The organism is Corynebacterium sp. CQ3829_602738 (assembly GCF_054478435.1).
This window is the reverse complement of the sequence record NZ_CM137003.1, coordinates 230,686-286,193: the sequence shown is the minus strand read 5'-3', so window position 1 is coordinate 286,193 and position 55,508 is coordinate 230,686. Positions and strand designations below refer to the sequence as shown.

At 66.5% G+C, this 55,508-nt stretch carries 57 protein-coding genes and 1 tRNA gene (2 of these 58 only partly in view); 29 read left to right on the top strand and 29 right to left on the bottom strand.

The window, feature by feature from the left end; translation table 11 throughout:
* The 5 genes from hemB to ACX1NL_RS01240 all read right to left on the bottom strand — a co-directional run.
* On the bottom strand, positions 1-758 hold the 5' portion of the coding sequence (gene hemB / locus ACX1NL_RS01260) for a porphobilinogen synthase (RefSeq protein ID WP_458898420.1). Its footprint begins 244 nt before the window's first position; 758 of the gene's 1,002 nt are visible here — the first part of the coding sequence; it begins with the start codon at positions 756-758; the stop codon falls past the left edge of the window.
* Positions 759-806: 48 nt separating this feature from the next.
* Positions 807-2,534, bottom strand: coding sequence for a uroporphyrinogen-III synthase (locus ACX1NL_RS01255; protein WP_458898419.1), 1,728 nt, complete (start codon positions 2,532-2,534; stop codon positions 807-809).
* 223 nt (positions 2,535-2,757) lie between these two features.
* A complete protein-coding gene (hemC, locus tag ACX1NL_RS01250; protein WP_181889706.1) occupies positions 2,758-3,639 on the bottom strand; it encodes a hydroxymethylbilane synthase in 882 nt (293 codons plus the stop codon).
* A complete protein-coding gene (locus tag ACX1NL_RS01245) occupies positions 3,640-4,944 on the bottom strand; it encodes a glutamyl-tRNA reductase (RefSeq protein ID WP_458898879.1) in 1,305 nt (434 codons plus the stop codon).
* Between the two features lie 66 nt (positions 4,945-5,010).
* Positions 5,011-5,247, bottom strand: coding sequence for a glutaredoxin family protein (locus ACX1NL_RS01240; RefSeq protein ID WP_239355945.1), 237 nt, complete (start codon positions 5,245-5,247; stop codon positions 5,011-5,013).
* Between the two features lie 84 nt (positions 5,248-5,331).
* Here ACX1NL_RS01240 and ACX1NL_RS01235 point away from each other — a divergent pair, with 84 nt between their 5' ends.
* Positions 5,332-6,339 carry an HAD family hydrolase gene (locus ACX1NL_RS01235; protein ID WP_448231280.1) on the top strand — a complete coding sequence of 336 codons (1,008 nt, stop codon included), beginning with the start codon at positions 5,332-5,334 and terminating at the stop codon, positions 6,337-6,339.
* A 243-nt stretch (positions 6,340-6,582) separates the two neighbouring features.
* Here the strand turns inward: ACX1NL_RS01235 and ACX1NL_RS01230 are convergent, their stop codons facing one another.
* The 5 genes from ACX1NL_RS01230 to ACX1NL_RS01210 all read right to left on the bottom strand — a co-directional run bounded on the left by ACX1NL_RS01230 (position 6,583) and on the right by ACX1NL_RS01210 (position 10,042).
* A complete protein-coding gene (locus ACX1NL_RS01230; RefSeq protein ID WP_003855542.1) occupies positions 6,583-6,684 on the bottom strand; it encodes a 30S ribosomal protein bS22 in 102 nt (33 codons plus the stop codon).
* A 210-nt stretch (positions 6,685-6,894) separates the two neighbouring features.
* Positions 6,895-7,086 (bottom strand): helix-turn-helix domain-containing protein, encoded by a 192-nt coding sequence (locus tag ACX1NL_RS01225; RefSeq protein ID WP_034997092.1) that lies wholly within the window; start codon positions 7,084-7,086, stop codon positions 6,895-6,897.
* 177 nt (positions 7,087-7,263) lie between these two features.
* A complete protein-coding gene (gene proC / locus ACX1NL_RS01220; protein ID WP_458898418.1) occupies positions 7,264-8,073 on the bottom strand; it encodes a pyrroline-5-carboxylate reductase in 810 nt (269 codons plus the stop codon).
* Between the two features lie 29 nt (positions 8,074-8,102).
* Entirely contained in the window at positions 8,103-9,077 is a 975-nt protein-coding gene (locus ACX1NL_RS01215) for a hypothetical protein (protein ID WP_458898417.1), read from the bottom strand.
* Positions 9,077-10,042, bottom strand: coding sequence for a Ppx/GppA family phosphatase (locus ACX1NL_RS01210; protein ID WP_239307410.1), 966 nt, complete (start codon positions 10,040-10,042; stop codon positions 9,077-9,079). The genes ACX1NL_RS01215 and ACX1NL_RS01210 overlap by 1 nt, the downstream gene beginning before the upstream one ends.
* Positions 10,043-10,075: 33 nt before the next feature.
* Between ACX1NL_RS01210 and ACX1NL_RS01205 the strand changes: the two genes are divergently transcribed.
* Complete coding sequence (locus tag ACX1NL_RS01205) at positions 10,076-10,990, top strand: hypothetical protein (protein WP_458898416.1); 915 nt, start codon at positions 10,076-10,078, stop codon at positions 10,988-10,990.
* A gap of 6 nt (positions 10,991-10,996) precedes the next feature.
* On the opposite strand, the gene ACX1NL_RS01200 is transcribed toward ACX1NL_RS01205, so the two are convergent.
* Genes ACX1NL_RS01200 through ACX1NL_RS01190 form a run of 3 tightly spaced genes read right to left on the bottom strand, consistent with a single transcriptional unit; the run spans position 10,997 to position 13,619 of the window.
* Positions 10,997-11,686: a response regulator transcription factor gene (locus ACX1NL_RS01200; protein WP_181889699.1), complete on the bottom strand. Its 690-nt coding sequence runs from the start codon at positions 11,684-11,686 to the stop codon at positions 10,997-10,999.
* A gap of 1 nt (position 11,687) precedes the next feature.
* A complete protein-coding gene (locus ACX1NL_RS01195; protein ID WP_239355952.1) occupies positions 11,688-12,857 on the bottom strand; it encodes a sensor histidine kinase in 1,170 nt (389 codons plus the stop codon).
* A gap of 15 nt (positions 12,858-12,872) precedes the next feature.
* A complete protein-coding gene (locus ACX1NL_RS01190; RefSeq protein WP_448238204.1) occupies positions 12,873-13,619 on the bottom strand; it encodes a phosphoglyceromutase in 747 nt (248 codons plus the stop codon).
* 66 nt (positions 13,620-13,685) lie between these two features.
* Here ACX1NL_RS01190 and ACX1NL_RS01185 point away from each other — a divergent pair, with 66 nt between their 5' ends.
* Genes ACX1NL_RS01185 through ACX1NL_RS01175 form a run of 3 tightly spaced genes read left to right on the top strand, consistent with a single transcriptional unit; the run spans position 13,686 to position 17,131 of the window.
* A complete protein-coding gene (locus ACX1NL_RS01185) occupies positions 13,686-14,810 on the top strand; it encodes a chymotrypsin family serine protease (RefSeq protein ID WP_269508541.1) in 1,125 nt (374 codons plus the stop codon).
* Positions 14,811-14,862: 52 nt separating this feature from the next.
* Entirely contained in the window at positions 14,863-15,975 is a 1,113-nt protein-coding gene (locus ACX1NL_RS01180) for a chymotrypsin family serine protease (protein ID WP_269952137.1), read from the top strand.
* A gap of 58 nt (positions 15,976-16,033) precedes the next feature.
* Entirely contained in the window at positions 16,034-17,131 is a 1,098-nt protein-coding gene (locus tag ACX1NL_RS01175; protein WP_458898415.1) for a chymotrypsin family serine protease, read from the top strand.
* Here the strand turns inward: ACX1NL_RS01175 and mshA are convergent, their stop codons facing one another.
* Complete coding sequence (mshA, locus tag ACX1NL_RS01170; RefSeq protein ID WP_458898414.1) at positions 17,132-18,394, bottom strand: D-inositol-3-phosphate glycosyltransferase; 1,263 nt, start codon at positions 18,392-18,394, stop codon at positions 17,132-17,134. It abuts the gene before it with no gap.
* A 145-nt stretch (positions 18,395-18,539) separates the two neighbouring features.
* On the bottom strand, positions 18,540-19,526 hold the full coding sequence (locus tag ACX1NL_RS01165; RefSeq protein ID WP_458898413.1) for a MinD/ParA family ATP-binding protein: 987 nt from the start codon (positions 19,524-19,526) through the stop codon (positions 18,540-18,542).
* Between the two features lie 111 nt (positions 19,527-19,637).
* Here ACX1NL_RS01165 and ACX1NL_RS01160 point away from each other — a divergent pair, with 111 nt between their 5' ends.
* Both ACX1NL_RS01160 and ACX1NL_RS01155 read left to right on the top strand, forming a co-directional pair.
* On the top strand, positions 19,638-19,760 hold the full coding sequence (locus ACX1NL_RS01160; protein ID WP_458898412.1) for a hypothetical protein: 123 nt from the start codon (positions 19,638-19,640) through the stop codon (positions 19,758-19,760).
* Positions 19,761-19,793: 33 nt separating this feature from the next.
* Positions 19,794-21,530 (top strand): long-chain-fatty-acid--CoA ligase, encoded by a 1,737-nt coding sequence (locus tag ACX1NL_RS01155; RefSeq protein ID WP_458898411.1) that lies wholly within the window; start codon positions 19,794-19,796, stop codon positions 21,528-21,530.
* A gap of 63 nt (positions 21,531-21,593) precedes the next feature.
* Here the strand turns inward: ACX1NL_RS01155 and ACX1NL_RS01150 are convergent, their stop codons facing one another.
* Entirely contained in the window at positions 21,594-22,601 is a 1,008-nt protein-coding gene (locus tag ACX1NL_RS01150) for a UDP-N-acetylmuramate dehydrogenase (RefSeq protein WP_458898410.1), read from the bottom strand.
* Between the two features lie 18 nt (positions 22,602-22,619).
* On the opposite strand from ACX1NL_RS01150, the gene ACX1NL_RS01145 reads away from it, so the two are divergent.
* The 3 genes from ACX1NL_RS01145 to ACX1NL_RS01135 are packed head-to-tail and all read left to right on the top strand — an operon-like array spanning position 22,620 to position 24,731.
* Entirely contained in the window at positions 22,620-23,111 is a 492-nt protein-coding gene (locus tag ACX1NL_RS01145) for a DUF2505 domain-containing protein (protein ID WP_239355962.1), read from the top strand.
* Positions 23,111-23,920: a class I SAM-dependent methyltransferase gene (locus ACX1NL_RS01140; protein ID WP_311390126.1), complete on the top strand. Its 810-nt coding sequence runs from the start codon at positions 23,111-23,113 to the stop codon at positions 23,918-23,920. The genes ACX1NL_RS01145 and ACX1NL_RS01140 overlap by 1 nt, the downstream gene beginning before the upstream one ends.
* Positions 23,921-23,930: 10 nt before the next feature.
* A complete protein-coding gene (locus ACX1NL_RS01135) occupies positions 23,931-24,731 on the top strand; it encodes an LmeA family phospholipid-binding protein (protein WP_458898409.1) in 801 nt (266 codons plus the stop codon).
* A gap of 18 nt (positions 24,732-24,749) precedes the next feature.
* On the opposite strand, the gene ACX1NL_RS01130 is transcribed toward ACX1NL_RS01135, so the two are convergent.
* From ACX1NL_RS01130 to ACX1NL_RS01100, 7 genes are all read right to left on the bottom strand, one after another.
* Positions 24,750-25,025 carry a DUF2516 family protein gene (locus ACX1NL_RS01130; RefSeq protein ID WP_458898878.1) on the bottom strand — a complete coding sequence of 92 codons (276 nt, stop codon included), beginning with the start codon at positions 25,023-25,025 and terminating at the stop codon, positions 24,750-24,752.
* Positions 25,026-25,069: 44 nt separating this feature from the next.
* Complete coding sequence (locus ACX1NL_RS01125) at positions 25,070-25,615, bottom strand: CGLAU_01105 family protein (protein WP_458898408.1); 546 nt, start codon at positions 25,613-25,615, stop codon at positions 25,070-25,072.
* A 14-nt stretch (positions 25,616-25,629) separates the two neighbouring features.
* On the bottom strand, positions 25,630-26,913 hold the full coding sequence (locus ACX1NL_RS01120) for a DUF445 domain-containing protein (RefSeq protein WP_458898407.1): 1,284 nt from the start codon (positions 26,911-26,913) through the stop codon (positions 25,630-25,632).
* A gap of 88 nt (positions 26,914-27,001) precedes the next feature.
* On the bottom strand, positions 27,002-27,370 hold the full coding sequence (locus ACX1NL_RS01115) for a hypothetical protein (protein WP_181889686.1): 369 nt from the start codon (positions 27,368-27,370) through the stop codon (positions 27,002-27,004).
* An 87-nt stretch (positions 27,371-27,457) separates the two neighbouring features.
* Complete coding sequence (locus tag ACX1NL_RS01110; protein WP_181889685.1) at positions 27,458-28,207, bottom strand: succinate dehydrogenase/fumarate reductase iron-sulfur subunit; 750 nt, start codon at positions 28,205-28,207, stop codon at positions 27,458-27,460.
* A complete protein-coding gene (locus ACX1NL_RS01105; protein WP_458898406.1) occupies positions 28,207-30,285 on the bottom strand; it encodes a fumarate reductase/succinate dehydrogenase flavoprotein subunit in 2,079 nt (692 codons plus the stop codon). Before ACX1NL_RS01105 ends, ACX1NL_RS01110 begins: the two co-directional genes overlap by 1 nt.
* A 21-nt stretch (positions 30,286-30,306) precedes the next feature.
* The gene (locus ACX1NL_RS01100) at positions 30,307-31,080 is read right to left on the bottom strand and encodes a succinate dehydrogenase cytochrome b subunit (protein WP_458898405.1); all 774 of its coding nucleotides are present in this window, start codon (positions 31,078-31,080) and stop codon (positions 30,307-30,309) included.
* Positions 31,081-31,345: 265 nt separating this feature from the next.
* On the opposite strand from ACX1NL_RS01100, the gene ACX1NL_RS01095 reads away from it, so the two are divergent.
* On the top strand, positions 31,346-31,810 hold the full coding sequence (locus ACX1NL_RS01095) for an SRPBCC family protein (protein ID WP_239307427.1): 465 nt from the start codon (positions 31,346-31,348) through the stop codon (positions 31,808-31,810).
* A gap of 539 nt (positions 31,811-32,349) precedes the next feature.
* Here the strand turns inward: ACX1NL_RS01095 and lpdA are convergent.
* Positions 32,350-33,762: a dihydrolipoyl dehydrogenase gene (gene lpdA, locus ACX1NL_RS01090; RefSeq protein WP_458898404.1), complete on the bottom strand. Its 1,413-nt coding sequence runs from the start codon at positions 33,760-33,762 to the stop codon at positions 32,350-32,352.
* 80 nt (positions 33,763-33,842) lie between these two features.
* On the opposite strand from lpdA, the gene ACX1NL_RS01085 reads away from it, so the two are divergent.
* The 16 genes from ACX1NL_RS01085 (at position 33,843) to ACX1NL_RS01010 (ending at position 49,224) form a co-directional block, all read left to right on the top strand.
* Positions 33,843-35,267 (top strand): alpha/beta hydrolase, encoded by a 1,425-nt coding sequence (locus tag ACX1NL_RS01085; protein ID WP_458898403.1) that lies wholly within the window; start codon positions 33,843-33,845, stop codon positions 35,265-35,267.
* Positions 35,268-35,600: 333 nt separating this feature from the next.
* Positions 35,601-36,719 (top strand): alpha/beta hydrolase, encoded by a 1,119-nt coding sequence (locus ACX1NL_RS01080; protein WP_458898402.1) that lies wholly within the window; start codon positions 35,601-35,603, stop codon positions 36,717-36,719.
* Between the two features lies 1 nt (position 36,720).
* Positions 36,721-38,688 (top strand): prolyl oligopeptidase family serine peptidase, encoded by a 1,968-nt coding sequence (locus tag ACX1NL_RS01075; RefSeq protein ID WP_458898401.1) that lies wholly within the window; start codon positions 36,721-36,723, stop codon positions 38,686-38,688.
* 13 nt (positions 38,689-38,701) lie between these two features.
* Positions 38,702-39,949, top strand: a complete 1,248-nt coding sequence (locus ACX1NL_RS01070; protein ID WP_458898400.1) for a M1 family metallopeptidase — start codon at positions 38,702-38,704, stop codon at positions 39,947-39,949.
* The gene (locus ACX1NL_RS01065; RefSeq protein ID WP_458898399.1) at positions 39,946-41,124 is read left to right on the top strand and encodes a hypothetical protein; all 1,179 of its coding nucleotides are present in this window, start codon (positions 39,946-39,948) and stop codon (positions 41,122-41,124) included. Before ACX1NL_RS01070 ends, ACX1NL_RS01065 begins: the two co-directional genes overlap by 4 nt.
* Positions 41,125-41,130: 6 nt before the next feature.
* Entirely contained in the window at positions 41,131-42,114 is a 984-nt protein-coding gene (gene rfbB / locus ACX1NL_RS01060) for a dTDP-glucose 4,6-dehydratase (RefSeq protein WP_458898398.1), read from the top strand.
* 33 nt (positions 42,115-42,147) lie between these two features.
* Positions 42,148-42,900, top strand: a complete 753-nt coding sequence (locus ACX1NL_RS01055) for a hypothetical protein (protein ID WP_269952126.1) — start codon at positions 42,148-42,150, stop codon at positions 42,898-42,900.
* A gap of 23 nt (positions 42,901-42,923) precedes the next feature.
* The gene (locus ACX1NL_RS01050; RefSeq protein WP_239306988.1) at positions 42,924-43,088 is read left to right on the top strand and encodes a hypothetical protein; all 165 of its coding nucleotides are present in this window, start codon (positions 42,924-42,926) and stop codon (positions 43,086-43,088) included.
* Positions 43,089-43,097: 9 nt separating this feature from the next.
* Positions 43,098-44,417: a sugar nucleotide-binding protein gene (locus ACX1NL_RS01045; RefSeq protein WP_458898397.1), complete on the top strand. Its 1,320-nt coding sequence runs from the start codon at positions 43,098-43,100 to the stop codon at positions 44,415-44,417.
* 67 nt (positions 44,418-44,484) lie between these two features.
* Positions 44,485-45,927: an ATP-binding protein gene (locus tag ACX1NL_RS01040; RefSeq protein ID WP_458898877.1), complete on the top strand. Its 1,443-nt coding sequence runs from the start codon at positions 44,485-44,487 to the stop codon at positions 45,925-45,927.
* A 112-nt stretch (positions 45,928-46,039) separates the two neighbouring features.
* Entirely contained in the window at positions 46,040-46,903 is an 864-nt protein-coding gene (rfbA, locus tag ACX1NL_RS01035; RefSeq protein ID WP_181890084.1) for a glucose-1-phosphate thymidylyltransferase RfbA, read from the top strand.
* A 3-nt stretch (positions 46,904-46,906) separates the two neighbouring features.
* Positions 46,907-47,155, top strand: a complete 249-nt coding sequence (locus ACX1NL_RS01030) for a toxin (RefSeq protein WP_181890085.1) — start codon at positions 46,907-46,909, stop codon at positions 47,153-47,155.
* Between the two features lie 5 nt (positions 47,156-47,160).
* Positions 47,161-47,379 carry a hypothetical protein gene (locus ACX1NL_RS01025; protein ID WP_293831530.1) on the top strand — a complete coding sequence of 73 codons (219 nt, stop codon included), beginning with the start codon at positions 47,161-47,163 and terminating at the stop codon, positions 47,377-47,379.
* A gap of 3 nt (positions 47,380-47,382) precedes the next feature.
* Positions 47,383-48,180 (top strand): glycosyltransferase, encoded by a 798-nt coding sequence (locus tag ACX1NL_RS01020; protein WP_239306992.1) that lies wholly within the window; start codon positions 47,383-47,385, stop codon positions 48,178-48,180.
* A gap of 13 nt (positions 48,181-48,193) precedes the next feature.
* Positions 48,194-48,883, top strand: coding sequence for a glycosyltransferase family 2 protein (locus tag ACX1NL_RS01015; protein ID WP_269952122.1), 690 nt, complete (start codon positions 48,194-48,196; stop codon positions 48,881-48,883).
* Positions 48,880-49,224 carry a DUF2304 domain-containing protein gene (locus ACX1NL_RS01010; protein ID WP_259351809.1) on the top strand — a complete coding sequence of 115 codons (345 nt, stop codon included), beginning with the start codon at positions 48,880-48,882 and terminating at the stop codon, positions 49,222-49,224. Before ACX1NL_RS01015 ends, ACX1NL_RS01010 begins: the two co-directional genes overlap by 4 nt.
* On the opposite strand, the gene ACX1NL_RS01005 is transcribed toward ACX1NL_RS01010, so the two are convergent.
* Genes ACX1NL_RS01005 through ACX1NL_RS00995 form a run of 3 tightly spaced genes read right to left on the bottom strand, consistent with a single transcriptional unit; the run spans position 49,221 to position 51,774 of the window.
* Entirely contained in the window at positions 49,221-49,841 is a 621-nt protein-coding gene (locus ACX1NL_RS01005) for an MBL fold metallo-hydrolase (RefSeq protein WP_458898396.1), read from the bottom strand. The genes ACX1NL_RS01010 and ACX1NL_RS01005 overlap by 4 nt on opposite strands.
* On the bottom strand, positions 49,841-50,938 hold the full coding sequence (locus ACX1NL_RS01000) for an S-(hydroxymethyl)mycothiol dehydrogenase (RefSeq protein ID WP_269952119.1): 1,098 nt from the start codon (positions 50,936-50,938) through the stop codon (positions 49,841-49,843). The genes ACX1NL_RS01005 and ACX1NL_RS01000 overlap by 1 nt, the downstream gene beginning before the upstream one ends.
* An 11-nt stretch (positions 50,939-50,949) precedes the next feature.
* Positions 50,950-51,774 (bottom strand): GDSL-type esterase/lipase family protein, encoded by an 825-nt coding sequence (locus tag ACX1NL_RS00995; RefSeq protein WP_448238972.1) that lies wholly within the window; start codon positions 51,772-51,774, stop codon positions 50,950-50,952.
* Between the two features lie 53 nt (positions 51,775-51,827).
* Between ACX1NL_RS00995 and ACX1NL_RS00990 the strand changes: the two genes are divergently transcribed.
* On the top strand, positions 51,828-53,453 hold the full coding sequence (locus tag ACX1NL_RS00990) for an AMP-binding protein (protein ID WP_458898395.1): 1,626 nt from the start codon (positions 51,828-51,830) through the stop codon (positions 53,451-53,453).
* Here the strand turns inward: ACX1NL_RS00990 and ACX1NL_RS00985 are convergent.
* Positions 53,453-53,525, bottom strand: a tRNA-Thr gene (locus ACX1NL_RS00985). The two genes, ACX1NL_RS00990 and ACX1NL_RS00985, sit on opposite strands and share 1 nt — an antisense overlap.
* Before the next feature lie 66 nt (positions 53,526-53,591).
* On the bottom strand, positions 53,592-54,791 hold the full coding sequence (locus tag ACX1NL_RS00980; RefSeq protein WP_458898394.1) for a DNA polymerase III subunit delta': 1,200 nt from the start codon (positions 54,789-54,791) through the stop codon (positions 53,592-53,594).
* 37 nt (positions 54,792-54,828) lie between these two features.
* Here ACX1NL_RS00980 and ACX1NL_RS00975 point away from each other — a divergent pair, with 37 nt between their 5' ends.
* Positions 54,829-55,508, top strand: the start of a protein-coding gene (locus ACX1NL_RS00975; protein WP_458898393.1) for an adenylate/guanylate cyclase domain-containing protein. The gene runs 844 nt beyond the window's last position; 680 of the gene's 1,524 nt are visible here — the first part of the coding sequence; it begins with the start codon at positions 54,829-54,831; its stop codon lies beyond the right edge, outside the window.

Sequence of the window (55,508 nt, the reverse complement as noted above, 5' to 3'; positions counted from 1 at the left end):
AAGTCCGCGCCTTCGGCGATGTCCAGCTCCGTTTCCAAAAGCGACTCGCGCACGTTCGCCGGGTCTTGCTGGTAGGTGCGGCGGTCGCCCTTCAGCGAGGAGCCGACCGCGTCGCGGAACGGCCCGAAGAACTTGGAGGCGTACTTCGCGGAGTAGGCCATGATGGCGACGTCGGCGAAGCCCGCGCGATCAAGCGCCCTGCGAATTTGCTCGATCTGGCCGTCCATCATGCCGGACGGGCTGACAATGTGCGCGCCCGCGCGCGCCTGGGCCACCGCCATGTCGCAGTAGATCTCCACGGTGGGGTCGTTGTCCACCACTTCCCTGCCGTGGGCGTCGGTGGTGAGCACGCCGCAGTGGCCGTGGTCCGTGAACTCGTCCAGGCAGGTGTCCGCCATGATGATCAGCTCGTCGCCGAACTCCTTGCGCAGCAGCGCAATCGCGCGGTTGAGCACGCCGTCTTCTGCGACGGCGACGGAACCGGTGGCGTCCTTGTCCTCCTCGCGCGGCACACCGAACAGGTCCACGCACTTCACGCCGGCGTCGAGCGCCTCGCGGCAGATCTCTACCAGCGATTCCGGGGTGTGCTGGTACACGCCCGGCATCGACGGGATCTCCCGCGGGGCGTCGATGCCGTCCGCGATGAACAGCGGGAGGATGAAGTCGGCCGGGTGCAGGCGCGTCTCCGTGACAAACTCACGGATAGCGGGGGTTTGCCGCAAGCGGCGGGGGCGTCGAATCAAGTCGTAATCAGCCATGCGCCACATCTTAGAACGCGCACCCGACACGACCCAGCTGGCGCGTTGCTAGCCAGCCGCGGCCGCGGTGTCCTCGCCGGCGCTCTTCGCAGCTTTCCGACGCTTCTTGCGCGGCGGCGGCAACTGCCCCGACGCGCGCAGCCCTGCCACGTGGTCGGCCAAGGCGTCGACGAGGTTGGGGATGTCGGCGACCTCCGGGACGACGTCGACACGCAAGCCTTGCTCCCGCGCTTCCGCCGCGGTGACCGGGCCGATGCAGGCGATGATCGTGCGCGAATGCGGCTTGCCCGCAATACCCACGAGGTTCTTCACCGTCGACGGGGACGTGAAGCACACGGCATCGAAGCCGCCGGTCTTGATCATGTCGCGCGTCTCCGGCGGCGGCGGGGCGGCGCGCACGGTGCGGTAGGCGACCACGTCGTCGACCTCCCAGCCCTTCTCCTGCAGGCCGTCCACCAGCACGTCGGAGCCGAGGTCCGCGCGCGGCAGCAGCACGCGCGAAACCGGGTCGATGTCCTCGACGTACTCCGGGAACGCCTCCGCCAGACCGGCCGCGTTCTGCTTCGTGCGGTGCGGCACAAGCTCCGGCTGCATGCCGCGGGCGATCAGCGCGTCGGCGGTCTTCTGCCCCACCGCGCCCAGGTGCACGCCGGCGAACGAGCGGGCGTCCAGGCCCAGCTCCTCAAACTTCGACCACACGGCATCGACGGCATTGACCGAGGTGAACAGGATCCACTGGTAGCGGCCCTCCACGATGCCCTTGATCGCGCGGTCCATCTGCGCCGGGTTGCGCGGCGGCTCCAGCGAGATCGTGGGCACGGACTGCGGGATCGCGCCGTGCTGCGACAGGCGGGCGTTCATCACCCCTGCCTGCGACTTCGCGCGCGGCACAAGCACGCGCCAGCCGTACAGCGGCCGGTTTTCCCACCACGAGTACTTCGAGCGGTCGTCCGCCGCGGTGCCGAGGGTGACCACCAGCGGGCCCTCCAGCTCTGCGTCGAGCTTGCCCACGGTACCCAGCGTCGCGTCGAACGTGCGCTGCAGGCGGGTGGTACCGCGCGTGGTCACCGTCACCGGGGTGGACGCCTGGAAGCCTCGCTGCGTGAGCTGCTCCACCATCTCCGCCAGGTGCTCCTGGTTCGCCTGGAACACCAGCGGCTGCGGAGCGGATGCGAGCTGGTCCCAGTCCACGCCGCCGTTGTTGAGGTCGGCTTCCGTGTACGTCGATCCCAGCGCGATTCCGGCGAACGACGGCACCGTCGACGGCAGCGACATCCCCGGCACCACCTGGAACTCCATGCCCTCGGCGGCCACCGCGGAGATCTCCTCCATCACTGAGTCGCGCGTCAGCGGGTTGCCGCATACCAGGCGGATGACGTCGCCGTCGCCGGCTTCGCCGCGCTCCACCGCTTCCGCGGCGTCGTTAAGCGCGAGCTTCAGCTTCTCGACGATCACTCCGCCGTCCAGCCCAACCTCCTGCAACTCCGCAGCAGTCGGGTCCTCTGGGCGGGGCGGCTTGCGCCGCGCGCCAGCCTCTTTCGCCTCCGCGCACATTTTCTCGTAGCGCTCGTTGGCCGCGTCCATCTTGGCTTTCGGCACTGGCAGCGCCGCCGCGACGACACTTCGGACCCCCGCTGACACCTCAGGGTCCACGAGGGCGATAGAATTGGATTCCATTACTTCGCGAGCGCGAACCGTGAGCAATTCAGGGTTACCCGGTCCAGCACCAACGAAGATCACCTTCCCCGGCTGGGGGGTGTGAGTGGGCTCTGTCATGGAGAAATCTCTTCTAGGCACAAATAAACCGCCCCCGCGCGGCTGGGTTCGCGGTGTTGATCGGCCTCACAACGGCCCACCGACCCGATTGCGCGGAGGGTATTGAACGTATGGTATCTCCACCATAAAATGCTTCAGCCCGAGAACAAAACCAGCGCGGTCTTCCCCGCCGTGCGCGCCTCCCGGAGTCTCACACCCCGGATCGTCTAGCTGCCGCCTCGGCCTACTCCATCAGGTCGGCGGCGCCGCGCTCCAGCAGCACCTCGGCGACCTTGCGGCCTAGCTCGGCCGGGTCAGCGCCCTGGGCTTCCTCCACCAGCTGGCGGGAGCCGTCCAGGGCGAACACACCGGCACGCAGGGTCACGCCCGAGCCGTCGAACACGGCTGACGCCGCGACCGGCGCGGTGCAACCCGCCTCCAAACGGGCCAGCACGGCGCGCTCGGCGGTGGATTCGGCGGTGGCGGAGGCGTCGATAAGTGTGTCAATCGCCTCGCGCGCCACGGCGTCGTCGAAGCGGCACTCCACGGCCAGCGCGCCCTGGGCGGGAGCCGGCATGAACACCTCGGGCGAGAAGACTTCGGTGGCGCGGTCGCCGTATCCGCCGCGCACGAGGCCTGCGTAGGCCAGGATGATCGCGTCCAGCTCGCCGTCTTCCACATACGACATGCGGCGCTCAATGTTGCCGCGTAGCGGGCGGATGTCCAGGTCGGGGCGCACGGCCTTGAGCTGGGAGACGCGGCGTGGCGCGGAGGTGCCCACGCGCGCGCCTTCGGGCAGCTCGGCCAGGGTCAGGCCGTCGCGGGCGATGAGTGCTTCGCGGCTGTCCTCGCGCACGGGGATGATCATGTGGGCGCGCGGCTCGTCGGCAGTGGGCAGGTCCTTGAACGAGTGGACGGCGATGTCGACCTCGCCGTGAAACAGCGCGTCGCGCAGCGCGGAGGTGAACACGCCGACGCCGATGCGCTCCACGGGCGCTTGGGACAAGTCGCCCGGGGTGGTCACGATCTGCAGTTCGGCCGCGTGACCGTGCTCGCCCAGCGCGTCGCGGACGTGCCCGGTCTGGGTGGTGGCCAGGTGGGATCCGCGTGTGCCAATTTTGAACATCTACTTCTCCTTGCCGTGCAGTTCCTCGGGCAGCGGCAGCTTCTGCGCGTCCACCGCCACGGAGGGGCTTTCCAGCCCGAACAATTCGGTGACCGCCTCTTCCACGCTCACCGTTTCCGCCGTCGCCGCCAGCTCCTTGATCTTCACTGTCGGCTGGTGCAAAAGCTTATCGACGACACGCTTGACCATGCGGCTGACCTGATCAAAGTCGTCCTCGGACATCTCCGGCAGGCGGGTGCGCAGACGCTGCAGTTCTTGGCCGGAAATCTCCGCGGCGTTGCGGCGCAGCCGGGTTACCGCCGGGGCGACCTCGCGCACGCGCTGCTCCGAGCCGAACGTGTCCACCTCTTCGGCCACGATCTCCTCGGCGCGGCGCAGCGCCCGGGAGTCCTCGTTGTCGCTGCCGCGCATCTTCTCGTGCAGGGACTCTATGTTGACCAGGTGCACGCCGTCGATGTCTGCCACGGCGTCGTCGATGTCGCGCGGCAGCGACAGGTCCGCCAGCACCAGCGGGCCGGGGACGTCGGCCGGGGTGATGGTGAACTCGTCGGAGGCGGTGGCGGAGACCACCAGGTCCACGCGGTCCAGCACCGAGGCGCGGTCGGCGAAGTCCACCACCTCGGCGGGCACGCCGGCCTCGCGGGAGTGCTCGGCGAGGCGCTCCGCGCGGTCGCGGGTGCGGTTCGCCAGCACCAGCTTGTCAATGCCCTGCTTGCCCAGATGCGTTGCGGCCAGCGAGCTCATCGCGCCGGCACCTAGGACGAGGGCGGTTTTGCCCCGGAGGTCGTCGACAAGCATCAGCTCCATCGCCTCCTCGAGTGCGACGGTGACCATGGACGCGCCCGAATCGTCGATGCCGGTTTCGGTGTGCACGCGCTTGCCGGTGTGCAGTGCGGCCTGGGCCAGCGAGTGCAGATTCGGGCCGACGGTGCCGCGCTCCACGGCGTCGACGTAAGCCGAACGCACCTGGCCGATGATCTGCTGCTCGCCCACCACCATCGAGTCCAGGCCGGACGCGACGGTGAAGATGTGCTCGGCGGCCGCGTCCGAGTAGCGCACGTACAGGTAGCGGCGCAGTTCAGCCGCGTCGACCCCGGAGACGTCCGCAAGCACCCGCAGCACGTCCTCCACGCCGGCGTGGAACGCGTTGGTGACGGTGTAGACCTCCAGGCGGTTGCACGTGGAGATAATCATCGCCTCAGACAGCGACGGCTGCTTCACCAGCGCGCCCGCCGCCCCGTTCTGGACCTCCGCGTCCATGCTGAGCCGCTCCAGCAGGGCCACAGGCGCCGACCTGTGCGACATCCCCACAAGCAGAACACTCACGCAAAACCCTCCAGTCAGTTGAAAATCACACTAGAGAATAGTCCTTTAGTTGGACAGCTCCGCGTCGAGGTCGTCGTTGTCCACTTCCCAGCAGGCGAACTCCTCGCCGTCGATGACCACAACGGGCACGCGGTCGCCGTACTCCGCGGCCAACTCGGGGTCTTCGTCCACGTCCACAAGAGCGAGCTGAACGCCGTGCTTCGCCACCACAGGGGCGATCTGGCCCGCCACCCGCTCGCACGAACCGCACGTGGACCGGACCATCAGCTCCACCTTTTTCATCGCCGCTCCTCCTGTGAGTGCATATGCCGGGGCGTTGTACGATTGCACACGCTAACACCCCCACCCGAAAGGGCCCGTAGTTCCATGTCTGATCAGCGCGAAATCCTCGCGCAGTGGTCCCAATCCCAGGGCAACCTGCGCCGCTTCTTAGAGGAGCGCGTGATGCCCCCGCTCGACGACGACGCGCAGCGCACCGCCGGCCGCGCCGCCGCAGCCGCCGCGGTGGAAGAGACCTTCGGCATCAACATCGACGACTTCGCGCTCGGCGTGGACTCCGTCGGCGGCGCCTTCGAAACCGCCGGCCGCCAGAAGATCACCCCGCCCGATCCGGAGATCCCCCAGGACACCGAAGCCGCCGCGTTTTTCGATGTGGACAACACGCTCATCCAGGGCTCATCGCTGATCCTTTTGGCGCAGGGGCTGTTTAAGAAGCGGTTTATCACCCTGTCCGAGCTCGCCCCTGCGCTACGCAAGCAGATCCGCTACCGCGTCTCCGGTTCCGAAAACGCCGACGACATCGCCGAGGGCCGCGAGCAGGCCCTGGCCGTTGTGAAGGGCAAGAGCGTGGCGGAGCTCAAGCAGGCGTGCCGGGAGATCGTGGACAACCGGATGCTGGAGAAGTCCTACGCCGACACCATCGAGCTGGCCGCCATGCACCTCGCCGCCGGGCAGCAGGTGTGGCTGGTATCCGCCACCCCGGTGCAGATCGGCCAAGCACTCGCCGAAACGCTCGGCTTCACCGGCGCGCTGGGCACCGTGGCGGAGGAAAAAGACGGCAAGTTCACCGGCCGCCTCGTCGGCGACATCCTCCACGGCCCCGGCAAGAAGCACGCCGTGGCGGCGCTGGCCGCGCTGCAGCAGCTGGACCTGTCCAAGTGCACCGCCTACTCCGACAGCATCAACGACCTGCCCATGCTGGAAATGGTCGGCTCGCCGGTGGCGATCAACCCGGACCGGGCGCTGCGCAAGCACGCCAAGGCCCAGGGCTGGGCGGTGCGCGACTACCGCTCCGTGCGCCGGGTGGTGCGCGCCGGCGTGGTCCCGGCCGCGTTGGCTGCGGCGGGCCTGTGGTGGTGGTGGCGCCGGCGGTAGGCGCGGCCGTGGCGCCGGGCCAGGGCGCTGGGTGCTAGATGCTTACCCGAGGATGCTTACCGGCGCTAGATGCTTACCCGAGGATCCTTACTTCTCGAGTGACGCGGCGGTCGCGGCCGGAGGTTCGTCGAGAAGTAAGCGTTTAGAAGTAAGCATCCTCGGACGGTAAGCATTTAGAAGTAAGCATCCTGGCCCGCAGACACGAAAAACCCGCCCTTGAAAGGGCGGGTGAACGCTCGCGGCTTACTTGCCGAGCTTACGACGCTGCACGCGGGTGCGGCGGAGCATCTTGCGGTGCTTCTTCTTGGACATGCGCTTGCGGCGCTTCTTAATCACTGAACCCATTGGGCTACCTCTTTCCTGTTCAAAGTGCGTACGTACGCGGCCGGCGCAACCGCTTCCGCGGCTCGTGGGAGGTGCACACTCCCACAGGAAGTGGCCGACCTGATCGTTCAAAGCATACCGGCAGGCCTTTTCAGGGCCAAAAACACCCGCCGCACCGGAAAACCGGTGCGGCGGGTGTGTTCTCGAGGTCCTGTAAATGAGACCCTTGGACTATCCCACGTCGTAGACGGAGGACTCCAGGTACTCGCTCACTGCCGTCTCGTTCACGCGGAAGGAGCGGCCCACGCGGACGGCGGGCAGCTCGCCGGAGTGAACGAGGCGGTAGACGGTCATCTTGGATACGCGCATGATCTCCGCGACCTCGGCAACCGTCAGGAACTTTCCTTTATCTTCGTTAACCACTAATTCATACCTCTCGGCACGCAAACGCGCTGCAGGCTTCCCCTCCCGCAGGACGAACACGCACGTGCTTGAACCACCCTAACGTGAAACCAGCGTCGAGTGCGACTTAAGTGGAAGAAAATTTTCAAAGTGCAGGCAGTGAACCCACAGAAACGGTTGTGAAAGTTGGGATCTGGGCTACTTGCCCAGCTCGTCCGAGCGCTCCGCGCAGATCTCGGTGGCGCGGTAGAACGCACCGCGCAGGCCCGACTCCTCCAGCTCGCGGATCGCGCGCACCGTGGTGCCGGCCGGCGAGGAGACCTTGGCCCGCAGCTGCACGGGGCTGTCCCCGCCCTCGAGCATCGCGCCAGCGCCCGCGGCGGTGGCGCAGGCGAGCCGCTCCGCCAGGTCGCGCGGCAGGCCGAGGGACACGCCCGCGTCCACAAGCGCCTCAGCCACCAGGAAGAAGTACGCCGGGCCGGAACCGGAGATCGCGGTCACGGCATCCATCTGGGATTCGGCAACCTCCACGACCTGCCCCGCGGCGGACAGCAGCTCCACGACGGCTTCGCGCTGCTCGTCGCTGACGAAGCGTCCACAGGCGGCGGCGAGGACACCCTTGCCCACCAGCATCGGCGTATTCGGCATGACGCGCACGATCGGGGTGCCGGCGGCGGAGACGGCATCCTCCATCGCGGCGAGGGTCACGCCCGCTGCCATGGAGACCAGCACGGTGGCGGAGCCGGAGTCGGTGAGCTCCTCGCCGACCTCCGCGATGACGTCCAGGATCTGCGCGGGTTTGACGCACAGCAGCGCAACGTCTGCGTCGCGCACGGCCTCCCGGTTATCGGAGGTGGTGCGCACGCCATAGCGCTCCGCAAGCTCCGCGCTGCGGGACTCGGACCGGTTCGTCGCCGTAATAGACCCCGGCTCCACCCCATTGGCAACGAGGCCCGAGATGAAAGCCTCGCCGATATTGCCTGCACCAATGACGGCGATGCGTTCCATGTCGCTCCTTTGAAAAGTCGTTGCGCGTTTTACAGCAGTGCCGGGCCGAAGGCCACCACCGCGGCAGCCAGGCCAGCGATGATCATGGTGACCTTGTCGCGGCCGCCCGCCATCGCGCCGACGGCGGCGACCACCGCGGCCACCGCGGCGACGCCGACCAGCCCCGCCGCAATCGCCATCGTGTTGGCCCACAGCCACTTGAACGCCAAAAAGCCCAGCACACCCAGCAGTACGCCGAAGAACACCAGCAGGACCAGCAGGATCGGGTTGACCGACGCCTCCTCGACCTCGTAGTCGGTGTCGTATTCGGCCTCAGGGGCGTCGAGGGAGTCCTCGCGCGCCTGCGGCTCCGGCGCGTCGACGGTGCGGATCTCGCCCGTGTCGTCCGACTGCGCGAGCTCTTGCTTTACGACGGGCTCCGCCTTGCCCTCGGTCTCGCCCTCAATCTTGCGCAGCACCGTCGTGTCGTCGCTGGCTGGCTGGACCTTCGTGGTGGTGGAAGCCGCTGGCGCCGGGGCGGGCTTGTCTACAGGCTTTGACACCGGCTTCGACACAGGTGCAGCGGCCGGCTTTTCCGCCGGCTTGGGAGCCTGCTCAGCCGGCTTGGCTGCCGGACGCAGTTTCACGGACTCCGCCTGCGCGGGCTTGTCAGCCGGCTTCGGCGCCACCTTCGGCTCAGGCTTCGACACCGGCTTCGGAGCGACCTTCGACACCGGCTTCGGCTCGGTCTTCGACGCCGGCTTCTGCGCGGCCGGCGTCGGCTCAGGTTTCGGCGCCTGGGTGGGGGTCTTTTTGGGGGTATCCGAAGGTGCGTCGATAGGCACGCTGGAGTGCTTCACCTCCGCCGGCTTGGCCTCGACCTTCTTAAACGAGTCGGTCAGCTCGGCGACGGAAACGCCGCCGTCCTCGAGGCTGCGGCGGCGACGCGGGCGGCGCGCGCCGGACGGGTTTTCCTTTTCGGCGCGCGCGAGGAGCTCGGCAACTGTGAGCTGTTTGTCGGCCATTAGTTGTCGTCTCCTTTTTTGGCTTGAATCTCAGCGTCCAAAGACCCCTTGTCGATGCGCTTGAGAATCACACCTTCACGCAAGGCCCACGGGCAGATCTCTAACTTATCAACATTCAACGCACGCATCGCAGCTTCCGCCACCAGCGCACCTGCGACGATCTGGTGGGAGCGGTCCGAGTTGATGCCCTCGAGCTCCGCGCGGTCCGCCGCCGTCATGCGGGAAATGAACGCGATGAGCTGGCGCAGACCCGGCGCGGTAAGCGTGCGCTGCACGAACGGGCCGGCGGACGACGGCGCAGCACCCGTGAGGCGGGCCAGGGAACGGAACGTCTTGGACGTGCCCACGGCCAGACCGGTCTCCCCCATCGCCTTGAACTGCTCGGCAGGACCGGCGAGTTCCGCGTCGATGTAGTCGCGCAGCATGTTGATCTTCTTGCGCTCCGGCGGGTCGGTGTCGAACCACTCGTGGGTCAAGCGCCCCGCGCCCAGGTCCAGGGACACCGCCAGGTCCGGCATCTCCTCGGTGCCCGTGGAGATCTCCAGGGAGCCGCCGCCGATGTCGAAGTTGGTGATGCGGCCTGCGGACCAGCCGTGCCAGCGGCGCGCCGCAAGAAACGTCAGCCGCGCCTCTTCCTCGCCGGAGAGAATGTTCAGCTTCACGCCGGTCTTCTTCTCCACGCGCTTGAGCACGTCCGCGGAGTTGGTGGCCGAGCGGACCGCGGAGGTGGCGAACGCCACGAGCTCCTCGCACTTGAGGTTGTCCGCGAGGTCGGAGGCCTCCTGGACAGCGTCGACGAGCTTGTCCACGCCCTTGTCCTCGATATTGCCCTTTTTGTCCAGCAGCTCAACGAGACGCAGCGGCTGCTTCCAATCGCTCATCGGCGTCGGCCGGCTACCGCTGTACGCGTCGACCGCCACGAGATGGATCGTGTTGCTGCCGACATCTAATACACCTAATCGCACCACCCCAGGGTAACGGGTCTACCGTGTCCAGGTGTGAATCAACCAGCCCCGAAACCCGTTTTTCTCGGCTTCCCGGCGGACTCGCCAGCCGGCCGCTCCATCCTGGCGGGCCGCGAAACCCGCCCCGATTTCCCGCGCGAATGGTTCGAGTTCGTCCACCCGGACGACCCGAACCACATCTTCTCCATCGACCTGACCTGGGCGGAGGCCACCTGGTCCTGCCGCTTCGGCACCCCTGAGTGCCACGGCATCGACGAATCCAACCCGGCCGTGGGCTGCTGCATCCACGGCGCCTACATCGCGGACGAGGAAGACCGCGACACCGTCTACAACGCGGTGAAGGACATGCCGGCGAAGTACTGGCAGCTGCGGCCCGCAGGGACGGACGCCTACTTCGCGGCCAACGACCCGACGTGGCTCGAGCCGTGGCTGGAATGGGACGAGGAAGACGACGACAACGCGCTCGAGCCCGACCCCGACGACGAAGAGGCCGGCCCCCACATCAAGACCAAAGTCGTCGACGGCGCCTGCATCTTCGCCAACCGCCCCGGCCACCCCACCGGCGCCGGCTGCGCGTTCCACCAGTTCGCCATGGCGGAAGGCCGCAACATCGTGGGCACCAAGCCGGAGGTGTGCTGGCAGGTGCCCTTTTCCCGCGAGGACGCGTGGGAGGAGCGCACAGACGGCCAGGAGATTCTGCGCACCACCATCGGCGAGTACCACCGCCGTCAGTGGGGCGGCGGCGGAGAGGACTTCGACTGGTGGTGCACCTCCGCGCCCGCGTGCCACACCGGCGGCACACCGATTTGGCAGTCGATGAAAGACGAACTCATCGCACTGATCGGCGAAAAGCCGTACCGTGTCGTCGCCAAGCATTGCGAAAAGCGCGCCCAGCTTAGCGACGACCTCCGGGCCACCCACCCAGCAACCCAAGCCGCGCGCGAGTAGCCGCGCTTACGCTTCGAATTTGTAGCCCAGGCCGCGCACAGTGACGAGCTGGGTGGGTCGCGACGGCTGCGCCTCGATCTTCGTGCGCAGGCGCTTGACGTGCACGTCCAGGGTCTTGGTGTCGCCGACGTAATCGGCGCCCCAGATGCGGTCGATCAGCTGGCCGCGCGTGAGCACCCGGCCGGCGTTGCGCAGCAGGTACTCCAGCAGGTCGAACTCTTTGAGCGGCATGGGCACCGGCTGGCCGTCCACAAGCACCGTGTGGCGCTCCACGTCCATGGTCACGCGGCCGCCCTGCAGCAGCTGCTCGTCGTCCTCCTCGACTACCTCGGTCTCCGGGCCGCGGCGCAGCACCGCGCGGATGCGGGCGACCAGCTCGCGGGTGGAGTACGGCTTAGTCACGTAATCGTCCGCGCCCAGCTCCAGGCCCACAACCTTGTCGATCTCGCTGTCGCGGGCGGTGACCATGATGATCGGCACCGAAGACTCGGCGCGCAGCTTCTTGCACACCTCCGTGCCGCTCATCCCCGGCAGCATCAGGTCTAGCAGCACCAGGTCGATGTCCTGGGAGGCGAACAGGTCCAGCCCCGCCTGCCCGTCTGCGGCCACAACCGCCTCGAAGCCTTCCTTGCGCAACAGGTAGGCCAAAGGGTCGGACAGCGATTCCTCGTCTTCAACGATGAGAATGGTCGTCACTTCACTCTTCCTTTTCTGCTCTGCCGGCGGCCTCGGGGTCATACAGGGGCAGCTCAATGGTGAACGTGGAGCCCGTCCCAGGCCTCGACCACAACGTAATGCTACCGCCATGGTTCGCCACCACATGCTTCACGATGGCCAAACCCAGCCCCGTGCCGCCCGTGGAACGCGAGCGCGCCTTATCCACCCTGTAGAACCGCTCGAACACGCGCTTCTGGTCCTCCGGCGCGATGCCGATGCCGCGGTCCGTGACCCGGATCAGCACCACATTGTCGCGCACCAGCTTCTGCGTCACACTCACCGGCTGCCCGCTCGGCGAATAGTTGATCGCGTTGGTGATCAGGTTGGACACCGCCACGGTGAGCATCGCCCGGTCCCCCATCACCCGCAGCCCCAAACGCTGGCCGCGGGTGAGTTCAATGCCGTGGTTTTCAGCGGCGACCAGGTTGCGGGCAACCGCGTCGTCCACGATGTCGTCCACACGCACCGGCGCCATGTCCGGCAACGCCTCCGCGCCCTGAAGCTTGGACAGGGAGATCAGATCCGTGATCATCTCCCCCATGCGGTGGGCCTCTTTGTGCAGCTTGGTGCCGAAGTAGTCCACCATCTCTGGGTCCGTCGGGTCCTGCAGCAGTGCCTCGGCAAGAAGCGCTATGCCTCCGACCGGGGTTTTCAGTTCGTGGGAGACGTTTGCCACGAAGTCGCGGCGCGCGTTTTCCATGCGCACGTTTTCAGACTCGTCCGAGCCGTACACGATGGCGTAGGAGTTGTCCGTCAGCATCAGCGGCGCAATCAGCGCGCGCACGTTGCGGATGCGGCTGCCCGTGGTGCGCTGCGGCAAATCCAGGTCCAGCACCTGCTCTTCCTGCTGCTCAAGCACCTCTTCGGCCACCTCGAGCACACGCGGGTTGACGCTACCGTCGTGCACGATGGACATGTCGTGGGCGCGCGCGTTGGACAGCATCACGTTGCCGGCGCGGTTGATGACAGCGATTCCGGTCGGCGAGCCCTGCGTAACCAGGTGAAGGACCTGGCTCACTGCGGCTGCGGTGTCGTCCTGCCCGCCGTCATCCGCCCGGTTGCGGGCGCGCCAACGAAGCGCCCGCTGGCCGAGCAGCACAGCGGGCACGGTCAGCGCGGCGCCGATGAAAAAAGCGAGAATCGGCGTCACGGTGTGATTCGAGGCTTACTTCTGCCCCTGGTTCGCCACAGCAGCGGCGCCAGCCTCAGCGGCCTCCGGGTCCAGGTAGGTGCCGCCCGGGTTGAGCACCTTGCCGGTCTCGTCGATCTCGTACACCAGCGGCATGCCAGTGGGGATGTTCAGCCCGGCGATCTCCTCGTCGGAGATGTTGTCCAGGTACTTCACCAGCGCGCGCAGCGAGTTGCCGTGCGCTGCGATCATGACGTTCTTACCTGCCATGGCGTGCGGCGCGATGACGTCGATGTAGTACGGCAGGAAGCGCTCCACCACGTCCTTGAGGCACTCGGTGCGCGGCACCTCAGGCAGGAAGGCGTAGCGCGGGTCGTTGGTCTGCGCGTACTCGTTGTCCGTGTCAATCTCCGGCGGCGGGGTGTCGTAGGAGCGGCGCCACTGCATGAACTGCTCCTCGCCAAACTCCTCGCGGATCTCCGCCTTGTTCAGGCCCTGGAGCTTGCCGTAGTGGCGCTCGTTGAGGCGCCAGCTGCGCTCCACCGGGATCCAGTGGCGGTCAGCCGCGTTCAGCGAGATGTTCGCAGTGCGGATCGCGCGGCGCAGCAGCGAAGTGAACAGGATGTCCGGCAGGACACCCTTTTCTTCCATGAGCTTGCCGGCGTTGACGGCTTCGGCCTCGCCCTGTTCGGTCAGGTCCACATCGACCCAGCCGGTGAACTGGTTCGACTTGTTCCACTCGCTCTGCCCGTGGCGAACGAGAATCAGCTTTCCGTTACCCATGCCTTCAAGCATGCCACGGATGGGCGAAACTGTCGGGGGTTTGTCGGGGGTTTAGAGTCTGAAGGCATGTTTTCACCCCGCTCCGCTTCCGCCCTCGCCGCCAGCCTCGCCGCCGCCTGCGTCGCTCTCGCCTCCCCCGCCGCGCCCACCGCCGCCGCGGCAGCCCCCGCGCTCGCCGCTCCCGGCGCGCCGATCGCCATGCTCGACGAAGGCTCCGATTCCTTCGTCCACACCGCGCGGTGCAGCCAGGGCCCGGTTGGTACCGTGCGCACCCCGGACGGTGAGACGAAGCAGGTGATGGTCACTGCGGCGCACTGCATGGAGTCCAAGAGCAAGACCGTCCGCCCGGTCGTGTTCGCGCCGCTGCGCGAAGGCGGGAAGGTGGCCTACCCGCGGGTGGGGGACGTCGATAGGCAACGCACCCCGTTTGAGCTGGGCAACGGCGAGTTGATGGACTTCTACCGCATCATCGACGAGCCTGACTGGGTCACGGTGCGTCTCGCGCCCGGCGTGGAGGCGTCAGGCGCGTCGTCGTCGGTGGATCAGAAGGGCCGCGGCCCGTCCGCGCCGGCGGCGATCACGGGGGTGAAGGACTACCGCAACCTGCGCGGCGACGAGCTGATCAGCTTCGACAACGCCGGCCAACCCATCTGCAAGGACGGGATGCGCACCGGCCGCTCGTGCGGCGTGCAGATGTTCCGCACCCAGAACTTCGTGTGGCACTTCGGCGTGGGTTACGAGTCGGGCGATTCCGGCGGCATCAACTACGACCCGCGCACCGGCGAGGCTGTGGGGCTGAGCATCATCGGCTTCGGCCCGTTCGGCAACTCGCAGCAGGTGGATCGCGCACTTGAGGACGCCTACGGCATCCCCGACGGCCATGTCAACGAAGCGTTCACCCCGGCAGCGCCTGCGCCGCGCGCCGATTTCGCGCCGCTGTACGAGGAGGTCGCGAATTTCTCGCCCAACAATGCACCGCAGCTTGTCGACGGCCCCCAGCCCCGCGAGCTGCTCGACCGCGCCGTGATGGGCGCACAGGCGGACGCGGCGCGGTTCAGCGCGGAAGCCGCGCAGCTTCCGCAGGCTGAGGATCCAGTCGCGGCGGCGCAAGACCTCGCCGGCCGCGCGAACGCGGCGGCGCAGCAGCACGCGGGCGATGTGCGCGGCGCCGTCGACGCGTTCCTGCGCTAGATCACACCGCTGACCACATGAAACACCGGGTCCGCGGACTTACACTGGAGGTATGAAAACCCCTGCGTCTCTCGCCGCCGCAGCGCTGTTGTTGTCCCTGGCGGCGCCGCTCACCACATTCACGGCACAGGCCGCGGAGCCTGCGCTCGCCGCCCCTGGCGCCCCCTTCCGCGTCCCCGCCGTCAACCCGCCCGCGCAGGCGGCCACGCCGTGGGGTGAGCGGCTCAACGCGCCCCCGGAGCTCTACACCGTCACCTGCTCGCAGGGCCCGACCGGCACCGTCGCCACCCCGACGGGCCCGCAACGCGTGATGCTCACCGCCTCGCATTGCGTGAACCGGATCCCCGGCATGCCTGAGCCGTCCACCGAGGTCACCGTGCCGGTCGGCGACGGCTACACCCGCATCGGCACCCGCGGCCCGAACAGCGGCCCCACCACCGACACCCAGTCGCTCGCCGATCTGCCCGCAGCGCTCACGGAACCCGACTGGGCGTTCGTGCGTATCGACGACTCCGCCACCGCCACGAACCTCTCCCACTCCCGCGACGCCGCCGGCGGTTCTGCGGGTGCCCCTGTGCAGCTCACCGGCATCCGCGACTACCGCACGCTTCGCCCCGGCGAGTACTCGGTGGACAACTTCGGCCAACCGATCTGCAAAGACGGCGCCACCACCGGACGGTCCTGCGGAAGGCAGATCGCCCGCGGCCGCGACACCGTCTACAGCGTCGGCGTCGCGGCGGAAATGGGCGATTCGGGCGGGGTGAACTTTGACCCGCGTGACGGCGCCGTCATCGGCACCTCCCATGGCGTGATCGGGCCGCTGTTCGTCTCCCAGGCCGCGGACCGCGCGCTCGAGGACGCCTACGGCATCCCCGACGGCCAGGTCAACCAGGCGTTCCAGATCGCAGGCACCGCCCCGCGCGCGGAGTTCACCACCAGTGGCGCGGAACGCGAACGCATCGACCGGGCCACGCGCGAGCTCAACCCCGGGTACGTCCCGCCGAACCCGAAGACGGAGCTGCGCCGCGCCGTAAACGAGGCGGGCCAAGCCGCCCACGAAACCGCGCGCCGGGCGCTGCGTGGCGGGGTGGACGCTGGTGAGGTTCAGCGGCTCGTCGAAAAGCATGGCAACGATATCGCCCTATGGGCCGGGTTTGCACGTTAAGGTAATTCTCATGCGATTCAGCCTTCGAACACCAGCAACAGCACTTGCAGCAGCCAGCATGCTCGCACTTCAGGCCCTCCCCGCGCCGGCGGAAGCCGCGCCCGCGCTCGTCGCACCCGGCGCGCCGATGCGAGGGTTCCCCCAGGACCCGCCGAAAACAATCGACCTGCCCAACGGCCAGAAACTGACCATGCCGCGCGACGGCTGGGCCGGCACCTGCTCCCAAGGCCCCAACGGCACCCTGCACCTGCCTGGCGAGGAACCGCAGCGTGTGATGCTCACTGTCTCCCATTGCGTGAACACCATGCCCGGCTTCCCGGAGGTGAAAAACGAGTTCTACGCCCCCGTGGGCACCGAGTACAAGCGCATCGGCGAGCGCGTGGCGTCCAACCACGTCACCCCGGAAGCCATGAACCTGAGCGACCCGATGCAGTCCATCCGCACCGCCGACTGGGGCGTGGTGCGCATCGACGACGGCGTGACCGAAACCGGCCTGTCCCACTCCCGCGACTTCAACGGCGGCGTGCAGGGCGAACCGGTGAAGATCACGCATGTGCGCGACTTCCGCACGCTCGCTCCGGGCGAGGTCTCGGTCGACAACTTCGGCCAGCCCATCTGCAAGGACGGCGCCACCACGGGCCGCACCTGCGCCAAGCAGATCGGCCGCACAAGAAACGGCATCTACAGCTGGGGGCTGAACTACGTGCAGGGCGACTCCGGCGGCGTGAACTTCGACCCCCGCGACGGCGCCGCCATCGGCGTGTCCTCCATGACGCTCGGGCCCCTCGGCAAGGCGCAGCCTGTGGACCGCATTATCGAGGACGCCTACGGCATCCCCGACGGCCACGTCAACGAAGTATTCACCCCCACCGACTCCACCGCGCCGCGCGAGAACTTCACCACCTCCGGCGAAGAGGAGGAACGCGTCTCCGCCGAGATTGAGCGCCTCAACCCCAACCTCAAGCCGCCGGTGCCCCGCGACGAGCTCCGCAAAGCCGTCGACAACGCCAAGCAAGAGGCCGCCGGTCTGGCGCAGAAAGCCTCGCAGGGCCAGTTCGACCCGGCGGAGATCAACCGCGCCATCGGATACCACTCCGACCGCATCGGCTACTGGGGCGGAGCGTCCCTCGGCGAGGAGATCGGCAAGCGCCTCTAGCTACATTCCGCCGGCGTCCCGGGTGGCCTCGCCCGGGACGTAGCCGGACAGGGTGTCGGTGTAGACCTCCAACAGTTTGTCCGCCGAGGCGGCCCAGCTAAACGCTTTCGCGTGGCTGACGGCCTGTTCGCCCATGTGGATGCGCGTGGGGTCGTCGATAAGCAATTGCTCTAGTGCTTCCGCCCACGCCTCCGTGCCGTGGCCGCTAACGAGCAAACCTGTCTCACCGTCCGCGACCGCGAGCGGCAGGCCGCCGACGCGCGCCGCGACAACCGGGGTGCCCGCGGCCTGCGCCTCCACCGCCACGAGCCCGAAACTCTCGTTGTAGCTGGGCACCGCCACAATGTCGGCGGCCTGGTAGATGCTCACCAGCTCCTCCGGCGGGCGCGGCCCGAGGAAACGGGTGCAGCCGCCAATGCCTTCCGACGCCGCGAGCTCGCGGTAGCGCTCCACCGACGAGCCCGCACCACTCGCGCCACCGCAGATGATCACGCGCAGCGGGCCGTCCACGCGGCCGCGGCGCACCACCTCCCCCATCGCCTGGATCAGCACCTGCGGGCCCTTGAAATCCTGCAGCCGACCCACAAACGCCACCACCTTCGCGTGCAGCGGGATGCCCAGGTGGCGCCGCGCAAGCTCCGTGTTGCGGTTCGTGCCGGGGGTGTACAGCTCCGTGTCTGCGCCGGGGCTGACCACGGAAATCTTCGCCGGATCGACGTCGTAGAAGCGGGCGAGCTCGCTGGTCTCGTCTGCGGTGTTGACCACTAAGACCTCGGCGTTGTCCACCAGCTGCTGCTCGCAGATGCGGCGCGCCTCCGATTCTTCGGATTCGGTGGCGTAGGCGTTTTTCACCGCCGCCCAGGTGTGCCCGGTATGTACCAGCGGGATGCCGGCCAGGTCCGCCAAGAGCCACCCCACCTGGCCGGAGAGCCAGTAGTGGGAATGGATCAGGTCGTAGTTTTCGTCGTTCGCGCGGGCGAACTGCACCACCCCGCCGGAAAACGCGGCGAGCTGGGTGGGCAGGTCGTGCTTCTCCAGCCCCTCGTACGGCCCGGCCACCACGTTGATAACCCGGTAGCCGGGTTCCACCTCTACCACCTCACCCTGGCTGGGGCGGGTGGCTCGCGTGAACACGTCCACCGTGGTGCCCTTGCGGGCCAGCTGGGTGGCGGTGTTGTGGACGTAGACGTTCATGCCGCCGGCGTCGCCGGTCCCCGGCTGCTCGAGCGGGGAGGTGTGCATGGAAATCATGGCGACGCGCATGCGGGCAAGACTAGCGCACACGGGTTTCACCTAGGTTCCTGACAGATCACGGCGGCCCTTTGCACCGACCTGGGCCGGAAGGGCCCGGCTGACAGATTCGGCCGCGAAGTGTCGGGGCGGGGCCGCGACGCCCGAACCGCACCCGTCAGAGTGCCGCGTGGCGGTGCCAGGACCCGAAATCCGCGGCGACCGTGGCCGCGAGGTGCTGGTAGGCCTTCAACGTCGCCGGCGCCACACGCTCCAGGTCCACCACGGCACCTTCGGCAAGGTGGCGGTCGTACGGGATGGTGTGCACCGCGCGGGCGCGGGAGGCGAAGTGGTCGGCGACTTTGCCCATGTCGATGGTCGGCTTGCCCGGCGCGGACGCGGAAATGACCACCACGGCGTTGGCGGCGAGCTGGTCGTAGCCGTGCAGGTTCAGCCAGTCCAGGGTGGCGGAGGCCGACTGGGCGCCGTCCAGCGCGGGTGAGGTCACCAGCACCAGCGTGTTGGCCAGATCCAAAACTCCCGCCATGGCGGAGTGCATCAGGCCTGTGCCGCAGTCGGTGAGGATGACGTTGTAGTGGTGCTGCAGGATGTCGATGGCGCGGCGGTAGTCGTCCTCAGAAAACGCCTCGCTGACGGCCGGGTCGCGCTCAGAACCGATGACCTCTAGGCGCGAAGACGCCTGGTTGGTGTAGGCGCGCACCTGGGGGTAGCGCTCCGTGCCCGGCGCCTGCAGCAGGTCGCGGATGGTCGCCGGCGGCGCGGTGGCGGCGCGCTGGGCCAGGGTGCCCAGGTCCGGGTTGGCGTCGATGGCGATGACGCGGTCGCCGCGGGTCTGCGCGAACACGCCGCCGAGCGCGACCGTGGTGGTGGTTTTGCCCACGCCTCCTTTCAGGCTCATCACTGCGATGCGGTAGTCGCCGCGCAGGGGTGCCCGGATGGCGTCGAAAAGCTGCTGCTGCTCCAGCTCCCGCCGGGAGCCTCCCGGGTTGATGCGGCCGCGCGTGGCGGAGTGGATGAGTTTGCGCCAGCCCTGCTTGGGCGGCGCCTTCACCGGGTCCACCAGGTTGGACTGGTCCAGCACTGCGGGCGATGTGAGCTCAAACCCGGCATCGGTGTCGATGGACGGCTCGAAATAGGTAGTCATGGTTTCCCCCAATTCCCCCTCGAATGGTTTCGCGCCACAGCCTAGAGCAAACCCGCCCACCCTGCAGCGCAACAAACTTACCGCAACGTAGGTTACATTTGTCGCCAACTTGTGACCCGCTACAAGATCCCGCGCGACTTCTACCACTTTGACCAGCTGCAGCGCGACCAAACGGGCAAGATCAGGCGGAGGGAAGTGCGCGACACGCTACTCCAGTTGCTTACGCAACCGTAGGTTACGGGCGGCAAAGCGCGTAGGGTGGTGCGCATGGCTCTCACCCCATCCAACGTCAACGACGTCAAACCCTGGCTGCAGTACTACCCCGAGTGGACCGCGCACTCGCTGGAATACGGCGAGAAAACCCTCGGCGAGCTGTACCAGGAAAACCTGTCGAAGAACGTCTCGCGCATCGCCACCCGCTTCTTCGGCCGCACCCAAACCTTCGGCGAGCTCGACCGCGAGGTGCGCCGCGCCGCCGCCGGCCTGAAAGCGTTCGGCGTGCGCCCCGGCGACCGCGTGGCCATCATGCTGCCCAACTGCCCCCAGCACGTCGCCGCCTTCTTCGCCGTGCAGATGATCGGCGGCGTGGTGGTCGAGCACAACCCGCTCTACACCGCGCACGAGCTTCGCCCCCAGTTCATCGACCACGGCGCCCGCGTCGCCATCGCCTGGGACAAAGCCGCCGACACGCTGGAGAAGCTGCGCGCGGACACCCCGCTGGAAACCGTGGTCAGCGTGAACATGACCAAGGCCATGCCGCGCGCTCAGCAGCTCGCCCTGCGCATCCCGCTGCCCAAGATCCTGGAGGCCCGTGGAGCGCTCACCGCCACCAGCAAGAACACCTCCCTGCACACGGTGCCCTGGGAGTCGCTGACCAGCTCTGCCATCGGCGGATTAGGCGCCGACCTGAAAACGCCCGAGGAGGTCACCGCGGACTCCACCGCCGTGATCCTCTACACCTCCGGCACCACAGGCACCCCGAAGGGCGCCGCATTGTCGCACCGCAACCTCATCGCCAATCCGCTGCAGGGCCAGGCCTGGGTCAAGGAGCTGCAGGAAGGCAACCAGCGCATGCTGGCCACCCTGCCGTTCTTCCATGCCTACGGACTGACGTTCTCGCTGACGCTGACCATGCTGGTCGGCTCCGAGCTCGTGCTCCTGCCCGCGCCGAAGATGGACCTGATCATGAAGGCCATCCGCATCACCCCGCCCACCTTCGTCCCGGGCGTGCCCACCGTCTTCGAGCGCATCGTGAAAACGGCGAAGAAGAAAAACGTCGACCTTTCCGACATCAAGATCGGCTTCTCCGGCGCATCCTCGCTGCCCGCCGACGTCATCGAGGAATGGGAGCGCGCCACCGGCGGCCACCTCGTCGAGGGCTACGGGCTCACCGAAACCTCCCCCATCATCGTGGGCAACCCCGAATCCGGCGACCGCCGCCCCGGCTACATCGGCATCCCCTTCCCCGACACGCAGATCCGCATCGTCAACCCCGACAACCCGGACGAGGACATGCCGTTCGGCGAAGCCGGCGAGATCCTGGCCAAGGGCCCCCAGGTCTTCTCCGGCTACTTCAACAACCCGGAGGCCACCGAAAAGGTCTTCCACGACGGCTGGTTCCGCACCGGCGACATGGGGATCATGGAGGAAGACGGCTTTATCAAGCTGGTCTCCCGCATCAAGGAGCTCATCATCACCGGCGGCTTCAACGTCTACCCGGCCGAGGTCGAGGAAGTCATCCGCACCCACCCGGACGTCGCTGATGTCGCGGTCGTGGGCCGCCCGCGCGCCGACGGTTCCGAGGATGTCGTCGCATGCATCGTGCTTAACGACGGCTCCGCCCTCGACCCCGACGGCCTCAAAGACTTCGCCCGCGAGCGCCTCACCCGCTACAAGGTCCCGCGCACCTTCTATCACTTCGACGAGCTGGCGAAGGACCAAATGGGCAAGATCCGCCGCCGCGAGGTGCGCGACGACCTGCTGTCCAAGCTCGCCGAGCGCTAGCGCTTCAGCGGCGCGGCCGCGGCGGAGGCGGGGCTGGAGCACGGAGCGGGCTGGGCCCGACGCCTAGAGGCCGACCCAGACGGGCTCGGGGTGCAGCTCCACCCCGAACGCGTCGCGGACCTGCGCCTGCACGCGGCGGGCAAGATCGACGATGTCGGCCGCGCGGGCGTTACCGCGGTTGGTCAGGGCGAGGGTGTGCTTGGTGGACAGGCGCGCCGGGGTATCCTCGCCGGGGAAGCCGCGGTGGCAGCCGGCGCGCTCGATGAGCCAGGCCGCCGAGAGCTTCTCCTTGCCGTCGCCGGCGGCGAAGCGCGGCATCGACTCCTCCCCCACGTGGGCGGCGATCTCGTCGGCAAGCGCTGTAGGCACCACGGGGTTGGTGAAAAACGAGCCGGCGGACCAGGTGTCGTGGTCGGCGGCATCGAGCACCATGCCTTTGGCCCGGCGCGTCTCCAACACCGAGGCACGCGCCTCGGCCAAGGGGACGCGCTTTCCGCCCAAGTGGCGCAGGGGGATGGAGTCGTCGGTCTTTTCCAGCTGCAGCTCAATCTCCAGCACCACGGCCCGCGAGGTGAACTTCAGGTTGGAGTACCGGTATGCCAGGTCCAGCGACGACGCGGGCACCCACTCGTCTACGCCCGTCTCGCGGTCCCAAAGCCGCACGCGGGTGAGCACGTCGGCGATCTCCGCTCCGTAGGCGCCCACGTTCTGCACCGGGGTCGCGCCGGCGGAGCCGGGGATGCCGGACAGGGCCTCGATGCCGCCCAGTCCGCGCTCCACCGCGTAGGCGACAACTGCATCCCATTCGGTGCCGGCTTGGATGCGCAACCGGAGGTCGTCGATAGGCAAGATGCCCTCATTGCGCACAAGCACCGCCGCGAGATCAAGATCACCGTCCGCGACGACCAGGTTGGAGCCGCCGCCGACGACCAAAAGCGGGGTCCGGTCGCGGTCGAGCTTGGCCACGGTTTCGGCGATCTCGTCGGCACTATGGCACTCGTAGGCCGCGGCCGGGGTGCCGCCGACGCGCAGCGTGGTCAGGGAGGCGAATGATGGGGCAATCACGTCCACAACGGTAGTCTGTGAGCCATGACTGCACGTAGTGAGATCACTGTGAACATCAACCAGCCGATCGAGAAGGTCGCGCAGGCCTACAGCACCCGCGAATACTGGGAGTTCATCGCCGAGAAGCTCTCCCCGGAGCCGGGCGAGCTCCACGAGTTCGCGGACAACACCGCCACCCTGTTTGAGATCCTGCCCAAGTCCATCCTCCCGGAGGCCGCGCAGGCCATGGTCTCCCAGGACCTGAAGCTCAAGCGCGTGGTCACCGTCGGCGAGCTGGACGGCGACACCGCCAAGCACACCATGACCGGCGACGTGAAGGGCACCCCGGTGGACCTGGGCGCCGAGTACACCGCCACCCGCGACGGCGATAACACCAAGCTGGACTACGAGCTCGAGGCGAAGGTGAACATCCCGTTCATGGGTGCCGCGCTGGAGCCGAAGGTGGCCGACGCGCTCGAGGAGATCGTGGAAAACGAGGCGAAGCTGACCGAGCAGTGGATTAGCGAGAACCTCTAATTCCCCACTACCACAACCTGCGCGCCACCCCGGGTGCCGCCGGCAAGCCCTACGGGGTGATCACCCGCGGCACCACCGGGGTGAATCGTTTGCGCAGGTCAGACCGCTGGACCCGCTTTAACCCGCGGGTCCAGTCCCTTTTGCGCTCCGCCGCCGCGCCGCTGGCGGTGGACGTGGGTTACGGCGCGTCGCACACCACCACCGTGGAGTGGGCCGGGTGGCTGCGCCAGATCCGCCCCGACATTGAGGTCGTGGGCCTGGAGATCAACCCCGAGCGCGTCCTGCCGCCTCGCGACGGCGTCCGCTTCGAACTCGGCGGCTTCGAACTCGCCGGCTACCGCCCCCACCTCGTGCGCGCGTTCAACGTGCTGCGGCAGTACGACGTGGACCAGGTGCCGGACGTGTGGCGCACGGTGTGCGCGGGGCTCGCCCCCGGCGGCCTCTTCATCGAAGGCACCTGCGACGAGCTGGGGCGGCGTTGCGCATGGCTGCTTCTCGACGCCTCCGGTCCCCGCACGCTGACCTTGTCCTGGGCCCCCTTCCACACCGTCAAGCCCTCGGACGTGGCGGAGCGGCTGCCCAAGGCGCTGATCCACCGCAACGTGCCGGGCGAGCCCATCCACCAGTTCCTGGTTGACGCGGACGCGGCCTGGGAGCGCGCCAGCGGCTGGGCCCCGCACGGCCCGCGCGTGCGGTGGCGCCACGCCCTGGAAGACCTGGCCCGGGACTGGCCGGTGCACCCCCAGCGGCGCCGCCTGGCCGACAACTTTGTCACTGTGGATTGGCTGGCAGTCGCTCCTGCTTCGTAAACTGGCCCGCATGAAAACTGCGTGGAAAGTTGTCCTATCGATCATCGTGGCGGTGCTGCTGCTGTTCATCGTGGCGGAGGCAGGCATCCGGGCGTTCGTCGCCCACCAAGTCACCTCCCAGGCCCCGGAGGGCACGTCGGTGTCCTTCGGCGCGAGCCCCGTGACCATCGGCCTGCTCGGCGGCAAGTTCCCCCACATGACCGTGGACCAGCAGTCCGACCTCCAGATCAACGGCGACCAGATCACCGGCAACCCGGCGTCCGTGGTGGACATGGACAACGTGCGCCTCAACAACGGCGAGCCCGTGGCTGAGTCCGTGCGCCTGACCACGGAGCTGCCCAACGACTTCGTGCGCGCCATGCTGAACCAGCAGATCCAGGATCAGATCGGCGACAACTTCCTCGCCAACGTGATCACCGTTTCCGACGTGGTGTCCAACGAGGACGCCGGCACGTTCTCCATCGTGTTCACCTCAGGCGCGGCGGGGATTGAGCTGCAGCCGGAGATGCAGGACGGCCAGCTGACGTTCCAGGCCCGCAGTACTGAGCTGTTCGGCTTCGCGCTGCCTGACGACGTCGCCGACGCCATCAGCTCCGCCATGTCCCAGGGTGTCGCGCAAGAGGCCACCGGTGGGATGAGCGTGGAGGACTTCACGGTCATCCCCGGTGGCCTTCGGGTCACGGTTTCGGGCGAGAACGTCAATTTCAAGGAGCTGCAGGACATGCAGCAGTCCCAGCAGCTGCCAGGCCAGCCAGGCCAGCCGGGGCAGGCGCCCCAGCAGCCCCAGCAGCCCGAGTCCCAGCCGGCGTAGCCGCCGCTGCGGCGCGCTTTACCAGCCGTAGTCGCCGTTGAGGATCCGCTGGATCTGCGGGCGCACGTCGAAGAAATAGATGCCGATGGCCACTGCGCCGAACCACGCGATGAACGGGAAGCGCATCAGGCACGCCAGCGCCGCCAGCGCCAGGATGCCCACCCAGGCGCCCTTGGACTGGCGGTTCGCCGCCTCGAAGGCATCGGCGCGCGTAGTGGCCGCCATGACAGCGCCGACGACACCGGCTACGCCCACCACCAGCATCAGCACCATCCCCACGCGGGACGGCAACATCATGATCTGGTGAATTTGGCTGACAGCGGCGGTATCCATGGCGTTTACTTCTTCAGGTCCTCGACGTTGACGGTGGTGTCGTTCTTGGTGTTGTCCACAACTTCGCCGTCGATGATATCGCCGCCGGTCTTCTCGCCAGCGAACTGGTCCTGGATGCGCTGCACCAGGCCCTCGAAGCGGGCGCGCAAGTCGTCCACGGTGCCCTCGATGCCCTCGGTCTGGGTGCCGTCGAGGCGCTCGTTGAACGCGGCGCGCGCGTCGTCGATAGTGCTGCGCAGCTTCGCCTTCACGTCGTCGGTGAACTGCAGGTCGCGCTCGCGCAGGCTGTTGAAGAGCTTCTCCGCCTCGTCCGTGAAGTTGGTGGCGGCGCCGCGCACCTCGCCCTCGGTGTTCGCGTTGCTCAGGTTCTGGCGTGCGTCCTCCGTGGCGGTCTTAAAGCGGTCCGACAGCTCGCCGGTAGCCTTCGTCAGCGCCGCGCCGATAGCGGAGCCGGCGGACAGCAGCGCGTCGCCAGCCTCGCGGAGGTTGTTGCGCACCTCGTCGCCGGAGTTGTTCTCGGTGTTGTTGTTCAGGTTGGTGTTGTCGGTCATCGTTCGCTCCTTCGCTAGTAGAAGATCAGTTGCGAACCAGTGTAAATAGCTAGCCCGGCCAGTGCACCGACGATCGTGCCGTTGAGGCGGATGAACTGCAGGTCTTTACCCACCATGAGCTCGATTTTCTCCGCCGCTTCCTCGCCGTCCCACCGCTCGATGGTCTCGGCGATGATGCCCACGATCTGGTCGGCGCCGTTGTCCGCGGCGAAGTGCGTGGCCTTCTCCAGGGCCCGCTCTGCGTCGGCGCGCACCGCAGGGTCGTCGACAAGCTTTCGCCCCCACTCGCGCGCCGAAGCAGCAGCTTTACGACGAAGCCCGCTTCGCCCATCCGACGCCTGCGCCACAATCGACGCCGAGATTTGCTCCCAGATGCTGCCCGCCGCGGACGTGACCGCGCCGGAGCCCATGATGTCGGCTTTGAGCGCCTCCACCCGCGAGATCATCTCCCCGTCGAACTGGAGGTCCTGGGCGAACTTGTTGATCTGGCGGCGGATCGCACGGCGCGCCTCGTGGTGCGGGTTGGTGTCCACGTCCTCCATGAACGCGACCATCTCGTCGTAGACGCGCTGGCCCACCAGCTCCTTGGCGAACCGCGGGGCCCAGCGCGGCATCCGCTCGTCGATCATGGTGACCACGGTCTCTTCCATGCCGTCGACCTTGCGGCGCCCCCAGGCGACAATGTCATCGACGACCGGATCCACCTTGCCGTCCGCGATCAGCCCCTCCAGGGTGCGGCCCAACGGCGGGCCCCAGATCGGCTCGGCCAAGCGGTCGATGAGGTGGGCGTTGATGAACGCCTCCGCCTCCTTCGGATCGATGCCCTCGACCATGCGGACGGTGAACTTGCCGACCTCCTCGCTGACACGCTCCGCGTTCTCCGGCTTGGCAAGCCAGCGCCCCACCCGCTCCGGGATGCCGGCAGCCATGACCTTGTCGGTGATCGTGCGGGCGTTAAGGAAGTTCTCGGACACAAAGTCGCTGAGCACCCCGGCGACCTGGTCCTTCTTCCGCGGGATGATCGCGGTGTGCGGGATAGGGATGCCCATCGGGTACTTGAACAGCGCGGTGACGGCGAACCAGTCCGCCAAACCGCCGACCATGCCCGCCTCCGCGGCGGCGCGGACGTAGCCGATCCAGGCCGCGCCGTTGCCCTGGGACTGCGCCCACGAGCACGACAGGAACACCACCGCCATCAGGCCCAGAAGACTGGTCACCGCGATCTTGTGTTGGCGCAGCACGCGGCGGCGCTCATCCTCGTTTGTGGGGGTGGGCATCATGGAAAGCTGCTCGCTCATGCCCATGATTAAAGCAGGCACACCGACACGGGCACGAAAAATGCCCCCTCCGCAGGTGGAGAGGGCATTTGCGGGAAGCGCTGCGCGGCTAGTTCACGCGGCCGGTGCGCTTGCGGTAGGCCTTGTAGTCCTTGCGGCCCACGACGATCAGGATGGCGCCGAGGATGGCGGTGACCACTGCCTCGACGATGCCGAGGATCAGCAGGCGCTGGGCCAGGTCGTGGGTCTGGGAGCCGAAACCGTAGACCATCGCGCCGGCGCCCCACACGGCCAGACCGATGCCGAAGAGGGTGGACAGGATCAGGCCCATTGCAACCCAGGTGGAGTTCCGGGTCAGGGAAGAGTGCGGAGCACTCAGCGACACCGGGTCGTAGCCGTCGATGTAGGTGTCATCGATGCGGCCGACGTACTCCGGGTAGGACTCGTTGCGGATATCTGCAACTGCGGTGGAACCCATTGTTCTTGTTTCCTTCTTCAGCTTCGGTGTGACTTCAGCGTGAGCTGCTGCGATGGTTCGAGTATACGACAGGACGCGTGGTCGTCCCTAGTCGTCGCCGCCCTTGAAGGCGGCGCGGGCGCGCTCGGCGTTGATTGCGCCGACCGCATCCAGCGGGATACCAGCCGGGCACACGTCGGCGCACTCGCCGTACAGCGAGCAGTGGCCGAAGTTGGTCTCCAGCTCGTCGACCATCTTGCGGGCGCGGCGGGAACGCTCCTGCTTACCCAGCGGCAGCAGCTTCAGGTGCTTCAGCTTCGCGCCGGTGAACAGGTGCGCAGCGCCGTTCGGGCACGCAGCCACGCACGCGCCGCAGCCGATGCAGGCCGCGTAGTCGAGCGCGGTCTCCGCGTCGTGGTGGTTGACCAGCAGGGTGTCAGCGTCCGGTGCAGTGCCGGCGTTGACGGAGACGTAGCCGCCCTGCTCCATCACGCGGTCCAGCGCGGAGCGGTCCACGGCGAGGTCCTTGATCACCGGGAACGCGCCGGAGCGGAACGGCTCGATCTTCAGGGTGTCGCCGTCCTTGTAGTTGAACAGGCGCTGCAGGCAGGCAGTGGTGTTCTGGCCTGCGCCGTGCGGGCGACCGTTGACCAGCAGGCCGCAGGTGCCGCAGATGCCCTCGCGGCAGTCGGAGGCGAAGACGAACGGCTCCTTGCCCTGCTCGACGTAGGTCTCGTTCACGTGGTCGAGCAGCTCCAGGATGGACATCTGCTCCACAGCGTCATCGACCTGAACGGTCTCGAAGCTGCCCTCGGTGTCAGGACCAGCCTGGCGCCAGATTTCAAGTGTCAGTTTCATTACTTGTAGTTCCTTGCCATCAGCGGGATCGAATCAAAGTGCAGGGGTTCTGCGTGGCGGATGAACTGGCCTTCTCCGGCCGGCTCCCAGGCCGACACGAAGCACCAGTTGTCGTCGTCACGCTCTGCCTCGCCGTCATCGGTGAGGTGGTCCATACGGTAGTGCGCACCGCAGGACTCGTCGCGGTCCAGGGCGTCGATGCACATGAGCTCGCCGAGGTTGATGTAGTCGACGAGGCGCAGTGCAGCCTCCAGCGTCTGGTTCATGTCGTTCGGGGAACCCGGGATGGAGATGTTGGTCCAGAAGTCCTCGCGCAGGGCGCGGATCTTGCGGATGCCCTCCTCCAGGCCCTCCACGGTGCGGGACACGCCGCAGTGCTCGTAGAGGATGTCGCCGAGCTGCTCGTGGAAGTGCTCCGGGCCGTGCGGCTCCGGACCGCGGATGGACATGATGCGCTCGATGCGCTCGGTGACGTCGGCCACCACGTCCTGGGCCTCGCGGGAATCCTCGGCCAGCTTCTCCTCGCCGAGGTGGTCGGCCAGGTAGTTCGGCACCGTGAACGGCAGGGTGAACCAGCCGTCCACAGAAGCGGAAAGCAGCGAGTTCGCGCCCAGACGGTTCGCGCCGTGGTAGGTCCAGGAGCACTCACCGGCGGCGAACAGGCCGTCGATGGAGGTCATCTCGTTGAAGTCCGTCCACAGGCCGCCCATGGTGAAGTGGACGGTCGGGGCGATACGCATCGGAGCCTTGTACGGGTCCTCGCCAGTGGAGTCCTCGTACATCTCGAACAGGTTGGAGTAGCGCTCGCGGATGGTGTCCTCGCCGAGGCGCTCGATGGCGTCGGCGAAGTCCAGGTACGCGGAGTTGTGCAGCGGGCCCACGCCGTAACCGGCGTTGAGCTGCTGCGAGATGGCGCGCGAAGCCACGTCGCGAGGCACGAGGTTGCCGAAGGCCGGGTAGCGGCGCTCCAGGAAGTAGTCGCGCTCCTCCTCCGGGATGGTGTTCGGGTCGCGGTCGTCGCCCTTTTCCTTCGGGGTCCAGATGCGGCCGTCGTTACGCAGGGACTCCGACATCAGCGTCGTCTTCGCCTGCCACTTCGCGTTGACCGGCAGGCCGGTCGGGTGGAACTGCACGAAGCACGGGGACGCGAGGTACGCGCCGCGCTCGTACGCGCGCATCATGGCGGAAGAGTTGGAGTTCTTCGCCAGCGTGGTCTTGTGGTACACGTTGCCGTAACCGCCGGTGGCGAGGATGACAGCGTGGCCGGTGAACGGCGCAATCTCACCGTTGATCAGGTTGCGGGTGACAATGCCCGCGCAGTGCTTCTTGCCGTCCTTCTCGGTGATGATCAGGTCCATCAGGTCGTGGTGGGTGAAGATCTCCACGTTGCCCAGGTGGATCTGACGCTGCAGCGAAGACGCGGTGGACAGCTGCAGCTGCTGGCCTGTTTGGCCGCGGGTGTAGTAGGTGCGGGAGACCTGCACGCCGCCGAAGGAGCGGGTAGCCAGGGTGCCGCCGTACTCGCGGGCGAACGGAGCGCCGATGGCGTTCATGTGGTCGATCACGCGGACGGACTCGACGGCCAGGCGCCAGCAGTCGGACTCACGGCAGCGGTAGTCGCCGCCCTTGACGGTGTCCTTGGTGTGGCGGTAGGCGCCGTCGTTGTCCACCTTCTTGCCGCGGGCGGAGTTCACGCCGCCCTGGGCCGCAATGGAGTGCGCACGGCGCGGGGCGTCGTGGTAGGTAAAGGCCTTGACGTTGTAGCCGAGCTCGCCCAGTGCCGCGGCCGCGGCGCCGCCGGAGAGGCCGGTGCCGACCACCAGGACGGTGAACTTGCGGCGGTTCAGCGGCGAGACCAGGTTCATGTGGTCCTTCTGGTGCTGCCACATGTCCTTCATGCGAACCTCGTCGCGGTTCGGCTCGTTGGACTCGAGGACGTTGCCCGGGGTCACGCCTGCAGCTGCAGACTCGGGCTGGCGGAAGCCGCCGGTGCTCTGCTGGCCCTGTGCCTCAGCGGAGGTCTGCTCCCCGCCGTTGGAACCCTGGGCCCCGGAAAGACCGGAAATAGAGGTAGTCATAGTTGTTCTCCTAAAAAGCCGTTACCTGGAAAAACCCGGGACCCAGCCGAACGCGATGGCGAGCGGCATGACAACGTTGCCTGCGACAACGATGAACGGGAGGATGTACGCGAGGATGACCATCAGGCCCTCGCCGCGCTTGCCCAGCCAACCGAGGTCGGACACCGCAAGGTAGATACCGTGCGTCAGGTGCAGCAGCAGCGCCAGGTTGGCAACCACGTACACCAGCGTGACCCACCAGCGGCCCGGGGCAAAGGTGGCGAGCAGGTTGTTGCGCACCGCACCCTGGACGAACTCGTCGGAGGCGACAGCCTGGCCGAGAGTCAGGTCCAGCAGGTGGAAGATGATGAACAGCAGCAGGATGATGCCGGTCCAGATCATCGACTTCGTGGCGGTGGACTGCCACCCGCCCATCAGGTTGGTGCGCTTGAAGCGGCCGCGGGACGCGTTGGAGCGGGCGCGCAGGGTGAATGCGCCCCACACGTGCAGCACCAGGCAGGCCAGCAGGATGATGCGGAGAATCCACAGGAAGCCCTCGCGTGGGAACAGCGGCTCGCCGATCGTGCGCAGGAACTCGCCGTAGTCGTCGATCGGCGCGGAGCCGTCGGCGTTCAGCGGCATGAAGATCTTCAGGTTGCCCACCATGTGGCCGAGGACGAACAGGCCGAAGATCAGGCCAGTGATCGCCATGGTCAGCTTGACGGCCCACGTGGGGTAGGACGGCCGCTCGCGCAGCGGCTTCTCAGTAATTTTTCCGTGACGAATGGCTTCACGGTCTGCGTTTTGTACAGTCATGGCACCTCCAGTGTCGCTAATACTCTAAGAGATAGCCCCCGCTCATACACACCGGATTGCCAGGTTGCCCGAGACACCCCCTAGCCTCAACCCCCACTTGAGCCCTTCATCCAGCGCACCACATTGAATGTGACCTTCGTCACCGCATTGCCGATCCACCTTAGACCCCACATTCTCCACCCCTTTAAGTGTCAATCATTGGTTGGTTAGTTCACCCTTACTTCCAGCGCGACCCTATGAGCCGAAAATCGGTACCCTGGCTGCCATGGCTATCGACAAGAACACTGAAAACAAAGCAACCCGCCAGATCGACGCTCCCGCAGCCGAGATCTTCGACATCCTCTCCAACCCCGAGCGCCACGCCGAGACGGACAACTCCGGCATGGTCGTCTCCGCGGACCAGGGCGAGCGCCTGAAGAACGTCGGCGACACCTTCACCATGAACATGACCAAGGAGGACGGCGACTACCAGACCGTCAACGAGGTCTTCGCCATCCAGGACGACCGCATCATCGGCTGGAAGAACGTGGAAAACACCACCGCCGAGGTGAAGGTCGGCGCGAAGTGGCTCTACGAGCTCGAGCCGATCGACGCGGACAACACCAACGTCACCCTCACCTACCAGCGCGATGAGCTGGAGGAGAACCTACTCGCCATGACCGAGAAGTTCGACGACGACTTCCTGGCCAAGTCCCTCGATTCCCTCGCAGAGGCAGTCGCAGGCGCATAAGCCTTCGCTTCTCGACGTCACCAAAGGCGGCCCGCCGGACCCAGCGCCCGGCCGGCCGCCTTTCCCATGCCCGCGACACCCCCACCCCGCCCGCTCGCCTGATCGCCCCGCCCGAGACTGCCCGCCCCCCGTCCGCCCCAGAACCCCGGCCTGATCTGCTAGTTGCCCGGAGAACGGCGGCGCGGGGAACTAGCACATCTACCGCTGAAGCCGCCCAGCCGCCTCGCTCTCGCCGCCGGGGTGTCGGAGCACCTCGCTCATCTATGGACTACTCGCCGCCATCGTTATCCACAGCCCAGGTCTTTTGGAACCTCTCCAGGCAAAAGACGATATCGGCATTTGCCGTTCCTGTCCGACCGCGACCTGGGGTTTTGCCGCCGCGTCGGACCTAAATGCCGATATCGTCCTTTGCATTCGCCCCCTGCTCCCGCCCCGCAGGTACCGTCGCACCTATGACCGCTGCTTCCACCATCGGCACGCAAAAAGGCGGGCCCTGCCAGAAAGCGGGGCCCGCCTTTGGTGCGTCGTAAAGCGAAGGCTTACAGGTTGATCATGTGGCCTTCGATGCCGTGCGCGATCTCCTTGATCACCTCCGGCAGAGTCGGGTGGATGTGGATGGAGCGCGCGATCTCGCCTGCGGTGAGGTCGAAGCGCTGCGCGAGGACGACCTCCGGTATGAGCTCGGAGACGTTTGCGCCGACGAGGTGGCAGCCCAAGATCTCGCCGAACTCGGCGTCCGCGACGAGCTTGCCAAAGCCAGCGGTCTCCGCCAAGCCCACTGCCTTGCCGTTTGCGGAGAACGGGAAGGTGGCAACCTTGATGTCGCGGTCCGGCCACTTCTCCTTGGCCTGCTCCTCGGTGTAGCCCATGGAGGCGACCTGCGGGTTACAGAAGGTGGCGCGCGGGGTCATCATGTAGTCCTCGATCTCGAGGGTCTCCGCGCCCGCGATGGTCTCGGCGGCGATGATGCCCTGCGCCTCAGCGACGTGGGCGAGCTGCAGCTTCGCGGTGACGTCGCCGATGGCGTAGATGTTGTCGACGTTGGTGCGCATGCGCTCGTCGATAGCAATCGCGCCACGCTCGGTGAGCTCGACGCCCGTGTTCTCCAGGCCGTAGCCCTCGGTGCGCGGGGCGAAGCCGACGGAGATCATCACGCGGTCCGCGGTGAGCGTCTCCACGTCGTCGGAGCCGTTCTTCTTCACGTCCACCTCGACGGAATCGCCGTTGTCGCGCACCTCGGTGGTGGCGTGGCCGGTCAGCAGCTTCACGCCGAGCTTCTTGTAGGCCTTCGCGATCTCCTTGGACACGTCCTTGTCCTCGTTGGGCAAGACGCGGTCCTGGTACTCGATGACGGTGACATCCACGCCGTAGTTGGACAGCACGTAGGCGAACTCCATGCCGATCGCGCCTGCACCGACGATGACCATCTTTTCCGGAGCCTCCGGGTTGAGGATCTGCTCCTCGTAGGAGACCACGTTCTCGGACAGCTCGATGCCCGGCAGGGTACGCACCACAGCGCCGGTGGCGATGATGCAGTCGTCGAAGGTGACGGTCATACCCTTGTCGTCGCCGTCGGTGATCTCGATGGTGTTCGCGTCCTTGAACGAGCCCAGGCCGTTGATCTCCTGGATCTTGTTCTTCTTCATCAGGTAGTGCACGCCGCCGACGATCTTCTCGGAGACCTTGCGGGAGCGCTTTTGGGCGTCGGTGTAGTCGAACTCCACGTCGCCCTTGATGCCGAAGGTTTTCGCATCGTGGTTGAAGATCTCAGCCACTTCAGCGTTCTTGATCAGGGCCTTGGAGGGGATGCAGCCCACGTTGAGGCAGACACCGCCCCAGTACTGCTTCTCAATAACAGCTACTTTTTTACCCAGCTGAGCTGCACGGATGGCGGCGACGTAGCCACCGGGGCCAGCGCCGAGGACAACAACGTCAAAATGTTCTTTACTCACGCTGCATATCGTACGTGCCCGTCTGGCAAAATGTTGCGAAGCATCTTGTTTGTTTTTTGAATGAAAGTGAGCGATTCACTGTGAAGTTCACTCGCACGGCGGTAGCCCTGGGCGCCGCCGCCCTTATCGCCGCAGGCTCCGTGCCCGCCGTCCAGCACTTCGCGGAGGGCGGCGCCGAGAAGCCGGTCACCACCCTGTCCCCGGCGGCGACGACGGTGCAGACCTCGCTTGAGACCCCGACTTCCAGCACCACCGCGAGCTCGACCACGAGCCCGACCACGACAACCAGCGCGACCACGAGTCCGGCCACGAGCACGCCGACGTCGCCCCAGGAGAAGCCGAAGGTTGTGGAGACGACGGTGGTGCCGGAGACGCCGTCGACAAGCTTGAGCTCGACCGCGGCCACCACCGCAGAGGCGGAGCCGACGGACGAGCACCCGAACATCAAGCCACTGGGTGAGGCCCCGAAGACCTACAACGGCAAGGACCAGAGGTGGGTGCGCATCCTCGCAGGCAGCCGCGGCACCTGGGACAACGAGGCGATCCGCGTGTACTCCGAGTCCATGGAGCGCGACATCCCGGTGGCGATCTTCTACGCCACCGACGAAAACGGCGAGCGCAAGGAGAACGCCCCGACCGTCTACCTGCTCAACGGCGCCGGCGGCTCCGAACAGGACACCGACTGGGTCGCGCAGGCCTACGACGAGCTGGAGAAGACGTACAAGGACTCCGGCGCGAACGTTGTCATCCCGATGGAAGGCGCATTCTCCTACTACGTGGACTGGGCGGCCGAGCCGCCGGTGGACACGGACACGAACCCCTTCTACCACGGCAAGCAGATGTGGTCGACCTTCCTGGCGGATGAACTGCCGCAGGCGGTTGAGCCGTACATGAACGCCGACCAGGAGCACCGCGCGGCTGCCGGCCTGTCCATGGCCGCGACCTCCGTGCTGCTTTTGGCGGAGCACAACCCGGGCTTCTACGACGCCATCGGTTCCTTCTCCGGTTGCGCGGCGACCTCGACGCCGCTTCCGTGGATGTACCAGGATCTGACCGTCAGCCGCGGCGCGCCGAATGTAATGGCACCGGAGTACATCTTCGGCGAGCGCGGCTCGGACTACAACCGCCACTACGACGCGCTGGTCAACGCCGCGGATCTGAAGGGCACCGCGGTATACCTGTCCACGGGCACGGGGCTGGCGGGCGAGAGCGACACGCCGGGCTACCTGAAGGACCGCTTGATCAATCAGTACGGCGTGGACCCGAATTCGGCGTCGACCCGCGCGCTGTCCAACGCGATGACGCTGCAGGTTGAGGGCGGTGTGATCGAGGCTGCGATGAACGCCTGCACCCACGACCTGATGGTGAAGATGCGCGCCAACGATGTGAAGGTCGCCCACGCTGAGCTGCGCAATGTGGGCACGCACAGCTGGGCGTCCTGGCGCGACGACGTCAAGCTTTCCTTTGACAAGGTGTTCAAGAATGCGCTCGGCCTGGAGCAGTAGGCACTTGCTTTTCGACGCCTAACGGCGCCTCCCCGCTTTCGAGCCGGGAGGCGCCGTTTTGGTTAGTGCGAGAAGGCGAGTTTTAGAACATGCCCATGCCGTAGGCGATGGTGGAGGACATGGAGGAGCCTGCGTGGACGAGCTCGCCGAGAATCTGGTTGATCTGCACCTGGAAGGTTTCGATGGGGTTCATGTTGGGGTCCTTTCGGGGTTTCAGGGCGGGGCGCAACACGCCACACGCGTAACGCTGGCCACTACAGTAACGAATGTCCCATAGAATGGCGCAATAATTGCCTGTCAGTTTAACCCCCTCCCCCAGGACTGGATACACAGATGAAGAAGATCAAGGCGGCGGCGCTTGCCGCCCTCACGGCAGTCTCCCTCGCATGCACCGGCGCTCCGGCGGTGTCCGCCCAGCCGGCCGGCCAGGAGGGCATTGTAAAGGCGTGGGACGCGCGAACGAACCCGCCGCTCATCACCCGCACCGGCAAGGCGCAGGAGTGGGTCAATCAGGTGGACCACAAAACGGTGCTGTCCTACAACGTGTATTCCCCCTCCATGCGCCGCGACATCCCGGTCGCGGTCGTCCCGGCCACCGACGCCGCAGGCAACCGCGTGCGCAACGCGCCGACGCTGTACCTGCTCAACGGCGCCGGCGGCGCGGAGCAGAACCAGGACTGGCTGAAGCTCTACCCGGTGAAGGACTACTTCGCCGGCAAGGGTGTGAACGTGGTGGTGCCGCAGGCCGGCGCGTTCTCCTACTACACGGACTGGGTGAAAGAGGACGTCTCCTCCGACTACGTCAACGGGCCGCAGAAGTGGGAGACGTTTTTGACCAAGGAGCTTCCCGGCCCCATCGAGCGCATGCTGGGCGCCAACGGCCGCCGCGCGGTGACCGGCGTGTCCATGTCCGCTACCTCCGCGCTGCTGTTCGCGCAGCATAACCCAGGGATGTACCAGGCCGTGGCGGCGTTTTCCGGCTGCGCAGCCACGTCGTCGCCGCACGGCTACAACTTCGCGCGCGTGACCGTCAATCGCGCGGGCAACCCGAACTTCCAGACGGTCACCCCGGAGATGATGTGGGGTCCGATGAACGGGCCGTACAACCGCTACAACGACGCGCTGTTGGGCGCGGAGAAGCTGCGCGGCACCCGCCTGTACGTCTCCTCCGGCACGGGCCTTGCGGGGCACCCGGACCAGGTCAGCTACCTGCTGGGCAAGGGCGCACCGATGCCGGCGGCGCAAGCCGGTGCAGCCGTGCTGCAGGTCGAAGGCGGCGTGATTGAGGCCGCGGTGAACAAGTGCACCCACGACCTGAAGGCCAAGCTGGACGGCCTGGGCATCCCGGCGCACTTCGAGCTGCGCAACGTGGGCACCCACTCCTGGCCGTACTGGACTGAGGACATGGACCGCGCCTGGAACACCACCATCAAGCCAGCCCTGGGGGTCTAGCGTGCGCGACATCGAGCCCAAGCTTCTCGACGACCTCACGGGCGCCCCCGCCCTGGAATGGGCCCGGGAGTGGTCCGACGCAACAGAAGCGCGGCTCGATTCGTCCGCGCTGCGCGAGCGGATCCGCGCCGCGTTGGATTCGGACGACCGGATCCCGTTTGTCACCCGGCGCGGCGAGTACCTGTACAACTTCTGGCGCGACGGCGAGCACCAGCGCGGACTCTGGCGGCGCACGACCCTCGCCTCGTTCCTCGGGGAGGAGCAACCCGACTGGGAGGTCCTCCTCGACGTCGACGCGCTTGCCGCAGAAGAAGGCGAGGACTGGGTGTACAAGGGCGCCACCGTGCTGCCTGTGAGCTGGGACCGGGCGCTGATCCGCCTGTCGAGAGGCGGCGCGGACGCGGTGGTAGTGCGCGAATTCGACCTTGAACACCGCACCTTCGTCGACGCGGCCGACGGCGGTTTCACCATCGACGAGGCTAAAACCTCCGTCGACTGGGTGGACCGCGACACCATCCTGGTGGGCACCGACGAAGGCCCGGGCACGGTGACCAACTCCGGCTACCCCATGCAGGTGGCGCGCTGGACCCGCGACGGCGGCAAGACCGTCACCTTCACCGGCGAACCCGACGACGTTGGCGTGTGGTCGGGGTTTGACGTGGTGGACCGGAGGACCGTCGTCACGCGGGCGCTCGATTTCTACACCTCGCGAACGTGGGTCGACGGCGAGTTTTTGGACGTGCCGGACGACTGCGACGCCATCCCCCACCGCAAGTGGCTGTTCATCCAGCCGCGCACCGAGTTCGCGGGCGTGCCCGCGGGCGCGCTCGGCGTGATCGAGCTCGAAGCGTTCCAGCAGGGCGGCCGAGAGTTCGCCGTGCTGGAGCAGGACGCGACCGTGGAAGCGATCGCGTTCACTGAAAACGCGCTGCTTTTGACCTGCCTGGTGGACGTGGCCACCAGCATCTCCCGCATCGCGCTGGGCACCTGGGAGCGCACCGAGCTCGCGCTGCCGGAGGCCGCGAGCGCGCACGTCGTTGCCTCCAGCCCGCTGGCCGGCGACGAGTTCTGGGTCGCCGCGTCCTCCTTCACCACGCCGACAACGCTTCTGCGCGGCGACGCCTCCGGCGCACTCACCGAGGCCAAGCGCGCGCCTGCCCACTTCGACACGGCAGGGCTGGAAACCCGCCAGCACTGGGTGACCTCCGCCGATGGCACCCGGCTGCCGTACTTCATCACCGGCGACTTCTCCCTTGGTGCACGTCCCACGCTGGTGGGCGGCTACGGCGGCTTCGAGGTCTCGCTCACGCCCGCGTTTTCCAACGTGCGCGGCATCGCATGGTTGGAACAGGGCAACTTCTACGTCCAGCCCAACCTGCGCGGCGGCGGCGAGTTCGGCCCCGAGTGGCACTCGCAGGTGGTCAAAACCAACCGGCACAAGGTGTGGGAGGACCACAAGGCGGTGCTCGAGGACGTCGTCGCCCGCGGCTACGCCGAACCTGCGCAGATTGCCATCCGCGGCGGCTCCAACGGCGGGCTGCTCACCTCCGGCTCGCTGGTGCAGTACCCGGAGTGCTTCGGCGCGGCCGTGATCCAGGTGCCGCTGACGGACATGCTGCGCTACCACACCCTGTCCGCCGGCGCGTCGTGGATGGCGGAGTACGGCGACCCGGACAACGTCGATGAGCGCGCAGCGATTGCAACCTGGTCGCCGCTGCACAACGTCCGCCCGCGCGAGGACGTGGCGTATCCCCCGGCGCTGGTGACCACCTCCACGCGCGACGACCGCGTCCACCCCGCCCACGCCCGCACCTTCGCCCTCGCGCTGTGGCGGGCGGGCCAGCCGGTGGACTATTTCGAGAACACCGCAGGCGGGCACGCCGGCGCCGCGGATAATGCACAGGTGTCGCGGGTGGAGGCGTTGATCTACCAGTGGATCGACGACAAGATCGGCCAACCGCTGGCGTAGACTTCCCGGCGATATGAGTAACCTGAGGCTTCGCTCCACCCCCATCCCCGGCACCCGCGACCGCTACACCGGCGTGGAGTTCAACCTGGGCTTCCACGTCACGCACTACAACCTGGATTTCGACTACAAGGTTGCGCCGAACCGTCTCGAAGCAACTGCGACCCTGACGCTGAACACCTGGCGCGAGCTGAACCACCTCACCCTCGACCTCACCCAGGGCCTGTCGGTGCGCCGCGTGGAGGCGTCTAACGGCTTCGGCGTCAAGCGCTACCGCCACCACGGCGGCAAGCTGCGCATCACCTTCGACCAGTTCATCCCGGTGGACACTGAGCTGCAGCTGATCATCCGCTACGCCGGCTCCCCGCGCCCGCGCCGCACCGCCTGGGGCATGCTGGGCTGGGAGGAGCTGGACAACGGCGCACTGACCGCCAACCAGCCCAACGGCGCGCCGTCCTGGTTCCCCTGCGACGACACCCCGGACGAGAAAGCCACCTACACCTTCAACGTGCGCGCGGACCGCGGGTACGTCGCGGTGACCAACACCACCGCCCGCCCGATGGCGACCTACCTGGCCACGGTGCAGGTGGGCCAGTTCCACCGCGTTGATTTAGGGCGCAACACGGTGGCGTGGCTGCCGGCGGCGACTCAGGTGGGCGATTTGGACAAGCAGCAGGCCATGCTGGACTACTTCGAAACCGTCTTCGGGCCCTACCCGTTTGAGAACTACCAGGTGGTTGTGCACGAAGAAGATCTGGAGATCCCGCTCGAGGCCCAGGGGCTGTCCATCTTCGGCGTGAACCACCTGCGAGGCAACGAGCGCCTCATCGCGCACGAGCTGGCGCACCAGTGGTTCGGCAACTCGCTGGGCATCGCGCAGTGGGAGGACATCTGGCTCAACGAGGGTTTCGCCTGCTACTCCGAGTGGCTGTGGGCGGACTTTTCGGGGCAGATGCCTATCGACGCCTCCGTGCGCACCCACTACGACAACATCACGCCCATGCGGTTTACCCTGGCCGACCCGGGCGCGCGCGACATGTTCGACGACCGCGTGTACAAACGCGGCGCCATCACGCTGCACGCGCTGCGCCGCAAAGCCGGCGACCCGGCGTTTTTCGCTGCGGTCCGGGACTACGTGGCCCGCGGCGCCCACGGTGTGGTGGAGCCCTTCGACCTGGTCAACGCGTTCGCGCGCCAGGGCATCGCTGTCGGCGACGTGATCGACGCGTGGATCAACCACCCCGAGCTTCCGGAGTGCCCGTGAGAAACCTCTCCCTGGCCACCATCTTCGCCGCGGCCAGCGGCTTTGTGGTCATGTGGATCGCCAGCTGGGCGCTGGACGCGGAGCACGGCTACAACTCCTTTTTGGCCTACTGGGGTCTGTTTTTCGCCTGCACCGGGCTCATCGACGGCATCACGCAGGAGACCACCCGCGCCGTGGCAGCCTCCCGCGAAACGGACGTGCGTGGCAGCGCCAACCCGTGGAAGCTCGGCGCTGCGGTCGGCGCGGTTGTCGCGGCGGTGGTGCTGCTGGCAGGGGTTTTCGCCATGGGCCGCATCGTGCCCACCCACCCCGGCACGGCCACGGGCTTGTTGGCGTTGGGCCTGATCAGCTACGCCTTCCAGGCGGTGCTCTCCGGCATCTTGAGCGGCTCCGGGCTGTGGAACCGCTACGCCGCGCTGGTCGCCCTGGACTCCGGCGTGCGCCTCGTGCTGGCCGTGGTGGTGTGGGCGCTCGGCGGCGGGCTGGTGGAATTTTTGGCCATCACCGTCATCGGCGCGCTGAGCTGGGCGGTGATCCTCGCCTTCGCGCCGGTGCGGGTGCACCTGGACGTGGACCGCGGGGCGTTTCTGCGCCGCGTCGGCTCCGCCATGGTGGCCTCCGGGGCGTCGGCCGCGCTGATCACGGGCTTTCCCACCGCCGCGTCCGCCGCCTTCCCCGCTGCAACCGCGGGCGCGACGGTCGCCGCGATCAACAACGCCGTCATGCTCACCCGCGCCCCTGTGCTGGTGCCGCTGCAGCGTTTCCAGTCGGCGCTGGTGGTGCGCTTCGTGGAGCGCCGCGACAACGTCTACAAGGCGCTTGCCGCACCCGTCGGCGCGATCTTGGGCGTCGGCCTCATCGGCTTCGCGGCAGCCTGGCTGATCGGCCCGTGGATCCTGCGGGTCGCGTACAAGCCGGAGCTTTTCGTGGGCAGCCTCACGCTCGGCCTGCTCACCTTCGCCTCCGCGTTCATGGGCATGCTCATGATCACCGGTGTGGCCGTGCTCGCCTTAGAGCGCCACGCGTTCTATGTCGCCGGCTGGCTCGCCGCCACCGCCACCGCGTTCGCCGTGCTCTTCCTCGCGCCGTGGGGCGTGACCGCCACCGTGGTGGTGGCGCTGTTCGCCGGGCCGATCGTCGGCGCGCTCGTGCACCTGGCGGGCCTTGTAAGGTAGCTGGCTATGGAACGTTTGCTGGTCACTGGCGGTGCGGGGTTCATTGGGGCGAATTTTGTCCGGCAGGCGTCGAAAAGCTTCAGCGTCACCGTCGTGGACAAACTCACCTACGCAGGCAACCGCGCGAACCTGCCCGAGGGCATCGAGTTCGTCGAGGGGGACATCTGCGAGCAATCGCTTATCGACGAGCTCGTGGCCGCCAACGACACCGTCATCCACTTCGCAGCCGAATCGCACAACGACAACTCCCTGCGCGACCCGTCCGCGTTCGTGCACAGCAACCTTGTCGGCACGTTTGCGCTGCTGGAGGCGGTGCGCAAGAGTGATAAGCGCCTGCACCACATCTCCACCGACGAAGTGTTCGGCGACCTCGAGCTCGGCGGCACCGACGCATTCACCGAGACCACGCCGTACAACCCCTCCTCGCCCTACTCAGCGACGAAGGCCGGCTCCGACCACCTCGTGCGCGCCTGGGTGCGCTCGTTCGGGGTGCGCGCGACGATCTCGAACTGCTCCAACAACTACGGCCCCTACCAGCACATAGAGAAGTTCATCCCCCGCCAGATCACCAACATCCTCACCGGCCAGCCCGCCAAGCTCTACGGCACCGGCGCGCAGGTGCGCGACTGGATCCACGTGGACGACCACAACGCCGCCGTCCTCGCGATTTTGGAGCGCGGGCGCATCGGCGAGACCTACAACATCGGCGCGAGCTCTCCCGGTTCCGCGCACGTCACGAATAAGCAGGTCATCGAGACCATCTGCGAGCTGATGGGCGGCGAATACGTCCACGTCGCCGACCGCCCCGGCCACGACCAGCGCTACACCATGGACGCCACTAAGCTGCGCCGCGAGCTCGGCTGGGCGCCGAAGCACACGGACCTGCGCAGCGGGCTGGAGCAGACCATCGCCTGGTACACCGACAACCGCTGGTGGTGGGAAGACGACAAGGCAGGCATTGAGAGCGGGTACGCGCAGCGGGGGCAGTGATACCCTGTTCCCCAGAAATGGGGAGGGGATCATATGCGACGTGCACGCATACTCATCTGGGAGTTTTTTGTCATCGTCGGTCCGTGGATTTTTCCGCTGGTAGGAGGAATATTCCTGTCCGCTGCCGCGGCTACACACCCGATGCCGGGGCTACTCACGGTGGGAACTTTCTGGCTTGGGGTAGCACTCGTTCTAGTTGGCACCGTGCCACTGACCATCCGCAGCTTGCTGCAGCGGCTCCGCACCGAGGACGATGAACTTCGAAGCAGGCGAGCACTTGCTGCTACACAGCTTGCCGCCTCATACATCCCGTCGGTTCCAGTATCGGACGTACTTTCTCAAGAGGAACGCTTCGAACGGTACAACGCCGTTTTGGAGGATCTTGTGCGAGCGCTCGGAGAGGAAGTTTTCGGTCCGCTGAAACCAAGAGTGATCTATTTCGAGTACGGCCTCGACGCACAAGGAACCGAGATGCTTACACCCCGGGCGCATTTTGGCTGCCAGTTAGACCCGCCGAAGACGCACAAAGGAGGACAAACGAGATTCACCGAAATGATGGTGCTCGTGAAATCGCCGAAAGAAACGGTTGCGATAAATAACCTCTCCGATCGGCTTTACCGCAGTTTTGTGTCGGCTTCGGTGTCCGGTGGCGATGGTAACGTTGCGTATGGATTACTCACCGTGGATACACGGACTGATGCAGAATTCACCTCGCAGGATGAAGAAAGCTTGCTGCTTGTCGCAAGCTTGCTAGCAGCGTTTCGCGGTGCCGCCGAGCGGCACTGACGCACGTATCAGAGGAGCTCAAAATGACAACCAACTACTTCCCCAAAGGATTGCGGCTAGAACAAGACGTGGTGGAGGCTCGGCGTGTGAACCGCCAGGCTAAGCGCCAGGCCAACGCCGAGTTTGCAAAACGGATTGCAGCAGCATCCGAGAAGCCTCTCACACAGCGCACTTTCAAGCTCGGGTGACCCGTCGCAGTGCCTAAAACCACCACCATCGACGGCCTCGAGGTCCACCGGCTCACCGTCCACGAAGACAACCGCGGCTGGTTCAAAGAGAACTGGTCCGGCCAAAAACTCACCCCGAAGCAGCACAACGTCAGCTTCAACGCCCGGCGGGGTGCGACCCGCGGCATGCACGCCGAGCCGTGGGACAAGTGGGTCTCCGTGGCCACCGGCCGCGTGTTCGGCGCGTGGGTGGACATGCGCGAAGGCTCCGCCACGTTTGGGGAGAAGTTCACCTGCGAGATCGGGCCGGACACCGCCGTATACGTCCCGCGCGGCGTGGCCAACGGCTTCCAGGCGCTCGAGGACAACACCACCTACATCTACCTGGTCAACCAGCGCTACTCCCCCGGCGGCGCGTTCTGCTCCTACAAAGAAGTCGACTGGCCGCTCGAGCCCACCGAGCTGTCCGCCAAGGACCTCGAGCACCCCATGCTTATCGACGCCACTCCGCTGCCCCCACGCCGCATCCTCGTCACCGGCGCCAACGGCCAGCTGGGGCGCGCGCTGCGCCAGATCTGGTCGGAAGAGCAGGCCCACTTCGTGGGCCACGACGAGTTCGATATAACGAACCCGCCCAGCATCGACTGGGCCGATTACTGGGCCATCGTGAACTGCGCCGCCTACAACGACGTCAACGGCGCGGAGGACGACCGGGCCGGGGCATGGGCGGTGAATGCGGCGGCGCCGGCGGAGCTTGCGTCGATAAGCAATGCACACGACCTGACGTTGGTCCATGTTTCCAGCGACTACATCTTCGACGGCAGCGTCGAGGTGCACGACGAGGCGGAGGTGCCGTCACCGCTGAGCGCGTACGGCGCGTCGAAGGCCGCGGGCGACACGGCGGCGCAGGTGGCGCGGAAGCATTACGTGGTGCGCACGAGCTGGGTGTTCGGCGACGGCCGCAACTTCATGTCCGTCATGGCCGACCTGGCTGATCGCGGCGCCGCGCCGAAGGTCGTGTGCGACCAGCGCGGGCGCCCCACCTGGGCCGAGGACCTGGCCAAAGGCATCGCGCACCTGCTGGGCACCGGTGCCGAGTACGGGGTGTACAACATCACCTCCGACGGCGACCCCGTCACACGCGACGAGATCGCCATGGCCGTGTTTGTCGCCGTCGGCGGCGACCCAGCGGACGTCCACCCCGTGACCACCGAGCAGTACGGCGCCGAGTTCGGCGTGGAAGCGTCCCGCCCGCGCGAATGCACCCTGGCGCTGGACAAGATCACAGCCGCGGGTTTCAGCCCGACGAACTGGCGCGCGGCGCTGGCGCTCTACGTCGCGCTGCGGTAGCTGGTGCCGGGGCAACATAACACTTAACTTCCCACCTACTTAACACTGTGGGAAGTTGGGTGTTAAGTTGAGTGTTATGTTGGAACACGAGCTCGCGGAGATGATCAACCAACTTCGCACTGTTGGTGCCGAAAGCTCCAGCATTGAGGCGAAAACCGGGGTCGGAAGAGCCGTGCTGGAAACTCTGAGCGCATTCTCAAACCGTGGCGGCGGCATCCTAATTGCCGGTGTGAGTGAAATCGATGGTTTCACAGTCGTGCAAGATTTTAACCCGAAAACTGCCCGAGACGCGTTGACCAGTTTCTGCGATCAGCTCTCTCCCCCAGTCCGTCCAGAAATCTCAATCGTGCCGTTGGAGTCTGGACAGGTGCTTGTTGCGGAAGTTCCCGAAATGGAGCCGCAAGACAAGCCCTGCTATGTCACTGAACGCGGACTATACAAAGGCAGCTACATTCGGGCGGGCGACAGTGAACGCAGGCTCACACCCTATGAGGTAGACCGAATCGTAGAGAACAAGGGCCAACCGTCCTGGGACCGCGAACCTGTGCCCGATGCGTCGCTCGAAGATCTCGACGAAAAGACACTTTCGCACTACACCGAGAAGCAACAGGCCGCCCGAGAGAAGACGTTTGCGGACGGTATGCCGACTGCTTTGCGCCGCCTCCAAGTCTTACGCGACGACAACCCCACCCTTGCGTCTCTGCTCACAATGGGCGACTATCCACAGCAGTTCTACCCTCGGCTCGCGGTCACATTCGCCCTTTACCCGGGGACCGGAAAGGGAGACGTAACTGAAGGATTCCGGCTGCTCGACAGCGCACGAATTACCGGCCCCATCCCCGAAATGGTCGAGGAAGGTGTGCGCCTTGTGGAGAAAAACATGCGCACTGCGGGCCTGATCGAAGGGGTGTTCCGGAAGGACGTGCCTGACTACCCACCAGTGGCCATACGAGAAGCGCTGGTCAACGCTCTCATGCACCGAGACTACTCTCCCACCGCGCTGGGAACCCCCGTCCAGATCGATATGTATGCGGACAGACTCCAGATCTCCAACCCCGGAGGGCTGTTTGGCGGAGTAACGGCGGAAAATCTCGGCCAGCCGGGTGTATCCACATCCCGCAACCAGTTACTCTCTACGTTTCTGGAGGATCTGAGCTTCTCCAGCGGCGGCACCGTGGCCGAAAGCCGTGGAACGGGAATCGCAGTCATGCGGTCCGCAACTGCAAGCGCCCTCATGCCACCTCCCGAGTTCAGCAACACGTTAACGCACTTCACAGTGACGTTTCACAAGCGAAAGGTTGCTTCTACAGAAACTCTTGAAACCGCCTACGAGAAGGTCTCTCGCCTGCTTCAGGAGCGGACCTCCTGGTCGACGACAGAGCTGAAAGAAGCTTCCGGGCTCAGCCGTACCGCGGTTCAAAAGAGTCTGAATCAACTACTGGCTGAAGGAGTCGCGGAGGTGACAGAGCCCCTAAGGAGTCCACGGCAGCGCTACCGGAGGACTCGATAGCAACATGACACCCAACTTCCCACCTACTTCACACTGTGGGAAGTTGGGTGTTAAGTAGGTGGGAAGAAGGTGCGCCCCCTGGTTTCGGAAGCTCCAACTAGACTTCCCTGTCATGAAGGGCATCATCCTCGCTGGCGGCTCGGGCACGCGCCTGTACCCGATCACCCAGGGCATCTCAAAGCAGCTCATGCCCATCTACGACAAGCCGATGATCTACTACCCGCTATCCACCCTGATCAGCGCGGGTATTCGCGAGATTTTGATCATCACCACGCCGGAGGACCGGCCGAACTTCGAGCGATTGCTTGGCGACGGCTCACGTCTCGGCGTCATGCTCCACTACGCCGAACAACCTCGCCCAGAGGGGCTGGCGCAGGCGTTTTTGATCGGAGAGGAGTTCATCGGCGACGGCTCGGTGGCGCTCGTGCTCGGCGACAACATCTTCGACGGCAACGGCATCTCGGAGGCGCTCGGGCGTGTGCGCGACATCGACGGCGGGGCGATCTTCGCCTACGAGGTCTCGGACCCGCAGCGCTACGGCGTGGTCGAGTTCGACACCTCCGGCACCGCGCTGTCCATCGAGGAGAAACCGGAGGCGCCGAAGTCCAACTTCGCTGTGGTGGGGCTGTACTTCTACGACAACGACGTCGTAGAGATCGCCAAATCCATCGCACCGTCGGCGCGCGGGGAGCTGGAGATTACCTCCGTCAACGAGGCGTACCTGCGCCGCGGCGACCTGAAGGTGCACCGCCTGCACCGCGGGGACGTGTGGCTGGACACCGGCACCATCGACTCGATGAGCGAGGCCAGCGCCTACGTCGAGGTGCTGCAGAAGCGCACCGGCACCGTCATCGGCTCGCCGGAGGTGGCGGCTTACCGCGAGGGCTTCATCGACGCCGCGCAGCTGGAGGCCCTAGGCGAGCAGGTGTTGAAATCCGGCTACGGCCGCTACCTCATCGACGCAGCAAGGGACTAGACAATGCAGAAGAACTCGCCGCGGATCTTGCCGTCCGCACATAAGCACGGGGCGAGCTCTGATGACATCCTCCAGGCGTGGAAGCGTTATGTGAAGCAATTCGTCGAACGGGATGACCCACTCAAGGTCATCCGTATCGGGTTCGATTCCCAGGCAAGGCTGTTAGAAATTGGCGGTGAAATATACGCTGATGGCTCAGAGAAGATTTTCCACGCCATGCCGGCCCGTAAACGTTACTTGGAAGGAATGTGAGCGCAATGACCCCTGATGAGATGCGCACCGCTGAGGATTTCGAGCGGGGCTGGTCGGACGAGCGCATTCGCAGCGCCGAAGTGTCCTGGGGCCCCGGCCTGGTGGACATGCTGCCGCCAGCGCTCGCCGAGCGGGTGCAGGCGCGGGCGCGCAAAGAAGGAACCAGCGACTTGTCGGTCATTGAGGCAGCGCTGTCGCAGTACCTCGACAACAGCGCCGCGTAGACAATGGCGAGGATTACGGCACTGGTGACCGTCTACCACGGCACCGACGCGCACGACCTTGAGCGCGCCCTCGACTCTCTGCGGGCGCAGACGCGGCCGGCGGATGAGCTGGTCATTGTGGCAGATGGGCCGGTGGGCGAGGGGGTGCGGGAGGTCGTCGAGAAGCAAGATGCCCGAGTGATTTGGCTGCCGGAGAATGTGGGCGCGGGCCCAGCGTCGCAAGCAGGGCTGGCGACGATCGATTCCGAATACACGGCGCGATTGGACTCCGACGACGCCGCGAAACCCGAGCGTTTCGCCCGGCAGCTGGAGTATATGGAGGCGCACCCGGAGGTGGCCGCGCTGGGCAGCGCCGTCGAAGAGTTCGCGCACACCCCGGGAGATACCGGCAAGGTGCGCGCGCTGCCGGAGAACCCGCACGCCTACGCGAAGATGAACTCGCCGGTGAACAACCCCTCGGTGATGCTGCGCACGCGAGCGGTCAAGGAGGTCGGCGGGTACAAGGACGTGCACTTCATGGAGGACTACGACCTCTACGCGCGCCTGATCGCCGGCGGCTGGCAGGTGCGCAACCTGCCCGAGTCGCTGACGGACTTCCAGGTCACCGACGCGCAGTTCGCCCGCCGCACCGGCCGCGAGATGCTCGCCGCGGAGGCAAAAATGCAGCGCAACCTGGTCTCCTACGGGCTGATTTCGCGCCCGCGGGCCGCGTTCAACCTGGCGGCGCGCACCGCGTACCGCGCGCTACCCACAGGTTTGCTCCGGCGCGTGTACGCCGCTTTGTTCCACCGCGGGAGGTAACCTAACTTCCGACATGAGCGGATTTTCAGACACTTGGCTGATCGTGCCTTGCTACAACGAGGGCACGGTCATCTTCGACGTGCTCACGCACGCGCGCGAGACGTTCCCCAACATCGTGGGCGTCAACGACGGCTCCGTCGACAACTCCGCGGAGCAGATTCGCGCCGCCGGCGCCCACCTAGTGGACCACCCGGTCAACCTGGGCCAGGGCGCGGCGATCCAGACCGGCGTGGAGTACGCCCGCAAACAGCCCGGCGCGCAGTACTTTGTCACCTTCGACGCGGACGGCCAGCACCAGGTCAAAGACGTCGTGCGGATGATTGAGCGGCTGCGCACTGAGCCGTTGGACATCATCGTCGGCACGCGTTTCGCCGGCCAGGAGAATTCGCAGGTGCCGTGGATCAAGCGGGCGGTGCTCAAGACGGTGGTGATGCTCTCGCCGCGCACGAAGAAGCTGGGGCTGACGGACGCCCACAACGGGCTGCGCGCGTTCAACCGCAAGGTGGCCGAGGAGATGAACATCCGCATGAACGGGATGTCGCACGCCTCGGAGATCGTCTCCATGATTGACAAGCACGGCTGGCGCGTGGACGAGGAGCCGGTGGACATCCTTTACACGGAGTACTCGATGTCGAAGGGCCAGTCGCTGATCAACGGCGTGAACATTCTCGCCGACGGGCTCGTTGCAAGGAGGTTGCCATGATTCAGGCGTTGTTGCTGCTCGCGGTTGTCGCGTTGGCCTGGTACTTCTTTGCTAATCGACGCAAAGCTAACGCCAAAGCCTGGGTAAAAATCGGCTTCGCCCTCATGATGGTGGCTGCCGTGTGGGCAATTGCCCGCCCCGACGATGTGACCGTCGTGGCGAACTGGCTGGGCGTGGCCCGTGGCACCGACCTGATGCTGTACGTGCTGGTGGTGGCGTTCTTCTTCGTCACCATCTCCACGTGGACGCGTTTCCGCGAGCAGGAGTTGCGCTACGCGCGCCTGGCCCGGGCCGTCGCGCTGCAGAACGCGCAGGCGCCGGAGCAGGACGCGGAGCGCTAGAAGCCGCGGCGGATCCACTCCTCCAGGTGCGGGGCTTCCGCGCCGATGGTGGTGTGGTCGCCGTGGCCGGTGCGCACCACCGTCTCCGCCGGCAGGTCCAAAACGGATTTCTGCAGGGAGCGGATGATGGTGTCGAACGAGGAGAACGACCGTCCGGTCGCGCCCGGCCCGCCCTGGAACAGGGTGTCGCCGGAGAAGAGTTCGCCGGCTTCCTCGGCGTAGATGACCACAGAGCCCGGTGAGTGGCCCGGGGTGGACATCACGCGCAGGTCGGTGCCGGCGACGGTGAACGTGGCGCCGTCGAGGAGCTGACGGTAGTGCGCGCCCGGGTTCTGGCGCTGCCACAAAAAGCCGTCGGTGGGGTGCAGGTACACCGGGGCGTCCACAAGCCGCGACAGCTCGGGCGCGGCGTCGATGTGGTCGGAGTGGCCGTGGGTGGCCAGGATGCCCTTCACGCGGCGGTTGCCCACTGCCTTGGCGATGGCTTCGGCGTTGTGGGCGGCGTCGATGATGTAGACCTCGGAGTCGTCGCCGACGATCCAGACGTTGTTGTCCACCTCCCACTCGCCGCCGTCGAGCTTGAACAGGCCGGAGGTGACGACGTTGTCGATGCGCATTAGAACTCCACCACGCTTCGCAGCACGTCGCCGCGCTTCATCTTGGCGAAGGATTCCTCGATGTCGCCCACGCCGATGCGCTCGGAGACGAACTCGCCCAGCGGGAAGCGGCCCTGCTTGTACAGCTCCACGTACGTGGGGAAGTCGCGCTCCGGCAGGCAGTCGCCGTACCAGGCCGGCTTGATGGAGCCGCCGCGGGCGTACAGGTCGATCGCGGGGATGTCCACGTGGTCCGTCTGGTTGGGCACGCCGACCATGACCATGCGGCCGGCGAAATCGCGGGAGTAGAACGCCTGGCGCCAGGTGGGCTGGATGCCCACCGCGTCGATGGCGACGTCGGCGCCGAAGCCGTCGGTGAGCTCGCGCACGGCCTCGATCACCTCGTCCTCGCTCATGTCCTTGGCGCAGATGGCGTGGGTAGCGCCGAACTTTTCGGTGGCAACGTCGCACTTTCGCTTATCGACGTCTACAGCCACCACCGTCGTCGCCCCCGCCAACGCCGCACCGGCCACAGCCGCAAGTCCCACACCGCCGAGGCCGAACACGACTACAGACTCGCCGCGCTGCACGTCGCCGGTGTTCACCGCGGCGCCGAGGCCGGCCATGATGCCGCAGCCGAGCAGGCCGGCCGCCGCCGGGTCGGCCTCCGGGTCGACCTTCGTGCACTGCTTTTCGTGCACGAGGGTCTTCTCTGCAAACGAGCCGATGCCGAGGGCGGGGGTGAGCGGAGTGCCGTCGTCAAGCGTCATGCTCTGCGAGGCGTTGTGGGTGTTGAAGCAGTTCTTCGTGTCGCCCTTGCGGCAGGCGCGGCACTCGCCGCACACCGCGCGCCAGTTCAGCACCACGAAGTCGCCTTCTTGGACGTGGGTGACGTCCTCGCCGATCGTTTCCACGACGCCGGCCGTCTCATGGCCGAGCAGGAACGGGAACGCGTCCTCGATGTCGCCGTCGCGGTAGGCCAGGTCCGTGTGGCACACGCCGGTGGCCTGGACCTTGACTACGACGTCGTTGGGGCCGGGTTCGGGGATCACAATGTCCACGACCTCGACCGGGGCGCCCTTTTCGCGGGCGATTACGCCTTGAACAGTCTGTGTCATGTCCCCCAACACTACGAGCGGGCGATGACGTTTGCCACGTGCTCGTGTCCGCGCTGGTTAACGTGGATGGGCAGGTTGCCCGGGCCACCGTAGAAGTCCACCAGGCCGGCCCACATGCGCGTGTTGTCGGGCGCGCACATGTTGTTGTTCCACGTGGAGGGTTTCAGGTCCAAAAACTCCACGCCGGCGGCGCGGGCAGTGTCCACCTGCATCCACTGCGCGAGGTTCTCCCAGCGCTGCACGTCTTTAAAGCGGGTCCAATCGGAGACGTTCGGGGCGATGTGGAACAGGCACACGCGGTCGCCGGCGGTGATCTTCGGGTAGCCCACGATCTGGATGCGCGCGTTCGGCGCGGCGGCGCGGATGCGGTTGATCTGCGGGACCATGTAGCGGGTGAAGTCGCGGCGGATGTCGGCGTCCGGGCGCGAGGTGTTGTTGTACGTGTCGTTGAAGCCGACGGAGATGATCACGCGCGCGGTCGCCGGGGACAGCCCGCGGTCCGCGATCGCGCGGTCCACCTGCTGGAACAGGCCCGGGCCCTTCGAAATCGTGACCACGCCGGTGCAGGAGTAGTCGCGGGCGGCCAGGCCGAGCTTGGCGGCGGAACGCTTGCCCCAGTTCGTCGGCGAGGTCGGGCACCAGGTGCCGTTGTCGGAGCGCCCGCGCGGGTCGAGCCCCAGCTTGCCTGCGGCCCACTGGCCCATGTTCGGGTCGGAAATGACAGAGTCGCCGAAGATGACCATGTTGCGGTCCTGCGCTTGCGCCGCCGGGGCGAGCGGGGCGAGAAGCGTGGCCGCCGCAACGAAGGCGGCGGCGATGCGGCGGGAAAATGACACGGCGAAATCCTTTCACAGGGGGAACTTGCGTAACAGTAGGCTACATTATCCACATGCGACCCACCCACCGTCCGCTGTTCCTACTCAAGTCTTTCGCCCGCTTCGTGCCCGCCGTTACACGCGCCGGCTTCGTCAGCGCCGAAGGCGGCCCCCGCGCGGCCCTCGCGCTCGCACCCAACCTCGCGCGCTACTGGTTCACCACCGCCCGCGAGGTCGAACAAGGTGCCGCCGCCGCACCGGACCGCATCGCACTTATCGACGACACCGGCGTCCTCACCTACCGCCAACTCCGCGACGACTCACGCTCGCTGGCCAAATGGCTCCTCGCGCTGCAAGACGAACGCGGCCTAGACGAGCTTCGCATCGGCGTGATGGCACGCAACGGCCGCGGCATCATCCTGCCGCTGGCCGCCAAAGGCTACGCAGGTGCGCATATCTTCCTGCTCAACATCGGCTCCTCGCCGGAGCAGCTCGCCGGCATCTTCGCCGAAAACGACATCAACGTCCTGTTCATCGACGACGAATTCGCCGACCGCCTCCCCGCCAACACCGACGGCATCACGATCGTCCGCGCCCACGAAGACGGCGGCGAGGGGCTTTCGGTTGGGCAGGTGGTCCGGATGGACGTCGATAGGCAACTGCCCCGCTGGCCGAAACACGGCAACCTCGTCCTGATGAGCTCCGGCACCACCGGCATCCCCAAAGGCATCGTGCGGCCCGAACCGCGCATGCCGTTCGTGGTCGCCGGCTACCTCGAAGCCATCCCGTGGCGCGCGGGCGACACCGTGCAACTGACCGCATCGATCTTCCACACCTGGGGCTGGTCCGCGCTGCAGGTCGCGCTGGCGACGCGCTCGACCATCGTCACCCGCCGCATCTTCGACCCGGAGGCCTGCTTCCGCGACATCCAGCGCTACCGCTGCGACGGGCTGATCTCCTCGCCCATCTTCTTCAAACAGATGCTGGACCTGCAGGAAAACTACGACACGTCCTCGCTGCGCTACCTCGCCTCCGCCGGCAACGCCGTCAGCCCCGCACTGCTGCGCCGCACCACGGAGCGCTTCGGCCCGATCCTGGCCAACATCTACGGCTCCACCGAACTCGCCCTCGCCGCGGCCGCCTCGCCCGAGCAGATGCAGGCCGACCCCACCACCGTGGGCAAAGTCCCGCCCGGCACGGTGCTCAAGCTTTACGACGACCAAGGGAAAGAAGTCCGGCCCGGCGAAACCGGACGCATCTTCCTGTACAACGAAACCGCGCTGCGCGGCTACACCAACCCCGCGACCGAGATGGTGGAGATCGACGGGTTGGTGGAGATGGGCGACCTGGGCTACCTCGACGACGACGGGTACCTGCACGTGCAGTCCCGCAACGACGACATGATCATCGTCGGCGGCGAAAACGTCCACCCGCAGTCCGTGGTGGAAGTGCTCGAGGACATGCCGGGAGTCGGCGAAGTGTACGCGCACGGCGTCGACGACGAGCAGATGTTCAAACGCATCGCCGTGTGGGTGGTCAAAAGCGCCGACATCACCGCCGACGCGGTGCGCGACTGGGTGCGCGCCCACCTGGCCGACCACTCCATCCCCCGCGACGTGCACTTCGTCGACGAGCTGCCGCGCAACGCCGTCGGCAAGGTTGTGCCGCGGTTTTTGCCCGGTTTAGGGCAAAAAAATTGAGCCACCTGCGAGAATCGAACTCGCGACCTTCTCATTACGAGTGAGATGCTCTACCGACTGAGCTAAGGTGGCCGGGCATACAAAGATGCACCATCGCGAAAGTGTAGTGCAGCCGGGGAAAACTAAGAAACCGGCAGCTCAGGACACTTTGCAGGCGAGCCGGATCCGGCCCAGCATGCCGTTAAACGCCACCGCCGGCTGCACCTGCTGCGCCAGCCGCTCGCGGCACTGCGCGATGGCCTCCTGGCACTCCACCAGGCCTTCGGGCGTGGTGCGCTCCGCGATCTCGCGCGCCAGGCCCTCGTAGTCCGGGTGGATCAGGGCAAGCCCCGCGCCGGACTGGATGATCATCGCGTCGCGGTACACCCCCGCCAGGTCCACCAGGACCAGGTCGAACATGTCGCGCTTGCGGCGGGTGCCGCGTTTCTTCTGTTCTTCTTCGAGCGCTTTTATCGACGACGCAACGCCACCCAGCGCCTTGCCCGCACCCTTGCCTTTCGCGCCCATGCCGAGCGCGTTTTCCAGCTTCGCGCGCTCGGCTTCGTCCTCGGCCTTGTGGGCCTCCACGGCCTCCTTCTCCGCCGCCGTGACCAGCGCGCCGACGGCCTGGAACGCCTGCGCGCCGTGGAACACCAGCTCCGCCAGGTTGATCGCCATGGAGCGGCGCTTTTGCACCTGGTCCGAGCGCACCAGCAGCCGCGCACGCCCCACGTGCCGCATCGTCGCGGCCGCGGCAAGCCGGGCGTCGTGCTCGGTCGCGCCCTCCTCCTCGACCAGGATGCGCACAACCTCGTCCTCCGTTGGCGCCGGCACGTACAGGTGGCGGCAGCGCGACCGCAGCGTCTGCGAGAAGTCCTGCGGGTCCGCCGACGGGGCGCACATGATGATCACGGTGTGCTCCGGCGGCTCCTCCACGGTCTTCAGCAGCGCGTCGGCGGCGTCCGTGTTCAACCGGTCGGCGTTTTCGATGACGATGACGCGCCAGGCGGCGACCGTCGGCAGGCGGGCCGCTTGCGGCACGATCGTGCGGCGCACGTAGTCGACCGGGATGTTCACCCGCTGCGGCACCACGTGCAGCAAATCCGTGTGCGAGCCCGCCAGCGCTAACCGGCACGCCTCGCAACGCCCGCACCCGATCTCCACCGGGTCCGTGCACATCAACGCTGCCGCGAACGCCAACGCGGCCTGCGAGCGGCCCGCCCCCGGAGGGCCGGTGAAAAGCCAGGCGTGGGTCATGGCGTAGCCGTCGCCAAGCCTTGCAGCCTTGGCCGCCGACATGATTGTCTCGCGCACCGCCGGAGTACCGGCAAGCCGCTCACTGACGCTACGGGTAGTCACGGATGATCACAGTACCCGCGCGCTAAGGTGATACACCATGGAAAGATTCTGGCGCGAGCTGCGGTGGCTCTGGGGCACGTCATGGCCCCTGTACGCCGCGACCGTGCTGGGAACCAACGTCATCGCCGCGATCGGCTGCATGCTGTTCGTGCGCTACCTCATCCCCATGCCGGAAGTGCGCGAACTCGGCCTCGGCGGGCAGCTCGGCGCCATCGGCGTGATCTACGCGGCAATCGCCGTGGTGCTGGGCGTGGTGGTCACGCTGTACCTGTTCCGGCCCGTGCTGGAATGGCAGCGCCACCCCGACGGGCACGACCCGAACATGGTGCGCCACCTGGTCATGCGGCTGCCGGTGCTGCAAACCATCATTGTGGTGGGCGTGTGGGGTATCGGCACCGCGATCGTCACTGTGGGGGCTTGGCGTGTCGACGTCCGCCTGGCCACCGTCGTCCTCGCCACCGCCGCGCTGACCACCTTCGTCACCGCCGTGCTGACCTACCTGCAGGCCGAGCGTCTCGTGCGCCCCATCGCCGCATCCGCGCTGGCGCGCCGCTTCGAGGACTCCACGCTGCAGCCGCCGATCAAGTGGCAGCTCTACCTGACGTGGTTCACCACCTCCGCCGTGCCGATGGTGGGCGTGCTGCTTTTGACGGTGGCGCAGCGCCACGGCTACTTCACGGGCAACGTCGGCGAGCTCACTTCCGCGATCGTCGCGCT

What these genes read in the sequence shown, in the direction of transcription:
- ACX1NL_RS01255 (WP_458898419.1), bottom strand. Translation starts at nt 2,534, where the DNA reads ATGACAGAGCCCACTCACACCCCCCAGCCGGGGAAGGTGATCTTCGTT.
- hemC (WP_181889706.1), bottom strand. Translation starts at nt 3,639, where the DNA reads ATGTTCAAAATTGGCACACGCGGATCCCACCTGGCCACCACCCAGACC.
- ACX1NL_RS01245 (WP_458898879.1), bottom strand. Translation starts at nt 4,944, where the DNA reads ATGTCGCACAGGTCGGCGCCTGTGGCCCTGCTGGAGCGGCTCAGCATG.
- ACX1NL_RS01240 (WP_239355945.1), bottom strand. Translation starts at nt 5,247, where the DNA reads ATGAAAAAGGTGGAGCTGATGGTCCGGTCCACGTGCGGTTCGTGCGAG.
- ACX1NL_RS01235 (WP_448231280.1), top strand. Translation starts at nt 5,332, where the DNA reads ATGTCTGATCAGCGCGAAATCCTCGCGCAGTGGTCCCAATCCCAGGGC.
- ACX1NL_RS01230 (WP_003855542.1), bottom strand. Translation starts at nt 6,684, where the DNA reads ATGGGTTCAGTGATTAAGAAGCGCCGCAAGCGCATGTCCAAGAAGAAG.
- proC (WP_458898418.1), bottom strand. Translation starts at nt 8,073, where the DNA reads ATGGAACGCATCGCCGTCATTGGTGCAGGCAATATCGGCGAGGCTTTC.
- ACX1NL_RS01215 (WP_458898417.1), bottom strand. Translation starts at nt 9,077, where the DNA reads ATGGCCGACAAACAGCTCACAGTTGCCGAGCTCCTCGCGCGCGCCGAA.
- ACX1NL_RS01190 (WP_448238204.1), bottom strand. Translation starts at nt 13,619, where the DNA reads ATGGGTAACGGAAAGCTGATTCTCGTTCGCCACGGGCAGAGCGAGTGG.
- ACX1NL_RS01185 (WP_269508541.1), top strand. Translation starts at nt 13,686, where the DNA reads ATGTTTTCACCCCGCTCCGCTTCCGCCCTCGCCGCCAGCCTCGCCGCC.
- ACX1NL_RS01180 (WP_269952137.1), top strand. Translation starts at nt 14,863, where the DNA reads ATGAAAACCCCTGCGTCTCTCGCCGCCGCAGCGCTGTTGTTGTCCCTG.
- ACX1NL_RS01175 (WP_458898415.1), top strand. Translation starts at nt 16,034, where the DNA reads ATGCTCGCACTTCAGGCCCTCCCCGCGCCGGCGGAAGCCGCGCCCGCG.
- mshA (WP_458898414.1), bottom strand. Translation starts at nt 18,394, where the DNA reads ATGCGCGTCGCCATGATTTCCATGCACACCTCCCCGCTCGAGCAGCCG.
- ACX1NL_RS01165 (WP_458898413.1), bottom strand. Translation starts at nt 19,526, where the DNA reads ATGACTACCTATTTCGAGCCGTCCATCGACACCGATGCCGGGTTTGAG.
- ACX1NL_RS01155 (WP_458898411.1), top strand. Translation starts at nt 19,794, where the DNA reads ATGGCTCTCACCCCATCCAACGTCAACGACGTCAAACCCTGGCTGCAG.
- ACX1NL_RS01145 (WP_239355962.1), top strand. Translation starts at nt 22,620, where the DNA reads ATGACTGCACGTAGTGAGATCACTGTGAACATCAACCAGCCGATCGAG.
- ACX1NL_RS01135 (WP_458898409.1), top strand. Translation starts at nt 23,931, where the DNA reads ATGAAAACTGCGTGGAAAGTTGTCCTATCGATCATCGTGGCGGTGCTG.
- ACX1NL_RS01130 (WP_458898878.1), bottom strand. Translation starts at nt 25,025, where the DNA reads ATGTTGCCGTCCCGCGTGGGGATGGTGCTGATGCTGGTGGTGGGCGTA.
- ACX1NL_RS01125 (WP_458898408.1), bottom strand. Translation starts at nt 25,615, where the DNA reads ATGACCGACAACACCAACCTGAACAACAACACCGAGAACAACTCCGGC.
- ACX1NL_RS01120 (WP_458898407.1), bottom strand. Translation starts at nt 26,913, where the DNA reads ATGAGCGAGCAGCTTTCCATGATGCCCACCCCCACAAACGAGGATGAG.
- ACX1NL_RS01115 (WP_181889686.1), bottom strand. Translation starts at nt 27,370, where the DNA reads ATGGGTTCCACCGCAGTTGCAGATATCCGCAACGAGTCCTACCCGGAG.
- ACX1NL_RS01110 (WP_181889685.1), bottom strand. Translation starts at nt 28,207, where the DNA reads ATGAAACTGACACTTGAAATCTGGCGCCAGGCTGGTCCTGACACCGAG.
- ACX1NL_RS01105 (WP_458898406.1), bottom strand. Translation starts at nt 30,285, where the DNA reads ATGACTACCTCTATTTCCGGTCTTTCCGGGGCCCAGGGTTCCAACGGC.
- ACX1NL_RS01100 (WP_458898405.1), bottom strand. Translation starts at nt 31,080, where the DNA reads ATGACTGTACAAAACGCAGACCGTGAAGCCATTCGTCACGGAAAAATT.
- ACX1NL_RS01095 (WP_239307427.1), top strand. Translation starts at nt 31,346, where the DNA reads ATGGCTATCGACAAGAACACTGAAAACAAAGCAACCCGCCAGATCGAC.
- ACX1NL_RS01080 (WP_458898402.1), top strand. Translation starts at nt 35,601, where the DNA reads ATGAAGAAGATCAAGGCGGCGGCGCTTGCCGCCCTCACGGCAGTCTCC.
- ACX1NL_RS01070 (WP_458898400.1), top strand. Translation starts at nt 38,702, where the DNA reads ATGAGTAACCTGAGGCTTCGCTCCACCCCCATCCCCGGCACCCGCGAC.
- rfbB (WP_458898398.1), top strand. Translation starts at nt 41,131, where the DNA reads ATGGAACGTTTGCTGGTCACTGGCGGTGCGGGGTTCATTGGGGCGAAT.
- ACX1NL_RS01055 (WP_269952126.1), top strand. Translation starts at nt 42,148, where the DNA reads ATGCGACGTGCACGCATACTCATCTGGGAGTTTTTTGTCATCGTCGGT.
- ACX1NL_RS01050 (WP_239306988.1), top strand. Translation starts at nt 42,924, where the DNA reads ATGACAACCAACTACTTCCCCAAAGGATTGCGGCTAGAACAAGACGTG.
- rfbA (WP_181890084.1), top strand. Translation starts at nt 46,040, where the DNA reads ATGAAGGGCATCATCCTCGCTGGCGGCTCGGGCACGCGCCTGTACCCG.
- ACX1NL_RS01030 (WP_181890085.1), top strand. Translation starts at nt 46,907, where the DNA reads ATGCAGAAGAACTCGCCGCGGATCTTGCCGTCCGCACATAAGCACGGG.
- ACX1NL_RS01025 (WP_293831530.1), top strand. Translation starts at nt 47,161, where the DNA reads ATGACCCCTGATGAGATGCGCACCGCTGAGGATTTCGAGCGGGGCTGG.
- ACX1NL_RS01020 (WP_239306992.1), top strand. Translation starts at nt 47,383, where the DNA reads ATGGCGAGGATTACGGCACTGGTGACCGTCTACCACGGCACCGACGCG.
- ACX1NL_RS01015 (WP_269952122.1), top strand. Translation starts at nt 48,194, where the DNA reads ATGAGCGGATTTTCAGACACTTGGCTGATCGTGCCTTGCTACAACGAG.
- ACX1NL_RS01010 (WP_259351809.1), top strand. Translation starts at nt 48,880, where the DNA reads ATGATTCAGGCGTTGTTGCTGCTCGCGGTTGTCGCGTTGGCCTGGTAC.
- ACX1NL_RS01005 (WP_458898396.1), bottom strand. Translation starts at nt 49,841, where the DNA reads ATGCGCATCGACAACGTCGTCACCTCCGGCCTGTTCAAGCTCGACGGC.
- ACX1NL_RS01000 (WP_269952119.1), bottom strand. Translation starts at nt 50,938, where the DNA reads ATGACACAGACTGTTCAAGGCGTAATCGCCCGCGAAAAGGGCGCCCCG.
- ACX1NL_RS00990 (WP_458898395.1), top strand. Translation starts at nt 51,828, where the DNA reads ATGCGACCCACCCACCGTCCGCTGTTCCTACTCAAGTCTTTCGCCCGC.